The organism is Mycobacterium asiaticum DSM 44297, assembly GCF_000613245.1.
GTDB classification, from domain to species: Bacteria; Actinomycetota; Actinomycetes; order Mycobacteriales; family Mycobacteriaceae; genus Mycobacterium; species Mycobacterium asiaticum.
In genome coordinates, this window is sequence record NZ_HG964936.1 from 1,769,733 (window position 1) to 1,813,749 (window position 44,017).

50 protein-coding genes and 3 pseudogenes are annotated in these 44,017 nt (G+C 67.1%); 38 read left to right on the forward strand and 15 right to left on the reverse strand.

From position 1 onward, the window contains the following. The first annotated feature begins 427 nt into the window (after positions 1 to 427). The 3 genes from BN972_RS08645 (at position 428) to BN972_RS08655 (ending at position 2,203) form a co-directional block, all read left to right on the forward strand. A complete protein-coding gene (locus BN972_RS08645) occupies positions 428 to 721 on the forward strand; it encodes a putative quinol monooxygenase (protein WP_036355073.1) in 294 nt (97 codons plus the stop codon). Between the two features lie 40 nt (positions 722 to 761). Continuing rightward, the gene (locus BN972_RS08650) at positions 762 to 1,052 is read left to right on the forward strand and encodes a hypothetical protein (protein WP_036355076.1); all 291 of its coding nucleotides are present in this window, start codon (positions 762 to 764) and stop codon (positions 1,050 to 1,052) included. A gap of 269 nt (positions 1,053 to 1,321) precedes the next feature. Then, positions 1,322 to 2,203, forward strand: a complete 882-nt coding sequence (locus tag BN972_RS08655; protein ID WP_142277152.1) for a hypothetical protein — start codon at positions 1,322 to 1,324, stop codon at positions 2,201 to 2,203. A 9-nt stretch (positions 2,204 to 2,212) separates the two neighbouring features. Here the strand turns inward: BN972_RS08655 and BN972_RS08660 are convergent, their stop codons facing one another. Together BN972_RS08660 and BN972_RS08665 are read right to left on the reverse strand one after the other, a co-directional pair. Next, the gene (locus BN972_RS08660) at positions 2,213 to 3,013 is read right to left on the reverse strand and encodes an MBL fold metallo-hydrolase (protein WP_036355078.1); all 801 of its coding nucleotides are present in this window, start codon (positions 3,011 to 3,013) and stop codon (positions 2,213 to 2,215) included. 5 nt (positions 3,014 to 3,018) lie between these two features. Beyond that, the gene (locus BN972_RS08665; protein WP_390176187.1) at positions 3,019 to 3,813 is read right to left on the reverse strand and encodes an alpha/beta hydrolase; all 795 of its coding nucleotides are present in this window, start codon (positions 3,811 to 3,813) and stop codon (positions 3,019 to 3,021) included. 67 nt (positions 3,814 to 3,880) lie between these two features. On the opposite strand from BN972_RS08665, the pseudogene BN972_RS08670 reads away from it, so the two are divergent. Further along, a pseudogene (locus BN972_RS08670) lies at positions 3,881 to 4,647 on the forward strand (sulfite exporter TauE/SafE family protein). A gap of 29 nt (positions 4,648 to 4,676) precedes the next feature. Next, a complete protein-coding gene (locus BN972_RS08675; protein WP_036355081.1) occupies positions 4,677 to 5,615 on the forward strand; it encodes a catalase family peroxidase in 939 nt (312 codons plus the stop codon). Here BN972_RS08675 and BN972_RS08680 read toward each other — a convergent pair. Next, on the reverse strand, positions 5,608 to 6,714 hold the full coding sequence (locus BN972_RS08680) for a glutamate--cysteine ligase 2 (protein WP_036355084.1): 1,107 nt from the start codon (positions 6,712 to 6,714) through the stop codon (positions 5,608 to 5,610). The two genes, BN972_RS08675 and BN972_RS08680, sit on opposite strands and share 8 nt — an antisense overlap. Positions 6,715 to 6,892: 178 nt before the next feature. On the opposite strand from BN972_RS08680, the gene BN972_RS08685 reads away from it, so the two are divergent. Then, positions 6,893 to 7,657: a TetR/AcrR family transcriptional regulator gene (locus BN972_RS08685; RefSeq protein ID WP_080696741.1), complete on the forward strand. Its 765-nt coding sequence runs from the start codon at positions 6,893 to 6,895 to the stop codon at positions 7,655 to 7,657. On the opposite strand, the gene BN972_RS28165 is transcribed toward BN972_RS08685, so the two are convergent. Further along, positions 7,552 to 7,989: an anti-sigma factor antagonist gene (locus BN972_RS28165; protein ID WP_080696742.1), complete on the reverse strand. Its 438-nt coding sequence runs from the start codon at positions 7,987 to 7,989 to the stop codon at positions 7,552 to 7,554. The two genes, BN972_RS08685 and BN972_RS28165, sit on opposite strands and share 106 nt — an antisense overlap. 155 nt (positions 7,990 to 8,144) lie before the next feature. Here BN972_RS28165 and BN972_RS08690 point away from each other — a divergent pair, with 155 nt between their 5' ends. Continuing rightward, positions 8,145 to 8,765, forward strand: a complete 621-nt coding sequence (locus BN972_RS08690) for a TetR/AcrR family transcriptional regulator (protein WP_036355087.1) — start codon at positions 8,145 to 8,147, stop codon at positions 8,763 to 8,765. A 1-nt stretch (position 8,766) separates the two neighbouring features. Here BN972_RS08690 and BN972_RS08695 read toward each other — a convergent pair whose 3' ends face one another. Next, the gene (locus tag BN972_RS08695; RefSeq protein ID WP_036355090.1) at positions 8,767 to 9,423 is read right to left on the reverse strand and encodes a DedA family protein; all 657 of its coding nucleotides are present in this window, start codon (positions 9,421 to 9,423) and stop codon (positions 8,767 to 8,769) included. Positions 9,424 to 9,523: 100 nt separating this feature from the next. Between BN972_RS08695 and BN972_RS08700 the strand changes: the two genes are divergently transcribed. Both BN972_RS08700 and BN972_RS08705 read left to right on the forward strand, forming a co-directional pair. Then, positions 9,524 to 11,182 carry an acyl-CoA synthetase gene (locus BN972_RS08700; RefSeq protein ID WP_036355092.1) on the forward strand — a complete coding sequence of 553 codons (1,659 nt, stop codon included), beginning with the start codon at positions 9,524 to 9,526 and terminating at the stop codon, positions 11,180 to 11,182. Positions 11,183 to 11,301: 119 nt separating this feature from the next. Next, entirely contained in the window at positions 11,302 to 12,066 is a 765-nt protein-coding gene (locus tag BN972_RS08705; RefSeq protein WP_036355095.1) for an IclR family transcriptional regulator, read from the forward strand. On the opposite strand, the gene BN972_RS08710 is transcribed toward BN972_RS08705, so the two are convergent. The 5 genes from BN972_RS08710 to BN972_RS08730 are packed head-to-tail and all read right to left on the reverse strand — an operon-like array spanning position 12,054 to position 15,607. Beyond that, complete coding sequence (locus BN972_RS08710; RefSeq protein WP_036355097.1) at positions 12,054 to 12,779, reverse strand: class II aldolase/adducin family protein; 726 nt, start codon at positions 12,777 to 12,779, stop codon at positions 12,054 to 12,056. The two genes, BN972_RS08705 and BN972_RS08710, sit on opposite strands and share 13 nt — an antisense overlap. Then, on the reverse strand, positions 12,776 to 13,570 hold the full coding sequence (hcaB, locus tag BN972_RS08715) for a 3-(cis-5,6-dihydroxycyclohexa-1,3-dien-1-yl)propanoate dehydrogenase (RefSeq protein WP_036355100.1): 795 nt from the start codon (positions 13,568 to 13,570) through the stop codon (positions 12,776 to 12,778). Before hcaB ends, BN972_RS08710 begins: the two co-directional genes overlap by 4 nt. Next, complete coding sequence (locus BN972_RS08720; RefSeq protein WP_036355103.1) at positions 13,567 to 13,806, reverse strand: hypothetical protein; 240 nt, start codon at positions 13,804 to 13,806, stop codon at positions 13,567 to 13,569. Before BN972_RS08720 ends, hcaB begins: the two co-directional genes overlap by 4 nt. Continuing rightward, the gene (locus tag BN972_RS08725) at positions 13,803 to 14,327 is read right to left on the reverse strand and encodes a 3-phenylpropionate/cinnamic acid dioxygenase subunit beta (RefSeq protein WP_036355106.1); all 525 of its coding nucleotides are present in this window, start codon (positions 14,325 to 14,327) and stop codon (positions 13,803 to 13,805) included. The genes BN972_RS08720 and BN972_RS08725 overlap by 4 nt, the downstream gene beginning before the upstream one ends. Continuing rightward, positions 14,324 to 15,607 (reverse strand): aromatic ring-hydroxylating dioxygenase subunit alpha, encoded by a 1,284-nt coding sequence (locus BN972_RS08730; protein ID WP_051545332.1) that lies wholly within the window; start codon positions 15,605 to 15,607, stop codon positions 14,324 to 14,326. The genes BN972_RS08725 and BN972_RS08730 overlap by 4 nt, the downstream gene beginning before the upstream one ends. 266 nt (positions 15,608 to 15,873) lie before the next feature. On the opposite strand from BN972_RS08730, the gene BN972_RS08735 reads away from it, so the two are divergent. Then, positions 15,874 to 16,779: a Rieske 2Fe-2S domain-containing protein gene (locus BN972_RS08735; protein WP_036357045.1), complete on the forward strand. Its 906-nt coding sequence runs from the start codon at positions 15,874 to 15,876 to the stop codon at positions 16,777 to 16,779. Beyond that, positions 16,776 to 17,261, forward strand: coding sequence for a hemerythrin domain-containing protein (locus tag BN972_RS08740; RefSeq protein WP_036355112.1), 486 nt, complete (start codon positions 16,776 to 16,778; stop codon positions 17,259 to 17,261). Before BN972_RS08735 ends, BN972_RS08740 begins: the two co-directional genes overlap by 4 nt. On the opposite strand, the gene BN972_RS08745 is transcribed toward BN972_RS08740, so the two are convergent. Then, on the reverse strand, positions 17,258 to 18,046 hold the full coding sequence (locus tag BN972_RS08745; RefSeq protein WP_036355114.1) for a class I SAM-dependent methyltransferase: 789 nt from the start codon (positions 18,044 to 18,046) through the stop codon (positions 17,258 to 17,260). The two genes, BN972_RS08740 and BN972_RS08745, sit on opposite strands and share 4 nt — an antisense overlap. A 102-nt stretch (positions 18,047 to 18,148) precedes the next feature. Here BN972_RS08745 and pcaH point away from each other — a divergent pair, with 102 nt between their 5' ends. The 4 genes from pcaH to BN972_RS08765 all read left to right on the forward strand — a co-directional run bounded on the left by pcaH (position 18,149) and on the right by BN972_RS08765 (position 21,989). Next, positions 18,149 to 18,871 carry a protocatechuate 3,4-dioxygenase subunit beta gene (pcaH, locus tag BN972_RS08750; protein ID WP_235192425.1) on the forward strand — a complete coding sequence of 241 codons (723 nt, stop codon included), beginning with the start codon at positions 18,149 to 18,151 and terminating at the stop codon, positions 18,869 to 18,871. Then, positions 18,858 to 19,433 carry a protocatechuate 3,4-dioxygenase subunit alpha gene (pcaG, locus tag BN972_RS08755; RefSeq protein WP_051545164.1) on the forward strand — a complete coding sequence of 192 codons (576 nt, stop codon included), beginning with the start codon at positions 18,858 to 18,860 and terminating at the stop codon, positions 19,431 to 19,433. Before pcaH ends, pcaG begins: the two co-directional genes overlap by 14 nt. Continuing rightward, positions 19,430 to 20,656 carry a lyase family protein gene (locus BN972_RS08760; RefSeq protein ID WP_036355116.1) on the forward strand — a complete coding sequence of 409 codons (1,227 nt, stop codon included), beginning with the start codon at positions 19,430 to 19,432 and terminating at the stop codon, positions 20,654 to 20,656. Before pcaG ends, BN972_RS08760 begins: the two co-directional genes overlap by 4 nt. A 97-nt stretch (positions 20,657 to 20,753) precedes the next feature. Next, a complete protein-coding gene (locus BN972_RS08765; RefSeq protein WP_036355118.1) occupies positions 20,754 to 21,989 on the forward strand; it encodes an alpha/beta hydrolase family protein in 1,236 nt (411 codons plus the stop codon). 2 nt (positions 21,990 to 21,991) lie between these two features. On the opposite strand, the gene BN972_RS08770 is transcribed toward BN972_RS08765, so the two are convergent. Continuing rightward, entirely contained in the window at positions 21,992 to 22,804 is an 813-nt protein-coding gene (locus BN972_RS08770; RefSeq protein ID WP_036355120.1) for a class I SAM-dependent methyltransferase, read from the reverse strand. Between the two features lie 178 nt (positions 22,805 to 22,982). Here BN972_RS08770 and BN972_RS08775 point away from each other — a divergent pair, with 178 nt between their 5' ends. The 4 genes and pseudogenes from BN972_RS08775 to BN972_RS08790 all read left to right on the forward strand — a co-directional run bounded on the left by BN972_RS08775 (position 22,983) and on the right by BN972_RS08790 (position 25,295). Then, positions 22,983 to 23,639, forward strand: coding sequence for a helix-turn-helix transcriptional regulator (locus tag BN972_RS08775; protein ID WP_036355121.1), 657 nt, complete (start codon positions 22,983 to 22,985; stop codon positions 23,637 to 23,639). Next, positions 23,636 to 24,067, forward strand: a complete 432-nt coding sequence (locus tag BN972_RS08780) for a hypothetical protein (RefSeq protein ID WP_036355123.1) — start codon at positions 23,636 to 23,638, stop codon at positions 24,065 to 24,067. Before BN972_RS08775 ends, BN972_RS08780 begins: the two co-directional genes overlap by 4 nt. A gap of 19 nt (positions 24,068 to 24,086) precedes the next feature. Further along, positions 24,087 to 24,434, forward strand: coding sequence for a cupin domain-containing protein (locus tag BN972_RS08785; RefSeq protein WP_036355126.1), 348 nt, complete (start codon positions 24,087 to 24,089; stop codon positions 24,432 to 24,434). Position 24,435: 1 nt separating this feature from the next. After that, positions 24,436 to 25,295, forward strand: a pseudogene (locus tag BN972_RS08790) (NAD(P)H-dependent flavin oxidoreductase). Here BN972_RS08790 and BN972_RS08795 read toward each other — a convergent pair. After that, on the reverse strand, positions 25,237 to 25,962 hold the full coding sequence (locus BN972_RS08795; RefSeq protein WP_051545166.1) for a helix-turn-helix transcriptional regulator: 726 nt from the start codon (positions 25,960 to 25,962) through the stop codon (positions 25,237 to 25,239). The pseudogene BN972_RS08790 and the gene BN972_RS08795 sit on opposite strands and share 59 nt — an antisense overlap. Before the next feature lie 94 nt (positions 25,963 to 26,056). Here BN972_RS08795 and BN972_RS08800 point away from each other — a divergent pair, with 94 nt between their 5' ends. Then, positions 26,057 to 26,515 carry a DoxX family membrane protein gene (locus tag BN972_RS08800; RefSeq protein WP_051545168.1) on the forward strand — a complete coding sequence of 153 codons (459 nt, stop codon included), beginning with the start codon at positions 26,057 to 26,059 and terminating at the stop codon, positions 26,513 to 26,515. Here the strand turns inward: BN972_RS08800 and BN972_RS08805 are convergent. Next, complete coding sequence (locus BN972_RS08805) at positions 26,497 to 27,000, reverse strand: DUF1990 family protein (RefSeq protein WP_036355129.1); 504 nt, start codon at positions 26,998 to 27,000, stop codon at positions 26,497 to 26,499. The two genes, BN972_RS08800 and BN972_RS08805, sit on opposite strands and share 19 nt — an antisense overlap. 32 nt (positions 27,001 to 27,032) lie before the next feature. On the opposite strand from BN972_RS08805, the gene BN972_RS08810 reads away from it, so the two are divergent. From BN972_RS08810 to BN972_RS08870, 13 genes are all read left to right on the forward strand, one after another. After that, complete coding sequence (locus BN972_RS08810; RefSeq protein WP_036355132.1) at positions 27,033 to 27,896, forward strand: aldo/keto reductase; 864 nt, start codon at positions 27,033 to 27,035, stop codon at positions 27,894 to 27,896. A gap of 12 nt (positions 27,897 to 27,908) precedes the next feature. Further along, complete coding sequence (locus BN972_RS08815; RefSeq protein WP_036355134.1) at positions 27,909 to 28,535, forward strand: PaaI family thioesterase; 627 nt, start codon at positions 27,909 to 27,911, stop codon at positions 28,533 to 28,535. Between the two features lie 74 nt (positions 28,536 to 28,609). Further along, positions 28,610 to 30,664: a threonine--tRNA ligase gene (gene thrS / locus BN972_RS08820; RefSeq protein ID WP_036357057.1), complete on the forward strand. Its 2,055-nt coding sequence runs from the start codon at positions 28,610 to 28,612 to the stop codon at positions 30,662 to 30,664. After that, positions 30,657 to 31,211 carry an HIT family protein gene (locus tag BN972_RS08825; RefSeq protein WP_036355138.1) on the forward strand — a complete coding sequence of 185 codons (555 nt, stop codon included), beginning with the start codon at positions 30,657 to 30,659 and terminating at the stop codon, positions 31,209 to 31,211. Before thrS ends, BN972_RS08825 begins: the two co-directional genes overlap by 8 nt. 13 nt (positions 31,212 to 31,224) lie before the next feature. Next, a complete protein-coding gene (pgsA, locus tag BN972_RS08830; RefSeq protein ID WP_036355140.1) occupies positions 31,225 to 31,878 on the forward strand; it encodes a phosphatidylinositol phosphate synthase in 654 nt (217 codons plus the stop codon). 23 nt (positions 31,879 to 31,901) lie between these two features. Further along, the gene (locus BN972_RS08835) at positions 31,902 to 32,825 is read left to right on the forward strand and encodes a phosphatidylinositol mannoside acyltransferase (RefSeq protein ID WP_036355144.1); all 924 of its coding nucleotides are present in this window, start codon (positions 31,902 to 31,904) and stop codon (positions 32,823 to 32,825) included. Further along, positions 32,825 to 33,949 carry a glycosyltransferase family 4 protein gene (locus BN972_RS08840; protein ID WP_036355147.1) on the forward strand — a complete coding sequence of 375 codons (1,125 nt, stop codon included), beginning with the start codon at positions 32,825 to 32,827 and terminating at the stop codon, positions 33,947 to 33,949. The genes BN972_RS08835 and BN972_RS08840 overlap by 1 nt, the downstream gene beginning before the upstream one ends. Then, positions 33,949 to 34,971 (forward strand): NUDIX hydrolase, encoded by a 1,023-nt coding sequence (locus tag BN972_RS08845; RefSeq protein ID WP_036355150.1) that lies wholly within the window; start codon positions 33,949 to 33,951, stop codon positions 34,969 to 34,971. Before BN972_RS08840 ends, BN972_RS08845 begins: the two co-directional genes overlap by 1 nt. Positions 34,972 to 34,999: 28 nt before the next feature. Continuing rightward, positions 35,000 to 35,509 carry a hypothetical protein gene (locus tag BN972_RS08850; protein ID WP_142277151.1) on the forward strand — a complete coding sequence of 170 codons (510 nt, stop codon included), beginning with the start codon at positions 35,000 to 35,002 and terminating at the stop codon, positions 35,507 to 35,509. 1,105 nt (positions 35,510 to 36,614) lie between these two features. After that, the gene (gene pdxS / locus BN972_RS08855) at positions 36,615 to 37,517 is read left to right on the forward strand and encodes a pyridoxal 5'-phosphate synthase lyase subunit PdxS (protein ID WP_036355155.1); all 903 of its coding nucleotides are present in this window, start codon (positions 36,615 to 36,617) and stop codon (positions 37,515 to 37,517) included. 9 nt (positions 37,518 to 37,526) lie between these two features. Continuing rightward, positions 37,527 to 38,363, forward strand: a complete 837-nt coding sequence (gene tesB / locus BN972_RS08860; RefSeq protein ID WP_036355157.1) for an acyl-CoA thioesterase II — start codon at positions 37,527 to 37,529, stop codon at positions 38,361 to 38,363. After that, on the forward strand, positions 38,360 to 38,953 hold the full coding sequence (gene pdxT, locus BN972_RS08865; protein WP_036355159.1) for a pyridoxal 5'-phosphate synthase glutaminase subunit PdxT: 594 nt from the start codon (positions 38,360 to 38,362) through the stop codon (positions 38,951 to 38,953). The genes tesB and pdxT overlap by 4 nt, the downstream gene beginning before the upstream one ends. 127 nt (positions 38,954 to 39,080) lie before the next feature. After that, positions 39,081 to 39,836, forward strand: a complete 756-nt coding sequence (locus BN972_RS08870; protein WP_036355163.1) for a YebC/PmpR family DNA-binding transcriptional regulator — start codon at positions 39,081 to 39,083, stop codon at positions 39,834 to 39,836. Positions 39,837 to 39,872: 36 nt separating this feature from the next. Here BN972_RS08870 and BN972_RS08875 read toward each other — a convergent pair whose 3' ends face one another. Continuing rightward, positions 39,873 to 40,367, reverse strand: a complete 495-nt coding sequence (locus BN972_RS08875) for a DUF2617 family protein (RefSeq protein WP_036355166.1) — start codon at positions 40,365 to 40,367, stop codon at positions 39,873 to 39,875. A 105-nt stretch (positions 40,368 to 40,472) separates the two neighbouring features. Between BN972_RS08875 and ruvC the strand changes: the two genes are divergently transcribed. The 5 genes and pseudogenes from ruvC (at position 40,473) to BN972_RS08900 (ending at position 43,879) form a co-directional block, all read left to right on the forward strand. Next, positions 40,473 to 41,027 carry a crossover junction endodeoxyribonuclease RuvC gene (ruvC, locus tag BN972_RS08880; protein WP_036355168.1) on the forward strand — a complete coding sequence of 185 codons (555 nt, stop codon included), beginning with the start codon at positions 40,473 to 40,475 and terminating at the stop codon, positions 41,025 to 41,027. Beyond that, a complete protein-coding gene (gene ruvA / locus BN972_RS08885) occupies positions 41,024 to 41,617 on the forward strand; it encodes a Holliday junction branch migration protein RuvA (protein WP_036355171.1) in 594 nt (197 codons plus the stop codon). Before ruvC ends, ruvA begins: the two co-directional genes overlap by 4 nt. Positions 41,618 to 41,666: 49 nt before the next feature. After that, positions 41,667 to 42,703, forward strand: a pseudogene (gene ruvB, locus BN972_RS08890) (Holliday junction branch migration DNA helicase RuvB). Positions 42,704 to 42,712: 9 nt separating this feature from the next. Continuing rightward, the gene (locus tag BN972_RS08895; protein WP_036355174.1) at positions 42,713 to 43,099 is read left to right on the forward strand and encodes a DUF1304 domain-containing protein; all 387 of its coding nucleotides are present in this window, start codon (positions 42,713 to 42,715) and stop codon (positions 43,097 to 43,099) included. A 123-nt stretch (positions 43,100 to 43,222) separates the two neighbouring features. Continuing rightward, complete coding sequence (locus BN972_RS08900) at positions 43,223 to 43,879, forward strand: hypothetical protein (protein WP_036355178.1); 657 nt, start codon at positions 43,223 to 43,225, stop codon at positions 43,877 to 43,879. Positions 43,880 to 44,017 lie beyond the last annotated feature (138 nt).

A 44,017-nucleotide genomic window follows, 5' to 3' on the forward strand; every position in this document is an offset into this window, starting at 1 on the left:
CGGTGGGACCGGCGGATCTGCCGTGGGGCTCGGCAACGGCGGCAATGGCGGCAACGGCGGGACCGGCGCGACCAAGGGCAGCCCCGGCTCCGGCGGCAACGGTGGCCAGCTACTCGGCGCGGACGGGCTGCCCGGACTGGCGCCTTGAGCCTAGGGAGTCGCCTCGCTGGGATCGCGAGCCGAACGACCACAAACTGAGCGGTAATTTTGAAAATAGTTGTGCCACAATGCAGTTCGATTGCACAGCTGCGATCGTATGGCCTATGGACAGCCCGAGCATACTGCGCACCGTCACGCTGAACGACGTCTTCCTGCGGCCGGAGATTCCCCGCCGCACAACCGGTTTCGTCGGCTAGAAAGCTAGGAAACCGCCTGAGCTAGGATCGCTTGGTCCGCATGCCGCAGAGCCGCAGAAGGGAAGACGACGATGTCGGTCACGGTGATTCTCGAGCTCCGATTCAAGCCCGAGGAGGTGGCTGCGGGGCGGGAGCTGATGGGGCGCGCGCTGCAGGATACCCGGGCGTTCGACGGCAATCTGCGCACGGACGTGCTCATCGATGAGGACGACGACGCGCACTGGCTGATCTACGAACTGTGGGAGTCGGTCGACGCCGACGAGGCCTACCGGCGCTTCCGGGCCGGCGAAGGAAAGCTAACCCAGCTTCCTCCGCTGCTGGCCGCCCCGCCGGTCAAGACCAGGTACACCACCTCCGACGTCTAGCGCGAGCGCAACCAGCCACCTTGGCCTAGCGTCAGTATTCATGAGCTTTTCCGAAGGCATCGGCACACTGAAACTTGAATGTCCGCAGGCCCACCCGGTCGGCAGGATTCTGCGGGAGGCCGCACATCAATCGGTTCAATACGACCCCGGTGCCCAGGTTGGCCCCCGACGGTTCTGGCCCGAGGAAGGCGAGCAGGCGCTGTTCACCATCCACTGCCGGTTTTGCGACAAGACGGTAGGAGAAGCCACCGCGACGCTGCGCGCGCAGTTCGCGGACTTGGTCGCACACACCACGGAGACGTACCGAACAACCACATTGTCTTACGTGTAAGCCGTGGCACTCACATAAAAGACAAATCAACCACCTATAAAATGTCATTTGCGGGCGGCCACACGCCGGTGGTTAAGCCAAGCGCAACAACGCTTTTCACTCAAGCATTAGTCAAGTTTGCCGTCGAAGGACGCTATTCAGCACTTGTCCAGTAAACGACTCCCGTATTCACCCATGCTGATATCGCGAGTTTTTATTGATTTCGTAAGGGCTATAAGGAAACGTCTACAAAAGCGCACTACCCACGTCCCTACTAGCACGGAGCTCTCATGACGCTATCCCGCAGGCACCCGCTGGGCGTCCTCGCCGTGGTTGTGGCCAGCCTCGCCGCTGTCACATCTCTCGTCGTGTACGCACCGCCGGCTCAGGCCTTCTACGTCAAGTACCACGAGACGATCACGCGCAACGCACTACCCGCAGACCAGGTCAGCCAGCTGGCCGTCAACCAGATCTTGGTGGGCCCGCCGCCCGGTGGCGGGGCCATGGGCAGTGACGTCTTCGCCACCGACGAGTTCCGTCACCTCGACAACTCGATCAACCCGGTTGACATCTGCAACCGGGCCCGCCAGGCCTGGGACGTCTTCTCGCCCGTCGTGCTGAGCGGGTCGGTGCTCAACGGCAACGTCGAAGCCGACGGCCCCGGTGCCCGCGCCGCGTTCGGGGCGCTGTTGCACACCCAGCAGGACTTTTACGCGCACTCCAACTGGGTCGACGACAACATCGCCATCGGCCAGCTGGACCGCCTCGCCCCGCCGATCTTCCCGAACTGCAACCCTGCGGATTTCCCGGCTGACCTGCACACCGGCTACTACAGCATCGACTTCGCCCAGCAGTTCCCGCTTGAGGGCTGCCCGGCCGGCGGCCCGCCGCCCGGCTTCCAGGAATGCCACAGCACGCTGAACAAGGACGGCCCACACACCCCGCGCGGTGGCCAGCTCGTCCCAGGCACCAACATGACCAAGTACGACCTGGCGGCTCAACTGGCGACCCGCGCCAGCACGGACCTGTACTTCATGGTTCGTGACTGGGTGGCTAACGCCAACGGGCAGGACGCCGCCGTTCAGCTGTTCCAGCAGGGTGGACCGATGCCGTCGCTGTCCAACCTCCCGCACCTGCCCAACGTCCCCAACATCCCGTACACCGGAAACTGATCACCGTCGTCAGCGGGTGCTCGGGTCGATCCAGTCGATCCACTCGCCGTGGGCGGCAAGCCCGAGCACACCGCTGATTCCGGCCCGGTCGAACGCGGCGACAAACTCCTCGGCCCCCTCGCTGAAGTGAGCCCAACCGTCCACATGGGCCGGTATCACCAGCGTGGCGCCGAGTAATTCGGCCGCCGCGGCGGCACGCGCCGAGGTGAGCGTCAGCGGACGCCCGCGTTCCTTGGCCGCCACGCTCGCAGCGCCGGCGAACAGGACCGCGATGTCGACGCGGCCGACCCGGTCGGAGATTTCCTTGACCGTGCCGATCGAGGCGTTGTCGCCGCTGAGGTAGATGGTGGGCAATCCCGGGCCCGACAACACAAAGCCGGTCACCTCGCAGTTGACATGGCCGCTGGCGTCTCGTTGCCCGTCGGCCGGGCCGTGTACGGCCGGAACCGCTTGTGCGACAAGACCCCCGGGCAAGTTGTAAGACTCCCACGGCGCCACTGCGACCGCCGGCGGGCCGAGCCGAGAGGCGCCGCCTGGGTGGGTGAGCACCAGGGGAGCGGCCAGCGCCCAGCGCCGGCCTTCGTTGTCGAGGTTGTCCGGATGCTGGTCGTGGCTGATCAACACCGCATCCACCGGCCCGAGCGCATCGGCGGTCACCGCCGGGCCAACGGTCTTGGTCAGATAGGCGTGCACCCCGGGCGGATCGAAGGTCGGATCCATGACGATCCGGCGTCCGGCGATATCCACGACCGTTGTCGGACCACCCAGAACGCTGACGGCACACTCGCGCCGCCGTGCATCGACTCCCATAAGTCCTACAGTCCCCGATCGCTCAGCCAGTTGTGGATTCGCTCGGCCACCTGAGGCCAGCCCGGTTCCAGCATCAGCATGTGCCCCATGCCCGGGAAGATCTCCGCCTCGGTTCGATACCTCCGCGCCGTTGCGCGTACCTCGGCGTTGCTGATCAGCCCGTCATGCTCGCCGCCCAGCACCAACATCGGCGTGCTCACCCGGCGCGGTCGCGGCAGCCGGACTGCCTGGTCGAAGAAGACGGCACGCAGGCTGTCGGGCTCGACCCGCCGCGCTCCTTCCTCGACGAGGGTCTCGGGAGTCGTTGGGCTGAAAAGGAATTGCCGCGCCAGCCGCGGCGTGTTGAAGATGCCGTGCGCCTGTCCGATGCCGTTGGCTCGCACCGAGATCCACGGCTCCTTGCGCCAGACCCGCACGGCCGACGGGAAAATGCCGCGGGTCGGCGTCGACGCGAGGAGCACCGCGGCCGGCGCGCCGCGCTTCTCCAGATACTTCTGCGTGACGAAGCCGCCGGTGGAATGACCGATGAGCACCGGCCGTCCGCCCAATTGGTCGGCCGCCCAACGCACGTCATGAAGATAGTCGGCGATGGAGCACTTGCTGACCGGCCGCGGCGAGCTGCTGGCGCCATGGCCTCGCCAGCTCACGGCGACCGCCCGATACCCGCGTCCGGCGAAGAAATCGAGGAAGTGTTCGTCCCAGCACCACGCCGACAAACAACCGCCGTGCACGAACAGCAGCGGCGCCGGGTGCGTTGGTGAAACGGTGCCCTTCTCGATCAGTTCCAGCACAGCCAACATGGTGCCAGCTTCCTCACAGCGCCGTCTCTGCAACGCCGACTAGGGTGCACCAGTGTCCATTTCCCACATGTTGTTGATCGGGTTGGCGGGTTTGGGTGCCGGCGCGATCAACGCGCTTGTCGGATCCGGCACCCTGATCACCTTCCCGACGCTGGTTGCGCTGGGCTATCCACCGGTCACCTCGACCATGTCCAACGCGGTCGGCCTGGTCGCCGGCGGTGTGTCGGGCACCTGGGGGTATCGCCGGGAACTAAGTGGCCAGTGGGACCGGTTGCGCTGGCAGATCCCGGCGTCGCTGGCCGGCGGCGTGCTGGGCGCCTACCTGCTGCTGCACCTGCCCGAAAAGGTGTTCATCAGGATCGTGCCGGTGCTACTGGTCCTGGCCCTGATCCTGGTGTTGATCGGGCCGTGGATCCAGTCCTGGGCGCGTCGGCGTGCCGAAGGTGCCGGGCGCTCCGCCGAGCACCTCACCCGACCCGGATGGCATTGCTGGTACTGGGCACCTTTGCCGTCGGCATCTACGGCGGTTATTTCACCGCCGCGCAAGGCATCCTGCTGGTCGGTGTGATGGGTGCCCTGCTGCCCGAATCGGTGCAGCGGATGAACGCCGCCAAGAATTTACTCACCCTGATTGTGAATATCGTTGCCGCGGTGGGCTATACGTTGGTGGCTTGGGACCGGATCAGCTGGCCGGTGGCCGGGTTGATCGCGGTGGGCTCGCTGATCGGCGGATTGCTGGGTGCGCGCTACGGTCGGCGGTTGTCGCCGGGTGCGCTACGGGCCACCATCGTGGTGGTCGGGTTGATCGGCTTGTACCGGCTGCTCGCCGTGTAAGAGTGCCGCCGGCGGCTTAGTATTCGGCAATGCCGGTCACTCCCGATGACGCGATAGCAGTGATCCGCGGCGCCGGGGGCGCCTGCCCCGGCCACCGAGCGTTGCACGCCAAGGGCACGCTGTATCGCGGCACGTTCACCGCCACACCGGAGGCCGCGAAGCTCTCCCGCGCAACGCATCTCGACGGTTCGCCGGTGCCGGCGCTGGTGCGGTTCTCCAACGGATCGGGCAACCCGACGCAGCCCGACGGCGCCGCGGGGGTACGCGGCCTCGCGGTGAAATTCACCCTTCCCGACGGCAAGACGACCGACGTGTCGACGCAGACCGCTCGGCTGTTCGCCTCCAGCACCCCCGACGGGTTCGTCGAGCTGCTCCGGGCGCTGCGACCCGGTCCAACCATGCCGGCCCGCCTCGCCCGCCTGTTCACCAAGCGTCCGGCACTGCTGCGAGCGCTGCCGATACTCGCGGCCGCCGGCAAGACCCCGGCGAGCTACGCCACGATCGAGTACCACGGTCTGCACGCCTTCCGCTGGACCGGCTCCGACGGCAGCAGCCGATTCGTCCGCTACCACCTGATCCCGGTCGCCGGCGTCCAGCATCTGTCGCTGCTCGCCGCCCGCAAGAAACAACCGGACTTCCTGACCGACGAACTCAAAGCCCGACTGGCCGCCGAACCCGTCCGGTTCGATTACCGTGTCCAGATCGCCGGACCCAACGACTCGACCGTCGACCCCTCCGCGCCGTGGCAGAACCCCGACACCGTCAGCGTCGGCACCATCGAGATCACCGGATTGGACACCGAGCGGGAACACGACGGCGACATCGTCGTGTTCGACCCGCTACGTGTGACCGACGGCATCGAGCCTTCCGAGGACCCGGTGTTGCGATTCCGCAGCCTGACCTATTCCGAGTCGGTGAAGCTGCGCACCGGTGTCGCCCGCGGCGCCGAAGCGCCCAGCATCAGCTGAGCGTCGCCTCGGCGGCAGCGGCGATCACATCCATCGCGTCGCCGCGTTCCCGGAATGCCCGCAGTTGCCGCATCGCGCCGTTGCCCAGCGTGGTGACACGCTCGAGTTCGTCGACGACATGGCGGTACTCGCCGAGCGCGTCCAGGGCCGGGCGGACCCGATGCACCAGCGCGCTCAACTGCTCGCGGGCGGGCACCGCGCCGCGACCGTGCACCAGGTCCAGCGTGTCGCCGGCCAAGCCGTCGTGCGCGGCTTTCCAGTACGCGGCCCGCAGCGCCGCCGGGGGTAGCCGGTCGGCACCCTCGGGACGTTCGTCGACCGCTGTCATCACCGCGGCCCGGATCAGGGTGGCCAGCAGCACGGTGTCGGCGACCGTGGCCGGCACGTCGGCGACCCGCACCTCGACCGTCGGGAAATCGGCCGAGGGGCGCACGTCCCAATAGACCATCCCGGTGTCCAGGATCACCCCGGTGTCGACCAGCATGCGCACCGTGCGGTCGTACTCATCGGCGGAGGCGAAGTACGGTGGCGCACCCGCCACCGGCCAGCGCCGCCACAGCACACTGCGCCAGCTGGCGTAACCCGATTCGGAGTTGCGGTAGATCGCGGAATTCGCCGACAGCGCCAACAGTGTCGGCAACCACGGTCGCAGCCAGTTGCTGGCATGGATCGCCGCGGAGCGGTCAGGCACCTGCACGTGCACATGGCAGCCGCAGATGCCCTGCTCGTGCGCCACCATGCCGAACTGCTCGCCGATTTTGCGGTAGCGGGGAGTGTCGGTGACCGGAAACTCAGTTGGCGTGACCGGCGGCAGGGCCAGCGCCAACAGCCGAACACCGACCGCTTCAGCTGCCTGGGCCGCGGTCCGCCGCAGCTTTGTGAGCTCCTCGCCAAGTTGGCCGCTGGATGACACGACGCTGGACGTTGTCTCGACCTGACAACTGCTCAGTTCGACCTGCAGGTCCACCCCGCGCCGTTCGGCCTCGGCCGCGACCGCGTCGTTTTGCGGCGCCGGCTCGCCGGAGCCGGGGTCGACGAGCAGAAATTCCTCTTCCACTCCGAAAGTCGGGACACCGTCCTTGGAGCACTCCGTGCCCATATCCGCAAACTACCCCCGCGAGGGCAACGAAAACCTAGCGTCGAATCACCCGCTTGACCTGCGCAACTGATACCAAGCGAACCCTTTTGTGGCGCCATGTCAGCCATTTCCCTGTGCGAATGCGCCCAGTTCGGGACAATGGTCTCGATGCACGTCGGGTGTGAAGGAGCGATCAGCAGTGTCGAGTGTTGGGTTGCAAGAGCACGACCACGTTCTTGATTCCATCGAGGGCCTGGTAGCCCAAGATGGCATCGAAGCCGTCACGATCCGTGCGTTGACCAAAGCCACCGGGGTCTCCAACGGCGCCATCTACCGCACGTTCGAGTCGCGTGGGGGGCTGCTCGGCCGGGTGTGGATTCGCGCGGAACGCCGTTTCCTGGACCATCTGACCAGCTTGATCGAGGAAGCCAAGGCGCGTCCGGGCAGCGAGCCGCTGGACGCCGTCTACGCGGCGGCCGAGACGTCGCTGCTGTATCCGGAGATGTATCCGGAGTCGTCGGCGTGCCTGATGACCGTGCGCCGCGACGACGTGGTCAGCCAGCCGATGCCGCGCGACATCGCCGACCAGCTACGCGCGCTGGAAGGCGAACTCACCGGGGTGATGGCACAGCTGGCCGAGGGATTGTGGCGCCGCAGCGACGCCGCCGCCGTCAACCTGATCGCCACCTGCATCATCGATCTGCCCAAGTGGATCGCACTGCGCGGGCAAGGGTACAGCCCGGCCACGCTGCGAAACTATCTACGCGCCGCGGTGCGCTCCGTGCTCGAGGTGGGCCCACCACCGCTGGGTGCAAGCCCAGCGACGACCGCTAACGGTCCGCTGGAATACCGTTGGGCTCACCTGGTGGGAGTCACGGCCAGCGCGTGGTCCACGGTCGGGTATATCGGCAGCAGGACCCTCAATCCGCAGGCTTCCACGATTCGCTCCACGATCGGCGCCTGAGTCACCAGCCGGAGGTCGACGCCGCGTTCCTGGCACTGTTCGGCCGTGTCGGCCAGCACCGTAAACGCGCAGCAACCCATGAAGTCGACATCGGACACGTCGATGACGAACGGGCCCGCCGGGGTGGCGGTAGCCGCCGCCTCCGTCACCAGCCGGTGCCAGGTGTGCTCGTTGCACGCGTCGATCTCCCCACCGGCATGAATGATCACCGCCTCACCGCGGCGGTCGGTGATGGCCCGCAGCGTGCTGCACGGGTCCCCGAGTTCGTAAACCAGTCGTGTGCTGAGGGTGAGGTGCTTGGCGGAAAAAGACTCTGCAATGACCAGGCTCATTTGTGCACTCCTAATCGACAAGCGCAGAACGCGCCGCGAAGGATGCCCATCCTTCTGATCTGAAGACAGACAGACTCGCCTTGTAAGTCTCAGTTCTATAACAAGACAGGGCGGTCTGTCTACATGGCCGGCGTAAGAGTACGGTAAGCCTCGTTATGTCCCAGCCCGAAATCACGGCGCCACAGGTACCGGCCCGTGAACGGATACTAGGTGCCGCCTACCAGTTATTCAGCCGGCGGGGTATCCGCGCGGTGGGTACCGACGAGGTGATTGAACGGGCCGGTGTGGCCCGGGCTACGCTTTACCGTCATTTCGCGACCAAGAATGACCTGGTCCTGGCCGTTTTGGATCGTCGGGAACAACTCTGGACACACGGGTTGATCGAGGAGCAGTCCGCGGCACGCGGCAAGACTCCCGAGGAACAGTTGCTGGCGATCTTTGACGTCCTGCACGAGTGGTTTCAGAACCGCGACGGGTTTGAGGGATGCTCGTTCATCAACGTCCTGCTCGAGATGGGTGTCGACCACCCGGTCGGCCAGGCCAGCATCGCTCACATAGCCAATGTCCGCCAGATCGTCCGCGAGCGCGCCGTGGCGGCGGGCCTGATCGACGTCGAGGCGTTCGCCATGTCCTGGCACATCCTGATGAAGGGGGCCATCATCATGGCGGCGGTCGGCGAACCCGGCGCGGCCCTGCGGGCGCAGGCCATGGCACGCGTCCTCATCGAGCAGCATCGTCCCGAGGACACCCACGGGCTGGGCGTGGCGGCCGGATAGGTCACGCCGCGGTGGTATCGGACTTGCGGGAGTGCTCTTCCTCGAGTTCGGCGATGGCGCGCGAGGTGCGTTCGCGCAGCAGTATCGCGGCGGTGACCCCGCAGATGATCGCGATCACCAGCGCCACCCAGGAGAACCGGGACAGCCAGCGCTCGGCGGCCACGCCGGCGAAATAGACCAGCGCCGTCGTCCCTCCCGCCCAGCAGATGCCGCCGCACACGTTGGCCACCAGGAAGCGCGGGTAGGGCATCTTCAGCGCGCCGGCCAGCGGTCCGGCGAAGATCCGTAACAACGCGATGAACCGTCCGAAGAAGACCGCCCGCACACCCCAGCGATTGAAGGTCCGTTCGGCGAGCGCGACATGGCCGGGGCCGAAGTGCTTCGGGAACCGTCGGCCAAGGCGATCGAAAAGCGGCATCCCGAACCTGCGGCCGATCGAATAGCCGATCGAGTCGCCGACCACCGCGCCCAGCACGGCGGCGGCCCCAACGCCGACCGGGTTCACCGCCAGCTCGTGATGCGAAGACATCAACGCCGCGCTGACCAACACGATCTCGCCCGGCAGCGGGATGCCCAGGCTTTCGAGCCCGACGATGCCGCCGACCACCAGATACACCGCTAGCGGCGGGATTGTCTGCAGCAGGGCCTCCACATCCATGCGTTAAAGGATGCCTGACGCGTCCCGCATATGCGCCCGGATCCGGCTCTATACCGTCATCGATACTGTCGAGACTGTCCAGCGGACGACAGGAGAGCCAGTGGAATTCAATCTTGCCCAGGTTTTCTCGGCGGTGGCCGCCGCTAACCCCGACCGCGACGCCATCGTCTTCGGCGATCGCCGGCTCACCTTCGCCCAGACCGACGAACGAGCCCGCCGCTTCGCCCGGGCCCTGCACGACTGGGGCTACGGCGCCCGGCGGGAGCGAGCCGAGTTGGCGCCCCACGAGTCCGGCCAAAGTCACCTGGGGTTGTACCTGGCCAACTGCAACGAATTCCTCGAGGCGATGATCGGCGCCTACAAAGCCCGGGTCGCCCCGTTCAACATCAATTACCGCTACGTCGCCGACGAGCTGGTCTACCTGATCGACAACGCGAGCGCCGACGTCCTCGTCTATCAGGCGCGGTTCGCGCCGACGCTGGCCGAGGCGTTGGCCAGGGTGGTGCGCGAGATCCGGTTGATCCACGTCGACGACGAGTCCGGAAATGAGCCGCTGCCCGGGGCGGTGCGCTACGAGGAGCTACTGGCCTCCACGTCCGATGAACCGCTGGACGTCGTGCCCTCGCCCGACGACCTCTACATGCTCTACACCGGCGGCACCACCGGCATGCCCAAGGCGGTGCTATGGCGCCAGCACGACATCTACATGAACGCTATGGGTGGCCGACCGCCGTTCGGCGGCGACGTAGTGACGAGCCTTGACGACATCGTCGAGCGCTCGCGGCCGGACGGACCGGGATCGTTGACGGCCGCTCCGTTGATGCACGGTGCGGCGCAGTGGGCGGCCTTCATCAACCTGTGTAGCGGGCGGCCGTTCGTGATGGCGCCGACCACAACCCATTTCGATCCCGCCGAAACGTGGGCCCTGGCCAGCCGGGAGCGCGTCATCTCACTGTCCTTCGTCGGAGACGCGTTCGGACGGCCGCTGGTCGACGAACTCGAAGCCGGGGACTACGACCTGTCCGGACTGTTCATCGTCGTGACCGGTGGGGCCGCGCTCAGTGCACCGCTCAAACAGCGGTTCGTCGAACTGCTGCCGCACGTGACGATCCTGGACGCGGGCGGCTCATCGGAATCGGGAAACCAGATGGGACAGGTCTCCAGCCGAATGCAGAACGCTTCCGGGAGATTTGCGCCGAATCCGGGTGCCGTGGTGGTCAGCGAGGACCTGACCCGGATCCTGTCGCCCGGCGACGACGAGGTCGGTTGGCTCGCCCAGCAGGGCCACATCCCGCTGGGCTACCTCGGCGATGCGGCCAAGACGGCGCGGACGTTCCCGGTCATCGACGGCATCCGGCACTCGGTACCGGGCGACCGGGCGCGCTGGCATGCCGACGGTCAGATCGAACTGCTGGGCCGCGACTCGGTGACCATCAACTCCGGCGGCGAGAAGATCTTCGCCGAAGAGGTGGAGGCCGCCATCCACGAACATCCCGCGGTGTACGACGTGGTGGTGACCGGCCGGCCGAGTGCGCGGTGGGGGAACGAAGTGGTCGCGCTGGTCCAGCTGGCTGCGGGAGCCGAAGCCGACAGCGCCGGCATCATCGCTGAGGCGGCGCGTCACATCGCGCGATACAAACTGCCCAAAGAGGTGATCTTCTGTTCCACCGTGCAGCGGTCGCCGTCGGGCAAGGCCGACTACCGGTGGGCCAAATGGCGCGCCGCGCTGCCTACCAGCCACAATGTCCCCGACCGCTGAGCAACGCGACGCGTACGAACCGTATCGGGATTTGCCGCGTCATACGGCGTTTTTGCGCAGAACGTTCGATGGCCGTAACAAATCGCCGGCGCGGGTGAGCCAAGCGATACGCTCAGCAGGTGCCGAAAGAGGTACCGCAGTATCCGATCGAGTCGGTCGACAACGCGCTGAAACTGCTTCTGCTGTTGGGTGAGCAACCGCAGATCCGGTTGAGCGAGGCGACCCGGCATCTCGGTGTGGCATCGTCGACGGCGCACCGATTGCTAGCCATGCTGACCTACCGCGGTTTCGTCCGCCAGGACCCGGAATCCAAGGCGTACCTGCCCGGTCCGGCCCTGACCAGTGTGGCGTTCGCGATCTTTGGGCGCATCGACATCCAGGGCGCGGCACTGCCGGTCATGCGTGGACTCGCCGAAAGTTTGGGCGAGACAATCCATGTCGGCATGCTGGACGGAGCTAGTGTCCGCTTCGTCGCGGCGACCGAAGGGCCGAAGGCCGTTCGGGTGGCTTCCCGGTTGGGTCGCACGATGCCGGCGCACTGTACATCGACGGGCAAGGCGTTGCTCGCACAGCTGTCCGAAAGTGAACTGCGCCAGCTCATTCCGCATGAGCAGTTGGAAGCCATCACGGCGCGCTCTATCGTAAGCCGCGCCCGGCTCGCCTCGGAGCTGATCAGGATCCGGGAGCGGGGCTATGCCACCAACCGCGAAGAGAGCGAAGAGGGTGTCGCGTCGGTTGCGGTGTCGATACCCACTCGCGCTCCAGGGCTGCGACTCGCACTCAATGCCTCGGCACCACAGCATCGGCTGCCGGCCTCGAAATATTCGTCGGTGGCCGCCACACTCGTCGAGGCGGCCAAGGAGATCGGCGATCAGTTGGGCTGATCACCCAACCGGGCGACCTCATGCCGCCACGCCGCGTCGACGTTGAACCCAGATCCCAAGTCCGGCAACTCGGCCCAGTCATCGTCGTCGATGCTGTGCAACGTTCCGCCGGCCATGCTTATCCGTAACGACATCCGGGCCAACTCGTTGAGGCTGATCGCCTGCAGCACCGCCTGCTCGACCGTGGCGGCGGCGCTGGTGATCCCGTGCCCACGACAGATGATCACCTGCGCGTTACCCATCGCCGCGACCATCTCCCTGCCCAGCTGTGCGTTCCGGATCAGCACGGCGCGTGGGTATACCGGCACACCGGCGCGGGCCAGCCACGCGCCGGGTATGTCGTAGGCGCCGTAGATTGGCCGGATGACGATGCCGGCCAGGTCGGCGGCGACGACTTCCGGGGGATGCAGGTGGGCGACGGCGCGATGTCGCGGCTGGGCGCGCAGCGTCTCAAGGTGGATGGGCAACTCATTCGGCACCCGATAGCCGTCGAGTTCGCCTGCGGCACCGGGATTTCCGTCAAAGTCGATCAGCCGGATGTCACTGGATCGAGTGTATGCCACGCCCGTGTCGGTGTCGCTGCGGCAACGGATGAGCAGGTGGCCGTCGTCGACTCGCAGGCTCAGGTGGCCAAGGATGCCGTCGACCAGACCGCGGGCCGCGGCGACGCGGCAGGCCTGCGCCACCAGGGTGCGCTCTGCTGTCAGGTTCATTTCGGTGTGCCCAGCCGGAATCCGCCGTCGGGATGGATGGTCTCGCCGGTGATTCCGCGCGACCGGTCCGAAGCCAGGAACACATAGCTCCACGCGTGGTCGGCACCGGAGAGCGCGACGTTCAACGGGGTGCGCGCGGCCAAATCGGCAGCCCGGTCGGAGGAGTCGTCGAGTCGGATGTCGTCGAGCCCAAGAGTTGCCAGCCCGCGCAGGTCGGTGTGCATCGTCCCGCCCGGTGCCACCCCGTTGACCCGGATGAGCGGGGCGAGATCATGGGCCAGCGCCGTCACCAGGCCCCGCACCGCGAATTTTGACGGCACGTACAGCACGCCGCCCCGGCCAGGGTAGTACGCCGACGTGGACTCGGTGAGCACGATCGAGGAGACCGCTGCGGCGCGCAGGGCTGGTACCGCGGCCTTCACCGACTGCAGGTGGCTGAGCACGTTGGTGCGGAACATCTCGTCGAACGCCGCAGCGAGGTCGTCGGCACCGATGGCGTCGATCCCCTTGTAGAAATCGAACACGCCGACGCAGTTCACCAGCGTGTCCAGGCCGCCGAAGGACTCGACTGCCGCCGCAACCGCGCGGTCGTTGGCTTCCCGGGTGGTGGCGTCGCCTTCGACCACCGCAACCGCGGGAAGTTCGTCACGCAGCCGTTCGCACTTTGCCCGGTCACGTTCCAAGACAGCGACTTTGGCGCCCTCGGCGCCGAACGCGTCCACAACCGCCCGGCCGATTCCCGACCCGGCGCCCACCACCAGTGCCCGCTTGCCGTCCAGCCAACCGGTCATGGCGAGGGTTGCTCCTCGTCGGGCAACAGCGGGGCCCCGGTATTTCCCACCATGGCCGTCAGCGTACGGGCGTTCTGCCAGGTGAGCGCCTCGACCTCCAGCGGGTCCAGGCTGATCCACTGCCCGGTCTTCGGTGCGCTGATGAGCAGCCGCGCCCCGTTGCGGGTGTCCACCCGCTGCACAACGACTTCGGTGAATTCGTTCGCCAGCGTGATCGGCTCACCGACCGGGTTCACAGAAACACCGCCAGGTTTTGCATCCGCAACACCGACTCGTCGGTAAAGATGGTGCGGCGGGCCAGCTTCCATGCTTGACCGGGCTCGTCCCAGCGCAGCACGTCCTCTCTTCCGCACGACAGCAGAGCGCTCTCGTTGACGTCGCCGCGGCTGCGAAAAAGCAGTTCGGCCGACTCCACGACCACGTGCCCCGCGTCGTCGGCTGCGAAGGTCCGCACATTGGTGATGAAGTGCCGCAGCCGTGACGGGGGATCCTCGGCCCAGACGTGCTCGGTGCCCATCCGCGCCACCCGCTGCGTCAGCGAATACTTGTCCTCGTCGAAGTGATCCATCCCGGGCGACACCGTGAACCCGGCACCGCGGGCGGTCGTCACCCGCACCGGCATGACGTAGCGGATGTCCTCGGTCATCGTTTCCAGCCACTCCTCATACCGCTGCGCATCCAGCAGATAGGCCTCGTCCACCAGGAACTGATGGGCCTGCAAATGACGAGTATCGTTGAAGGGCAACGCCTTTCTCATACGGACTCCAACTGGTCAGCCCACAGCTTGAGCAGTTCGCGCTGGTTGTACTCGTTGTAGCCCACCTGGGCACGCCCCGGCCCGTGGAACGACTCGGGCGGCAGCGCCTCGATCACTGGGCGGTCGTCGGCGAGGAGTCCCATTCGGCTATTCAGCAGCAGACGCCGGGCCATCGATCCCCCGGCGGTGGTGGTCAGCGATACCCAGTTCTCCACGTCGTCCTGTTCGAACATGCCGGTGGATCCGAAGCACATCAGATACGCCTTGTAGGAGTCCTTTTTGAACTGTTCGGGGGCAGCGGCGTCGACGGCGAACCAGGAGCAGACCTCGGTTTCGTTCTCGTTGATCGGCTGCCACTGCCGGATCGAGATGAACGGCAGCACCTGTTCCCCGCCGGGCAATTTGGGCCAGTTGTGCACGAAGCTGAGATTGGGAAAGCAGGTGGCGGCGGAGAACATGAAGCCGTCTTCGGCGACCACCCGCTGCTGACGGGGCGACCACGCGTCTTTGATCCGATGGATCATTTCGTCGGGGTATCCCACGTACCGCATGCGTTCGTCGAAATCGCCGGGTGGCAGCTTGTAGGTGGTTCCGCCGCCCCGCTGGGCCCAGTAGGTGGCTCCGTCTTTACGCTTCTGCGCCTTGGGTTCCCGAAACAGGCCGATCTCGACGATGGACGCGTGGGTGTGCGGCGTGTGGTACATGTCCCCGGCGAAGTTCTCGGCGCCGATCTTCCAGTTCGCCTTGATTCGCCACCGTTGGGGTCCGCGCACTTCGACGCCGGCGGCGCTTTGTTTGGTGTAGAAGTCCAGATAGAAGGCGAAGTCTCCGAGGAATTCCAGCAGCGGCGGCGCGTGCGGGTCCAGGTTGATGAAGATCAGTCCGTTGTAGGTCGCCAAACTCGGTGCGGGCAGCAGGCTCTGGCCTCTCGCGAAGCCCTCGTCGCCCCCGTACGCCTCGCGGTGGAACGGCAGACCCGTGAGCCGTCCGTCGTTGCGATAGGTCCAGCCGTGGTAGGGGCAGCGGAAATTGGAGGCATTGCCCATCTCGGCGCGGCAAACCTGCATCCCGCGGTGCAGGCACATATTGAACAAGGCCCGCACCACGCCATCCGAGCCGCGGGTGACGATGAACGAGTCGTCGAGCACCCGGCGCACCACGTAGTCGCCGTCGTCGGGGATCTCCGACTCGTGCGCCACGAACATCCAGGCCCGGCTGAAGAGGCGTTCCTTCTCCAAGGCGAACAGCTCGCCGTCGTTGTAGATGTGCGCCGGGATCATGCCGCGGCGAACATCGTCGAAAATCTGCTCGATCAATCACACACCCACTTTCTTTCTGCTCTACAGAGGATATCTCTGTTCAGCAGAGTATTCAGCACGACTTCGTACAGCACCCCGATAGCCAACTCACAGGCGGCTCGCATTCAAACCCGGGCGCGGAGCGGGAATTCTGGCACTGCGGTGGTGAACCGGCTGCCCGTTCGCCGCGTAGATCCAAAGGGGGACGCATGGTCTTCGAGACGCATATCGCCTCACGGAAGGTCGAGATGCAAAGATTAGGGCCCCGATTGGTGGCCGCCATCGGACGTCAAGAGTGGCTGGATCGTCCCAGCTATCGGCTGGAACATGTGCTCACCCTGCTGTTGAACGGGTTGGGCGGGGCGCGTGACCGCGTGACGAACGCACTCAACGGCGTCTGGCTGGGACACCCCGTGCATCCGCCGCTGGCGTCGCTGGCCAGCGGAGCCCTCGGCACGACGGTCGCACTCGATGCGCTGAACACGCTGCCGGTGCGGCGATCCGCCAACAGCGACGACACGACGCGGCTGGCCACCTACGCCCTGGGCGTGGGGATTGCCGCCAGCCTCGGCTCGGCCGTCACCGGAGTGTCGGATTGGCAGCACACCCACCGGCAGGAACGCCGGGTCGGAATGGTGCATGGTGCGGTCAATTCCGTCGCCACCTTGCTCTACCTGCAGTCCTGGCGCGACCGTCGCCGCGGACGCCGGGGCCGGGGCGTGGCCCTGAGCGGCATCGGCTATGCCATCACTGCCGCAGGCAGCTACCTGGGCGGCGCCTTGGTATTCGGCTCCGGGGTCGGCGTCGACCGATCCGGCGAGCGGTTAACCACCCCGGCGTGGACGCCCGTGCTGCCCGCCAGCGCACTCAACGGTAAGCCGGTGCGGGTGGAAGTGGACGGTGTCGGACTCGTTGTCTGTCAGAGCGGTCCCGGTGAGGTATCGGCGTTCGGCGAGTTCTGTCCGCACTTGGCGGCGCCGATGGCTGACGGCTGGGTGGATCGCGGCCGGATCGTATGTCCTTGGCACGGATCACGATTCGCGCTGGACAACGGTGAGGTATTGCGCGGTCCTTCGGCCAGTCCGCTGCCGCGTTATGAGGCCCGGCTGGTGGACGGAGTGATCGAGGTGCGTGGAGAGGAAGTAGCCAAATGAACGCCTACGACGTGCTCAAGGAGCATCACGTGGTACTCAAGGGACTCGGCCGCAAGGTCAGCGAGGCACCCGTGAACAGCCAGGAGCGGCACGAGTTCTTCGACGAGATGCTGCTGGAGCTCGATATCCACTTCCGCATCGAGGACGACCTGTACTACCCGGCGCTTGCGGCCGCGAGCGAACTGATCGCGATCGCCCATGCCGAGCATCGCCAGGTGGTCGACCAGCTCGGGGTGCTGCTGCGCACGCCGCAGAGCGCGCCCGGCTATGAGGACGAGTGGAACACCTTCAAGACAGTGCTCGAGGCCCACGCCGACGAAGAAGAGCGAGACATGATTCCCGCTCCGCCGCCGGTCGAGCTGTCCGAGGCCGAACTAGAAGAGCTCGGCGAAAAGATGGCGGCCCGGATCGAGCAGCTGCGGGCTTCGAGCCTGCACCGGCTGCGTACCCGAGGCAAGACGGCGCTGCTGAAGGCGATTTAGCCGCGCTGGCGGCGGCCGATTCCGGCCATCATGATCGGCGTGTAGACACGGATGTCCTCGCCGAAACGTGCGGCCGTCGCGTCGGCCTCCGCACGCGAGATCAACCCGGCATCCACGACGGCGCCGCGCAGGCTTTCGAACGAGAGCCGGAAGAAGTCGAATCCCTTCGCGTGCGAGTCGATCACGCGAGCGCGGCCCTCGCCGCGCACCTCACGCAATCCGGCGGCTGCCATATCGGCGACGACCCGGCGGCCGTAGTGCGGTTCGAAACCGGCCTGCTGCATGAACGACAGCACCGCCCCGGTCACCCGGTCCAGCTCCGGGTCGAGACCCTCGAAGCCGAACGCCGTCCAATCGAAGTCCTCGATGACCATCCAGCCGCCGGGACGCAGGGCCGCGGCCAGTCGTTGCAGGATCTGGCGGCGATCGGGTAAGTGCTCGAGTACCAGGCGGGCGTGGATCAGGTCGAACTCACCCTGACCGAGCTCGTCGGTCCGGATGTCCATCTGGCGGACCTCGATGGAGTCGCTAGCCAGGGAATCGATGAAGCGGGTATCAATGTCCACCGCGACCACCGTGGCGCCGCTGTCCGCCATCCATTTCACCAACGAGCCGCCGCCGGCGCCCACTTCCATGCAGCGCCAAGCGTTTTGCGGATCGGCGGGACGTCCGAGACCCAGTTCGGTGAGCAGCGCCTGAGTGCCCGGATCCCACAGGCTCTCCATGGCGCTCAACCGGCTGCGTTCTGCTGCGAAGCCCTGGTCGTACACGTAGTCGCTGGGCATGCCGTCCAGGTTAGGCGCGGGTTCGCGATGGCACGAGTAGCCTCACGGTTCGTGGAGGTCGCACCGCAGCGCATCGCGTCGCAAGGCGAGATCACGGCCGAGATGAACGCAATTGCGGCGGACTATTCAGCCGGTGGGGCACCGGCCCAACCTCTGCTGGATTACCCGCCCTACCGCAGCAGCGCGTTGCGCCACCCGAAAAACCCGCGGATCATCGTCGACCCAGACGAGCTGGAACTCTCGGCCCCCTGCTTCGGCCGCCATGACGTCGACCCGCTGGACGCCGATCTCACCGCCGGACATCCGGGCGAGCCGATCGGCGAGCGGATCATCGTGACCGGCCGGGTCGTCGACGGATCGGGCCGGCCGGTGGCCGGACAATTGGTCGAGATCTGGCAGGCCAACGCCAGCGGCCGCTATCACCACCACGGCGATCAGCACCCGGCTCCGCTCGATCCGAACTTCACCGGCGCGGGCAGGTGCCTGACCGCCCCCGACGGACGCTACCGATTCACCACCATAAAGCCCGGCCCCTACCCATGGCGCAATCACCGTAACGCCTGGCGCCCCGCACACATTCACTTCTCGTTGTTCGGCACCGCATTCTGCCAACGGCTGGTGACCCAGATGTACTTTCCCGGCGACCCGCTGTTCGGCTTGGACCCGATCTTCAACTCGATCGTCGATCCCGTTGCGCGTCAACAACTTATTGCCGATTACGACCACGAGGTCACCGAGCCGGAGTTCGCCACCGGTTACCGGTGGGATATCGTGCTGTCGGGCCCGGCACGGACCTGGACGGAAAACGGCGATGCCCAGTCCTGAATTGGTCTGCACACCAGCGCAAACGGTGGGGCCGTTCTTCGGCCTGGGTCTGCCGTTCCCCGGCGACAGCGCACTGGTCGGCGCCAATGACTGTGGCGCGGTCGAGTTGCACGGAGCCGTCTATGACGGCGCCGGCGTCACGGTCCCGGACGCGCTCGTAGAGATCTGGCAACCCGACACCGCCGGCCGAATTCCGCGTGCGCCCGGATCGTTGCGTCGCGACGGCCGGACCTTCACGGGCTGGGGGAGGGCCGCGACCGACACCGACGGGCACTACCGCATCAGCACGGTGCCTCCCGGGCCAGTGAACCCCGGACGGCCAGCGTATTTCGCGGTGACCGTTTTCGCGCGCGGGCTGTTGCAGGGTCTGTTCACCCGCGCTTACCTGCCGGGCGGAGACATCGGTGCGGATCCGCTGCTGTCGACCCTCGATCCCAGCCGGCGCGACACCCTGTTGTGTAGCGCCGAAAGTGATTCCGGCCGAACGCGATACCGGTTCGACATTCACCTGCAGGGCCCGGACGAGACCGTCTTTCTGGCGTACCGGGACGGTCGCCGATGACCAACCTGCTGTGGCCAGGAGACCAGCGAGCCGGCGCGCTCATGACGGACCGGGCGCTGCTGGCTTCGATGGTGGCGGTGGAATCGGCGTGGCTGGCGGCTCTTTCCCGGGCCGGACTGGCGCCGGTCGAGCTGTCCGACACCGCGCTGCACCGCCTCGTGGACGCACGCGACTGCGACATGGTTGCCACCGCTGCCGAAGACGGCGGCAATCCCGTCATCGCCCTGGTCGCACTGTTGCGACAGCGTGCGACGCCGGCCGCCGCGCCGTGGATTCACCGGGGACTGACCAGTCAGGACGTCGTGGACACCGGCCTGCTGCTGGCGGTGCAGGCTGTTGTCAAGCAGGTGAAAATCCAGCTTGCTGACCAGATTTCAGAACTGTCGCGGCTGGCCGTCCAGCATGGTGGGACGGCGATGGTGGCCCGCACCCTGACCCAGCACGCGGCGCCCACGACGTTCGGCGCCAAAGCCGCGCGCTGGCTCGACGGTGTGGCCGACGCCTATCGGCGGTTGGCGAGGCTGAGCATCCCCGCTCAGTTCGGCGGCGCCGTCGGGACGTGGTCGGCCACCGTCGAACTGGCGACGCTGCGCACCGACGCCGCCGAGCCGGTGGCGGTGGCCGCGCGGCTGGCACAAGATGCGGCAACAACTTTGGGGCTCGACCATCGCCGGCCATGGCACACCACCCGGACGCCGATCACCGCGGCCGCCGACGCGTTGGTCGGTTGCTCCGACTGCTGGGGCCGCATCGCCGCCGATGTGCTGACCCTGACCCGCCCGGAGATCGCCGAACTGCGCGAACCGGTCAGCGGCCAGCGCGGTGGGTCATCCGCCATGCCCCACAAGCGCAACCCTGTGCTGTCCGTCCTGATCCGGCGGGCGGCCATCACGGCGCCACCGCTGGCGGCCACGCTGCACACTGCCGCCGCGCTCGCCACCGATGAAAGACCCGACGGCGCATGGCATGCCGAATGGGACACGTTGCGCACCCTGGCACGGCGCGCTGTCGTCGCGGGCTCGCAATGCACCGAACTGCTCGCCGGGCTGGAGGTGGACGCGGCGAACATGCGACGAAATCTCGACGCTACCGACGTGCTGGGGGAGCAACGCGCGATTGCCGAGCTGGCGGGTCGCCCCCCGTCGCCGACCTTCCTGGGCGCGGTCGACCACTTGATCGACGCCAGCGTGCGTGACGCGCAGCGGCTGCTCGACGGGGTGTGAGCTGGGTGTGAGCTGGGCGATAGTGCGCCTGGGAAAGTGATCAGGATCGACTCGCGCACACCCGAAATCCGGATTGCGGGGTGTTAGCGTCGGAAATATGACAGCACCCGCCAAAGACGGCGAGCGGCGACGGCGGCGAACGGCTCGCCGGGTCCTTCCGGCCCCCGTGGTCGACACGATGAGCAGCACGGTACGGCCATTCGCGCGCACCGGCCGCTATTTCGCCCGGTCCTGGCGCGACTACCGTGACGACCACACCGATGAGCTGCCGATCGCACGGCCCACACTGTCGTTGGCCGCGCAGGCATTTCGGGATGAGGTGGTGTTGGCCGGCCTGTTGATGCGCCGTCCAATCAGTGAGCCGCAGGTGTTTCAGCGCATCAATGACGAGGTGGTCGCGGCGCTCGACTTCTACGGCAGTCAGGGATGGTTGGAGGATCCCGAAGCCTTCTTCGCGCCACCGCCGCCGCTGTCGGAAGTGAAAATTCGCTACGTCAACGGTCTACGCCGGACCTATCAGCGGCTCACATTCGAAAGCGGGTACCGTCCGCATCCGGACGAACCGGGCGCCGAGCGGTGGCTCGGGTATACCGCGATGTGCACGGCGCACGCCCTAATGCTGCGGCACCCGGAACCGCGGCCCTGGCTGATCTGCGTGCACGGCACCGAAATGGGCAGAGCTGCAATTGATCTCAGGATCTTCCGGGCGTGGAAGTTGCATGAAGAGCTGGGCCTGAACGTGGTGCTGCCCGTGCTGCCGATGCACGGCCCGCGAGCGCGCGACCTACCCAAAGGAGCGGTGTTCCCCGGCGAGGACATCCTCGACGACGTCCACGCGACCGCCCAGGCGGTGTGGGACATCCGGCGGTTGCTGTCCTGGATCCGGGCGCAGGAACCGGACTCGGCGATCGGGCTGAACGGCATGTCGCTAGGCGGCTACATCGCCGCCTTGGTCGCCAGCCTCGAAAGTGGCTTGACCTGCGCAATTCTCGGCGTCCCCGCCGCGAACCTGGTCGACCTGCTGGGGCGGCACTCCGGCCTGCGCCGCGGTGACCCGCGTCGGGAAACGGTGGCGTTGGCCGAGCCCATCGGGCGGATGCTGTCGCCGCTGTCGCTGCGGCCCCAAGTGCCCATGCGGGGCCGTTTCGTCTACGCCGGCATCGCCGACCAGGTGGTGCACCCCCGCGAACAGGTGAGCCGACTGTGGGAGCACTGGGGCAGACCGCGGATCATCTGGTACCGCGGCGGCCATGCCGGATTCATCCGGTCCCGGCCGGTCCAGCGGTTCATCCGGGATTCGCTGGTTCAGTCGGGTTTGGTGACCTCCGGCTGAGATCAGGGCTTGCGCGCGATGATCGCCACGGCGGTGAGCCGGTCGCGATGGCGGCGAAAAGTGCTGCGCATCATCAGCACTCGCTTACGTGCGTCGGGTTGCGTCAGTACGTTCTTGCCGAATTGCAGCGCACCGAGGAGTCCTTCGTCGGCGAGCACCCGGCGGGGCTGCAGCAGGGCCATCGGTGCGGTGGCCACATGCTCGACGACCAGTCCGTGCCCGGCCAACAACTGTGACCATTCCGCGACGGTCAGCGGACGGGCGTTGACCTTGATGGCGCGGGCCAACGATTGCCGAACCTCGGAGGTCACCTCCTCGGGCAAGTCGTCGGGTGTCAGCGCCAACTCGTGGATCGCGTAGCGGCCCTTGGGACGCAGCACCCGCGCCGCCTCGGCAACGATCGCGTGCTTGGCGGTATCGCCCTGCATGGTTAGCATCGCCTCGCCGATGACCACGTCGGCGCTGGCTTCAGGCAGTCCGGTGTCGGCCGCGTCGGCGACCTTGACCTCGGTGTGCACGGGGGACGATTGGCCCGCGACGACGCCGCGCACCAGATTCGCCGCGTCCGGGTCGGCTTCGGCGCCGACGTAGGAGCGCGGGTTGCGTGCGATGATCTCAGCGGCCGTCCGGCCCAGACCCGGGGCGAGTTCCACCACGTCGGCGCCGTTGATGCCGGCGCGAGCCAGCAAGGTGCGAGTCAGCTCGACACCCCCGGGACGCAGCACTCGTTTGCCCAGCCGGGCCAGCAGCCAGTGGCCCGGGACATGCTCGTCGTCGCGGTGGGACAGGGGTAGCGGCTGCTCAATGCCGGCCATCACAACACCTTCCCAAGCTTATTGACCATCGCGTAAGATTATCGTCCGGACTGCGCCGGTCGTCAGGAGTGTGTGATGCCGCCTCGGCAGTCGTCAAGGGCGCGCTGAACGCCCGTAGTTTTTACAAGAATACTTGTGTAAAGTACGGCCCGTCCGCTCGCATTCGATCAGGGGTGACATGACGGCGTCAGACCAGGAGCAGCCCGGCCGCCGCCGCGCGGTGCTGCGGGTGCTGCGGGCATCGCAGGTGCCGATGAGCATCGTGGCGATCGCGCAGCAGCTCGACGTGCATCCCAACACGGTGCGTTTCCACCTCGAAAGCTTGATCGGCGATGGTCAAGTCGAGCGCGTGCAACCGCATCGGCGCGGCCCGGGCCGTCCGCCGCTGATGTTCCGGGCGGTGCCCCAGATGGACCGCGGCGGCACCCGCCACTATCAGTTGCTTGCCGAGATCCTCGCCAGCGGCCTTGCGGCCGAGCCGGATCCGGCCGCGAAGGCAATCGCAACCGGGCGAGCCTGGGGCGAGCGCCTTGAGTTCCAGGGCCCGGTGAGCGGGGTGGACGAGTCCATCGACCGGCTGGCCAGCGTGCTCGATGGGTTGGGCTTCGAACCCGAGCCCCGGGCATCTGGTGGTGGCCGACAGCTCGGTCTGCGGCACTGCCCATTTCTGGAGATGGCCGAGAAACAACCGGGCGTGGTGTGCCCCATCCACCTGGGCCTCATGCGCGGAGCGTTAGAGAAGTGGGACGCGCCGGTCACGGTCGACCGGCTGGAGGCGTTTGTCGAACCGGGTCTGTGTCTGGCTCACCTCGCGCCGGTGGCAGCCGCGCCGTGAGCGCCGGGCGCTCCATCGAGGTCGCCGTCACCTTCGTCTGGCTCGGCATGGTGCTGGCCATCTCGTTCCTCGAGGCGCCGCTCAAATTCCGCGCGCCCAACGTGACGCTGCCGATTGGGCTCGGCATCGGCCGCCTCGTGTTCCGCGCCCTCAACAGCGTGGAAGTCGTCTTCGCGCTCGTGATTGCGGCGATCGCTCTGGCCGGGCCGACGCCGATGCGGATCATCGTCGCGCTGGCCGTGGCCGTCGCGATGCTGGCGGTCCAACTGGTCGCCGTGCGTCCCCGCCTGACCAAGCGATCCGACCAGGTGCTGGCCGGCTCGGATGGCCCCCGCTCCCATGCTCACTACGTCTATGTCGCGTTGGAGACGGTCAAGGTCATTGCGCTATTGGTGGCAGGGATACTGCTCTTACAAGTCCACGGCTGACGATGACAAGGATTCACCGATGGAATCGATTTCGCTGACCGAGCTGGCATCCGAGAAGTTGGCCGAGGCGCGCAAGTCCCACAGCGGCCGGGCCGCCCACACCATCCACGGTGGCCATACCCACGAGCTGCGCCAGACCGTGCTGGCCTTGTTGGCCGATCACGACCTGTCCGAACATGAAAGCCCAGGTGAAGCCACCCTGCAGGTGCTGCAGGGGCATGTGCGCCTAACCGCCGGTGACGACGCCTGGGACGGTAAGACGGGCGATTATGTCGCCATCCCGCCGGTGCGCCATGCCCTGCGCGCGGTCGAGGACTCGGTGGTGATGCTGACCGTGCTGAAATCTCAGCCCGGCGCTTCGCACTAGCGTGCTCGCCACGCCCTGGTCGCGGGACTTCGGCCTGCGGGTGCCGATCGTCAACGCGCCGATGGGTGGGGTTGCGGGTGGCCGGCTTGCCGCGGCGGTCAGCGCCGCCGGCGGGCTGGGCATGGTCGGCATGGGCAGCACAGCCACCCGGGAGTCGTTGGCCGCCGAACTGCAACATGTGAGCGGCCGGTTCGGTATCGGCCTGGTGGATTGGGTGATGCGCGGCCAGGCCGGAATGCTGGACGACGCGCTGGCCGCGGAGCCGGCGCTGTTGTCGGTCAGCTTTGGCACCGACTGGGCCTGGGTGCGGCGGGCGCACGAAGCCGGAATCCCTACCGTGACACAGGTTTACGACGCCGACGGGGCGCGACGGGCGGCCGACGCCGGCGTCGACATCCTGGTGGCGCGCGGTGCCGAAGGGGGCGGCCACGGCGAGGTACGGCTCGCCACCCTGCCGCTGCTGGACGCGGTGCTGGCCGCGGTGTCGGTGCCGGTGCTGGCCGGCGGTGGCGTCGCCTCACCCGAAGCCTCGCTGCGGTGCTGGCCGCCGGCGCCGCCGGCGCCTGGGTGGGCACCCGGCTGGCCGCATGCCCGGAGGCGCTGAGCGGCGATGCGAATCGTCGCGCCCTGATCGACGCCGCCGGCACCGACACTCAGGTGACGCGGGATTTCGACATCGCCGCGGGTCTGCCGTGGCCGGAGCGCTTCCCGTCGCGGGTGCTGACCCGCGAGGTGGCCGGTGCGGCCGTCGACGCGGGTCAGGGCGTCGAGATGGTCCGTGACGCGGCCACCGCCGGCGAGGTCATCGAGGAGATGTGTGCGGGGGCGGAGAAGTTGCTGGCTCGGTGGGCCCGCACCTGAGCACCACACAACAGCGCATCGGTCCAGGATCGAGCCGGACGCTTGGCCCGTACGGGTTCAGCGCCGCGGCCACCCCGCTGAGCAGCGCGAGATTCATACCGCAAGCCAACTCGGTCTGCTCCTGGGCCAGCGCATGGAACGGGCAGTTGGCGAGTTCCACTTCGTCGTCAGTCAGCCGGGGTTCGTAGCCGTACTTGCGCAACACGTCTAAGGCCGCCTCGAACGCCTCTGTCGCGGTTGCCGGTTCGTCCGTCGAGGCGCCGATGCTGCGGCCGCAGGCATTGGCGAGGTCGTTGAGCACCTCGACAACGGGTTCGCCGGACCGGGTCGCCTGACTGATCGCCGCCGCCATCAGGCGGCCGGCCAGCTCGTACTCCCGTTGCGGGAGGCTGACCGCGATTTCCCGCGCGGCCCGTCGATACAGCTTGGAGGTGCGGCCGGCGCCCGGGCCGGACCGCCCACCGGTACGCGCATAGTCGCTGTCCAGCAGGCCCTCGTCGGTGAGTCGGTCGAGATGGAATTTCGCCTGATGGCGGGCGATGCCGAGCGTGTCGGCAGCCTGGTCGCGGCTCACCGCCGTCGATTGGGCGCAGACGAATTCGTAGAGCTGATGGCGCACCGGATCCGCCAGGGCTCCGATTCCGGCGGCGTCCCGCTGCAGTCCCATGCAACCCGATTCTAACGGACAAAGTTGTTGACGCTACACACCGGGAGTTCTAACGTAAGAAATATTATCCGTTAGAAACAATAGGAGGCGTCTGATGAGCGCTACCCACGACACGCAGCAGGGCTCCGGGCTGGCAATCCGCCTGCGCGATCCCGCGTACTCCGCGTTCCTGCTGTTGCGCACGGTCTTCACGGTTGCGCCGATCGTCTTCGGGCTGGACAAGTTCTTCAACCTGCTGACCCATCCGCACCACTGGAACATGTATCTCGCCGGCTGGATCGACGGGCTGATTCCCGGTAACGCGGATCAGGCCATGTATCTGGTCGGGGCGATCGAGATTGCCGCCGGCATCCTCGTCGCGGTCGCGCCACGCTGGGGCGCCTGGGTGGTTGCGGTCTGGCTGGCAGGGATCATCGTCAATCTGGTCACCGGGCCGGGCTGCTACGACGTCGCGTTGCGTGACTTCGGTCTGCTGGTAGGCGCGCTGGCGCTGGGCAGGCTGGCCCAGGGCGTCCACACCGGGAGCGTCGTCGGTCAGATCCCGCGCAGGTAACGGCGGGCGATGAGGCGCTGGGCCACCACCACGAAGGGGCCACCGAGCTTGCTCCACCAGGTGGCCGGCCGCGAGAACGACGAGACGTCGGCGTACACCGCGTCGGTCGCGGGCTCGTAGCGCACGGCGAACCGTTCCTCGCCGGTGGCCGGGTGGCCCGGCAGGGTGCCGTAGGCGAAGCCGCGCGCGTCGGGCTCGTCGACCACGTACACCACCCGGCACGGCGCGCGCAGCAAACCGAGCGTCTTGACGACCACCACCGCCGAAACCGTCACGGTGTCGGAGCTGGCCTGCACGCCCAGGCCGGCTCCGCGCTGCATGCCCCAGTGCATTACGGCATCGGCAGCCTGTTCGAAGCGCTCCCGGCCGGTGCCGATCTGCGCTGATGCACTGAGGTGGCTGTAGCCCGGCGGCAACTGTGCGGCGGCCGTTGCGCCCACTTCCTGATAGGTCAGCTGCTGGTCGGCGAGCGCGTTCAAATCCACACAGCCAGCTTGCCACGCGTACGGTTTGGAACATGGCTGCGGAAAATTCGGGAACTTTTGCACTGGGCGGCGACCTGTCCATCAACCGGCTCGGTTTCGGCGCGATGCGGTTGACCGGGAAGGGGGTCTGGGGTCCACCGGCCGATCGCGACGAATGCGTCCGAGTGCTGCGCCGCGCGGTCGAACTCGGCGTGAACTTCATCGACACGGCCGACTCCTACGGCCCCTACATCTCCGAGGAGATCATTCACGAGGCGCTGCACCCGTACACCGGCCTGGTGATCGCCACCAAGGCCGGGCTGCTGCGCACCGGCCCCGACATCTGGATCCCACTGGGCAATCCGAGCTACCTGCGCCAGGAATGCGAGATGAGCCTGCGGCGGCTGGGCGTCGAGACCATCGACCTGTTCCAGCTGCACCGCATCGACCGGAACTTCCCACTGGAGGATCAACTCGGCGAACTGACCGCGTTGCAAGGCGAAGGCAAGATCCGCCACATTGGTCTGTCCGAAATCGACGTCGACCAACTCGAGGCGGCACGCAGGCTCGCCCCGATCGTGTCGGTGCAGAACATGTACAACCTGCAGACCCGCACGGCCGAGGACCTGCTGGAGGCCGCGACCACGCAGGGCATCGGGTTCATCCCATGGTTCCCGCTGGCGTCCGGGCCGCTGGCGGCACCGGACGGTCCGCTCAAGGACATCGCCGCGGCCCACCACGCGACGCCGTCGCAGCTGGCGCTGGCCTGGTTGTTGAAGCGCTCGCCAGTGGTCCTGCCGATTCCCGGCACGTCTCAGGTGGCCCACCTGGAGGAGAACGTGGCCGCCGCCGACATCGAGCTCACTGACGAGGAATTCGAGGCGCTGTCGGCTGCCGGTGCTGGGCAGAGCGGCTAGCAATACGGTGTCCTGGTGGCAGTTGACCATCAGCAACACCCCGGCGGCGGGTTCAACCCGCCCGAGCCGACCAGCAAGGGCGGGCCGGATTACGGCCGCTTCATCGACGCGGTGCGCAGGTTGCAGGATCACGCGCGGGCGGTCGATGCACCAGATGCGGTGATCACCGACGCCGCCGACCGCCTGGAGAAGCTCTCGGCGCTGCTGGCGCCGTTCGACGCCGACGAATGGCAGTCGCCGTCGGGCCGCCGGATGGACCTGCCGGTGCGCGGCAACATCCTGACCGTTCCGATGGAGGCCAGGAAAACCGAGGACGGCCGGATCGAGGGCTGGGCCCGGTTCCCGCGTTTCCATCTGGGGCGAAACGGTGCCGTGCACGGCGGCGCGCTCGGCCTGCTGTTCGATTCGGTTCTCGGGCTGACCGCATCCTGGCTCACGGGCAGCCGCCGTCAGCGCACCGCCTATCTGAAAATCAACTACCGCAACATCGTGCCGATCGAAAAGGAGTTGCAGTTCTCCTCGGGGATCGACAGCGTGGAGGGACGCAAGATCTTCGTGTCCGGCCGGTTGACCGACGGCGACACCGTGCTGACGGAGGCCGATGCGTTGTTTGTGCGGCTCAAGCCGGGGCAGCCCTGACGCGCGACCCCGATAGCATTGTCCACCGATCGGCTTGCAAACCGCGCCACCAAAAAGTATTGGAGACCAACCCGATGAGCGCCCCCGCACAACCCGTTCCGGCCACCCCCATTCGGGTGCCTGCCGGGACTACCGCCGCGGCCGCGGTCGGGGAGGCAGGGTTGCCGAGGCGCGGGTCGCCCGACGCGATCGTGGTGGTACGCGACGCCGAGGGCAAATTGCGCGACCTGAGCTGGGTGCCCGACACCGACGTAGAGGTGATCCCGGTGGCCGCCAACACCGACGAAGGCCGCAGCGTGATCCGGCACTCCACGGCGCACGTGCTGGCCCAGGCGGTCCAGGATCTGTTTCCCGAGGCCAAGCTCGGCATCGGGCCGCCCATCACCGACGGCTTCTACTACGACTTCGATGTCAGCGAGCCGTTCACGCCCGAGAACCTCGAGGCGCTGGAAAAGCGGATGCGCCAGATCGTCAAGGAAGGGCAGCTGTTCGACCGGCGGGTCTATGAGTCCAAGGACGCGGCGCGCAAAGAGCTGGCCGACGAGCCGTTCAAGCTCGAACTGGTCGACGACAAATCGGGTGACCCGGACGTGATGGAAGTCGGCGGGGACGAGCTGACCGCCTACGACAACCTCAACCCCCGCACCCGCGAACGGGTCTGGGGCGACCTGTGCCGGGGGCCGCACATCCCCACCACCAAACACATTCCGGCGTTCAAGCTGACCCGCAGCTCGGCGGCCTACTGGCGGGGTGACCAGAACAACGCCAGCCTGCAACGCATCTACGGCACCGCGTGGGAGTCACAGGAGGCCCTCGACCGTCACCTGGAACTGATCGCCGAAGCGCAGCGCCGCGACCACCGCAAGCTGGGCGTGGAACTGGACCTGTTCAGCTTCCCTGACGAAATCGGTTCGGGCCTGGCGGTTTTCCACCCCAAGGGCGGCATCATCCGTCGTGAGCTGGAGGAGTACTCCCGGCGAAAGCACGAGCAGGCCGGGTATGAGTTCGTCAACACCCCGCACATCACCAAGGAGCAGCTCTACGTCACCTCGGGCCACCTCGAGTGGTACGCCGACGGCATGTACCCGCCGATGCACCTCGACGCGGAGTTCAACCCCGACGGAACGGTGCGCAAGCCGGGGCAGGACTACTACCTCAAGCCGATGAACTGCCCGATGCACCACCTGATCTACCGGGCGAGGGGCCGGTCGTACCGCGAACTGCCGTTGCGGCTCTTCGAATTCGGCAGCGTCTACCGCTACGAGAAGTCCGGGGTGATCCACGGGCTGACCCGGGTGCGGGGAATGACGCAGGACGACGCGCACATCTACTGCACCCGCGAGCAGATGCGCGACGAGCTCAGCTCGGTGCTGCGGTTCGTCCTCGACCTGCTGGCCGACTACGGGCTCGACGACTATTACCTGGAGCTGTCCACGAAGGACCCGGAGAAGTACGTCGGCTCCGACGAGGTGTGGGAGGAGGCCACCGATATCCTGCGCGAGGTCGGCGAGGCCTCCGGGCTGCAGCTGGTGCCGGACCCGGGCGGTGCTGCGTTCTACGGTCCGAAGATCTCCGTGCAGGTGAAGGACGCGCTGGGCCGCAGCTGGCAGATGTCGACGCTGCAGGTCGACTTCAACATGCCGGAGCGCTTCGAGCTGGAATACACCGCCTCCGATGGGACCCGCCGGCGCCCGGTGCTGATCCACCGCGCGCTGTTCGGCTCGATCGAGCGGTTCTTCGGCATTCTCACCGAGCATTACGCGGGGGCCTTCCCGGCGTGGCTGGCGCCGGTGCAGGCGGTCGGCATCCCGGTCGCCGACGACCACATTGCCTACCTGGAAGATGTTGCCGCGCAACTGAAATCGCGCGGAGTGCGGGTGGAGGTGGACACCAGCGACGACCGGATGGCCAAGAAGATCGTCAACCACACCAATCAGAAGGTGCCGTTCATGCTGCTCGCCGGCGACCGCGACGTGCAGGCGGGCGCCGTCAGTTTCCGCTTCGGTGATCGCACCCAGATCAACGGTGTGCCGCGCGATGCCGCCGTGGCGGCCATCGTCGACTGGCTTACCAGACGCGAAAACGCTACGCCCACAGCCGAACTGGTGAAGGTACCCGACGGTGAGTGAGCAGGAGGACACGATTCTGGACCGCGGCGTCGGCGAACGCGACCACCTGCAGCGGTTGTGGACGCCGTACCGGATGAACTACCTGGCTGAAGCGCCGATGAAGCGCAATGACGCCGCCCGCGCCGAGCCGTTCACCGACATCCCGCAGATGTCGGACGAGGATGGGCTGGTGGTGGCCCGCGGCGAACTCGTCTACGCCGTCCTCAACCTGTACCCGTACAACCCGGGTCACCTGATGGTGGTGCCCTACCGGCGAGTGTCCGAGCTCGAAGACCTGACCGAAGCGGAGAGCGCCGAGGTAATGGCCTTCACCCAGAAGGCAATTCGGGTGATCAAGAACGTGTCGCGTCCGCACGGCTTCAACGTCGGCATCAACCTGGGCCATTCGGCGGGCGGTTCGCTGGCCGAGCACCTGCACGTGCACGTCGTGCCCCGCTGGGGTGGAGACGCGAACTTCATCACGATCGTCGGCGGATCCAAGGTGATACCGCAGTTGCTGCGCGAGACCCGCCGTCTGCTCGCGGACGAATGGGCCCGGCAGTCATGAGGCGGATGGGCTCATGAGCAAGCTGCCGTTCCTGTCGCGGGCGTTCTTCGCCAAGATCACCGACCCGGTGGCCCGGGCGGCCCTGCGGATCGGGTTGACGCCGGATATCGCGACGATCATCGGCACCACCGCTTCGGTGGCCGGCGCGTTGATCCTGTTCCCGATGGGCAAGTTGTTCGCCGGCGGATGCGTGGTCTGGTTCTTCACGCTGTTCGACATGCTCGACGGTGCGATGGCCCGGGAACGCGGCGGCGGTACCAGGTTCGGCGCGGTCCTGGACGCCACCTGCGACCGGATCAGCGACGGCGCGGTCTTCTGCGGGCTGCTGTGGTGGATCGCGTTTCACTTGCACGACCGGCTGCTGACCGTGGCCACCCTGATCTGTCTGGTGACCTCGCAGGTCATCTCCTATATCAAGGCGCGGGCCGAAGCCAGCGGGTTGCGCGGTGACGGCGGCTTCATCGAGCGCCCCGAGCGGCTGATCATCGTGCTGTCCGGCGCCGGGGTGTCGGACTTTCCGTTCGTGGCCTGGCCACCGGCACTGCCGATCGCGATGTGGTTGCTGGCCGTACTCAGCGTGATCACCTGCGCGCAACGCCTGTACGCGGTGCGGACCTCAACCGGGGCCGTCGACCGCATCCCGCTGCCACGAAAGGGCGAGCAGTGATACCTCCTTCGGTGGGACTGAAAATGCCCGGACGCCCCCGCGAGATGCTGACCGGCACCGCGACCGGTTGGGCTTACGCGGCGGGCTGGATGGCCGTCCGGGCGCTGCCGGAATTCGCCGCACGAAACGCCTTCGATGCCGGGGCCCGCTACGCCGCGCGGCGCGGTGGGCCGGAGCAACTGCGCAAGAATCTCGCCCGGGTGATCGGGGTGCGCCCGGCGCAGGTGCCGGATTCGCTGATGCGCGCGTCCTTGGCGTCCTACGCCCGGTATTGGCGGGAGGCCTTCCGGCTGCCGACGATGGATCTGGCCGAACTGACCCGCCGGCTGGACAGCTGCACCGGGGGACAGGACAACCTGAACGGCGCGCTGGCCGCCGGCCGCGGGGTGGTGCTGGCGCTGCCGCACAGCGGAAACTGGGACATGAACGGAGTCTGGCTGTCGCAGACATACGGCACCTTCGCCACCGTCGCCGAACGGCTCAAACCGGAATCGCTGTACCGCCGCTTCATCGAGTATCGCGAAGGCCTGGGTTTCGAGGTGATTCCGCATTCCGGCGGCGACCGACCCCCATTTGAGGTGCTATGCGACCGGCTGCGGGCCAACCAGATCGTGGCGTTGATGGCCGAGCGCGACCTGACCCGCACCGGCGTCGAGGTCGAGTTCTTCGGTGAAACCACCCGGATGCCGGCCGGCCCGGCCAAGCTCGCGATCGCCACGGGGGCGCAACTGCTGCCGTCGCACTGCTGGTTCAAGGGCGACGGCTGGGAGTGCAACATGCAAGAACCGCTGGACTGCAGCAGCGGCGACGTCCAGGCGATCACTCAGGCGCTGGCCCGTGAATTCGAGACCAACATCGCCGCCAACCCCGAAGACTGGCACATGATGCAGCCGCAGTGGCTGGCCGATCTTTCGGACGAGCGGCAGGCGTGGTTGAAGGAAGCCTGATGCGGATCGGGATGGTCTGCCCCTACTCGTTCGATGTGCCGGGCGGGGTGCAGTCGCACGTCCTGCAGCTGGCCGAGGTGATGCGGGCCCGAGGGCACCACGTCAGCGTGCTGGCGCCCGTCGGGGAGGACACCTCGCTGCCCGACTATGTCGTCTCGGCGGGTAAAGCGATCCCCATTCCCTACAACGGGTCGGTGGCCCGGGTGCGGTTCGGCCCGGCCTCCTACCGTGCGGTCAAGAAATGGCTGGGCGAAGGCGACTTCGACGTGCTGCACGTGCACGAGCCCAGCGCGCCGAGCCTGTCGCTGTTGGCCCTGAACATCGCAGAGGGTCCGATCGTGGCCACGTTCCACACCTCGGCCACCAAGTCGGTCGCCCTGTCGGTCCTGGGTGGGATGCTGCGGCCCCGGTTCGAGAAGATCGTCGGCCGGATCGCTGTGTCCGACCTGGCCCGCCGCTGGCAGATGGAGTCGCTGGGCTCGGACGCAGTGGAGATCCCGAACGGCGTCGACGTCGACTTCTTCGCGACGGCGACACCGTTGGAGGGGTATCCGCGGCCGGGCAAGACGGTGCTGTTCCTGGGGCGTTACGACGAGCCGCGCAAAGGGATGGCGACCCTGCTCGAAGCGATGCCCAAGGTGGTGGAGCGGTTCCCCGATGTGCAGCTGCTCATCGTCGGGCGCGGCGACGAGGACGAATTGCGCAGCCAGGCAAGCGGATTCGTCGAGAACCTGCGGTTTCTGGGCCAGGTCGACGATGCCGGGAAGGCGGCGGCGATGCGCAGCGCCGATGTCTACTGCGCACCCAACACCGGCGGCGAGAGTTTCGGCATCGTCCTGGTGGAGGCGATGGCGGCCTGCACGGCGGTGGTGGCCAGCGACCTGGATGCATTCCGGCGGGTACTGCAGGACGGTGAGGTGGGGCGGCTGGTCCCGGTGGAAGACGGTGCCGCGTTGGCCGATGCCTTGATCGAGGTGCTGCAGGACGACGCGCTGCGGCAGCGGTACGTGGCAGCGGGCACCGAGGCGGTGCGCCGCTACGACTGGTCGGTGGTGGCCAGCCAGATCATGCGGGTCTATGAGACGGTCGCCGGATCGGGTGTGAAGGTGCAGGTGGCCAGCTGATGGAGTGGCTGGTTGCCGCCGCCATCCTGCTGGTTGTGCTGCTGGTCGTCTTCGGCGCGTGGGGCTATCAACGGGCCAATCGACTGGACCGACTCAACGTGCGCTACGACCTGTCCTGGCAGGCGCTGGACGGAGCCTTGGCCCGGCGAGCGGTGGTGGCGCGAGCCGTGGCGATCGACGCCTACGGCGGCTCACCGGAGGGCAAGCGGCTGGCGGCGTTGGCCGACGCGGCCGAGCGGGCGCCGCGCCATTTGAGGGAGACTGCGGAGAACGAACTCTCGGCGGCGCTGGCGAGGGTCGACCCGGCATCCGTGCCTGCGGCTCTGGTGGCGGAGTTGGCCGACGCAGAGGCCCGGGTACTGCTGGCCCGCAGGTTCCACAACGACGCGGTGCGCGACACCTTGGTACTGGCCGAGCGTCGGATGGTGCGGTTGTTCCGGCTGGGCGGAAGAGCGCCGCTGCCAACGTATTTCGAGATCGCAGAGCGGCCGCACGCCCAGCGCCACACCGACAGCGAGCTGAACCACCGCACATCGGCGCGGGTGGTGCTGCTCGACGAACACGGCGCGGTGCTGTTGTTGTGCGGCTCGGATCCCGCGATCGCCGATGCGCCCAGGTGGTGGTTCACCGTGGGCGGCGAGGTGCGGCCGGGTGAGCGATTGGCCGAAGCCGCCGCCCGCGAACTGGCCGAGGAGACCGGCCTGCAGGTCGCGCCCGCCGAGTTGGTCGGACCGATCTGGCGGCGTGACGAAGTCTTCGAGTTCAACGGGTCGACGATCGACAGCGAGGAGTTCTACCTGGTGCACCGCACCCGGCGGTTCGAGCCGACGGCGACTGGTCGCACCGAGCTGGAGCAGAGCTACATCCACGGCGCCCGCTGGTGTACCCCCGACGACATCGCCGAGCTGATCGCCGCAGGCGAGCAGGTGTACCCGCGCCAACTCGGCGAGCTGCTGCCCGCGGTCATCGAGCTGGCGGAAAGGTCTGGACGCGACGCCGGGGTGCCGCTTTCGATTCGCTGACGGGGTGCGCGAATGACAACATTTGCTGATGGATCAGCGCGTTCCCGACCGTCGCGGTAAACCGCTGGCCCGGGTACGCGGCCTGGTGGCCCGGTTCGCCGCGGTCTGTGGCGTGCTGGTGTCGCTGGGATTCTTCGGCATCGGCGCCTACAACGTCGGCGCGTACCTGCTTGGCACCCCGACGACGGCGACGGTCCGGGGTTGTGCCACCGAGAAATACGGCTATACCTGCGCGAGCTCGTGGAGCGTCGGCGGACGCAACTACGTCGGAAAGATCCAGGGGATGGCGCTGCATCGGTATGACAGCGGCGCGCTGCTGAAGGTCCGTGTGCTCGGCGATAAGGCGTATACGCGGGTTTCGTGGCTGGTCTTCGCCTGCTACGGGCTGGCGTTCGGGCTGATCACCGCGGTCGGGATCATCAAATTCGCTTCGGCCGAATGGTTCGACCCGTGGTTGAGCCGCCGGCCGAAATGGGTGCAACGGGTTCTGCTGTTCGTGCGCAACTTCCGCGATCCCGACGGCGGAGATTTGTTCTGATCGGGCTGCGAGTCGCGAAATAGTCCTGCGAAATAGGGTGCGCGGTGTGGGCATACCCCCTGCGGGGAGACTTCGCAAAGACTCGCCTTTTCCGCGTAACACGCCGCCGTTGTTCACCGATGTTGTCCTTGACGGTGGGCAACGGGAGGCATGGGTGCGAACGCGAGGTATCGGCATGCGTGGGTTGAGTTGCGCCGTTCGTAATTCCGGTAAACGCAAGCTGCGGAGAGGCCGGGTCGCCGCTACGAATGTAGGAGCGGACGTGGACACCCCGTGCAACGTTGTGGTCGGTGACTGTCGTGCGGCGACTGGAGAAAGTCGATGAAGAAAATTTGGCTCGCTCCGGTAATGATTTTTAGCGCAATATGTGTTTTCCCGCCTGGGAAGGCTAGTGCCGGCCTATGTGACTACCCTGCAGTCCTCACCGGCGGAACTGTCTTTTTCTCCCAGGGCGCTTACTGTGATTGGCCTACCGAGATCAATGGATCACACATGCACTGCGAGGCGGGGGGCATAGGCGTTGACGCAGGCGCGGCTATCGGCGGAGGTGCCACCCTTGGTCTTGGCGGCGCGGGTGTGGGTGGCGTGAGTTGCACGTGGCGATGCCCCGACAACAGCATGGCGCCGGCACCGAACCCTCCTGGCGCTTGGAAGTGGTATATGGTCCCTGTTCCCAATGCGTGTCAGGACCATATGGAACCGGCTGGGTTTTCCAGTGCACCGGTTCTTCCCGGTGAAGGCATGCCCGTCCCAGCGCCACTTCCCGCAGCCGTGGGAGGACCGGCATCGCCGCCTTTGACACCAGAAACCGAGCTGCCGTAGTTCTGAAAATTCTTGATGGTGTGCCGTATTTCGCCGGCCCGCCAGGAAGCCGGCTGCCGCTGGCCCATTCCAGGACGCCGCAGCCGACAGCAACAGTCGCCGCCCGCGCACCGGCGCAATCTGCGCCGAATTGAGTTCTGGCGTCAGAACGGCGACACTCGGCGCCGGGCTCCCTTCTTTCTCGCGTGGCCGCCAACGCGGAGGTAGAGGCACGTCGGGCCGGAAAACTCAGTTGGCGATCACCCTTAGACTGGTGGTCGCAAAAGCACAGTCAAGGAGCGTAGTGAACAGCCAGCAGAACGGGGCCCAGACCGGAACCGCCCGCGTCAAGCGCGGCATGGCGGAGATGCTCAAGGGCGGCGTCATCATGGACGTCGTCACCCCCGAGCAGGCCCGTATCGCCGAAGGCGCGGGCGCCGTGGCGGTGATGGCGTTGGAGCGGGTACCCGCCGACATCAGGGCCCAGGGCGGGGTGTCGCGGATGAGTGACCCTGACATGATCGAGGGCATCATCGACGCGGTCACCATCCCGGTGATGGCCAAGGCCCGGATCGGGCACTTCGTCGAGGCGCAAATCCTGCAGAGCCTGGGTGTGGACTACATCGATGAGTCCGAGGTGCTCACCCCCGCGGACTACACCCACCACATCGACAAGTGGCAGTTCACCGTGCCGTTTGTGTGTGGCGCGACCAACCTCGGTGAGGCGCTGCGGCGTATCACCGAGGGCGCGGCGATGATCCGGTCCAAGGGCGAGGCCGGCACCGGCGATGTCTCCAACGCCACCACGCACATGCGCGCCATCGGCGGTGAAATCCGCCGGCTCACGTCCTTGTCGGAAGACGAATTGTTCGTTGCCGCAAAGGAATTGCAGGCACCCTACGATCTCGTCGTGGAGGTGGCCCGGGCCGGCAAGCTGCCGGTCACGCTGTTCACCGCCGGCGGCATCGCCACCCCCGCCGACGCGGCGATGATGATGCAGCTCGGCGCCGAGGGCGTCTTCGTCGGCTCCGGCATCTTCAAGTCCGGTGACCCCGCCCAGCGTGCCGCGGCCATCGTCAAGGCCACCACCTTCTACGACGACCCCGACGTGCTGGCCAAGGTGTCCCGCGGGCTGGGCGAGGCGATGGTCGGCATCAATGTGGAGGAGATCGCCGAGCCCCATCGTCTCGCGCAACGGGGCTGGTAAGAACATCCCGTGGCGATCGAAAAGATCCTCGATCTCGAGCAACTCGAGGTCAACATCTACCGCGGCAGCGTGTTCAGCCCCGAATCGGGCTTCCTGCAGCGCACGTTCGGTGGCCATGTGGCCGGCCAATCACTGGTCTCGGCGGTGCGCACGGTAGACCCGCGCTATCAGGTGCATTCGCTGCACGGCTATTTCCTGCGGCCCGGGGACGCCAAGGCGCCGACGGTCTACATCGTCGAACGCACCCGCGACGGCGGCTCGTTCGCGACCAGGCGGGTCAACGCGATCCAGCACGGCGAGATCATTTTCAGCATGGGCGCGTCCTTCCAGACCGACCAGGAGGGCATCAACCACCAGGACGCCATGCCGGCGGCGCCGCCACCCGACGGGCTGCCGGGGCTGTCCTCGGTCAAAGTGTTCGACGACGCCGGCTTCAAGCAGTTCGAAGAGTGGGACGTCTGCATCGTGCCGCGTGACCAACTGCATCTGCTGCCCGGCAAGGCGTCCCAGCAGCAGGTGTGGTTCCGGCACCGGGACCCACTGCCCGACGATCCCGTCCTGCACATCTGCGCGCTGGCCTACATGAGCGACCTGACGTTGCTCGGATCTGCGCAGGTCACGCACATGGAGGAGCGCGCGCATCTGCAAGTCTCGTCGCTGGACCACGCCATGTGGTTCATGCGGGCATTTCGCGCCGATGAGTGGTTGCTCTACGACCAGTCCTCGCCGTCGGCGGGCGGGGGCCGCTCGCTGTGCCAGGGCAAGATCTTCAACCAGAGCGGCGAGATGGTGGCCGCGGTCATGCAGGAGGGGCTGACCCGCTTCAAGCGCGGATACCGGTCGTGAGCGCGCCCCGGGTCGGGGTGCTGGCCTTGCAGGGCGACACCCGTGAGCACCTTGCCGCGTTGCGTGAAGCCGGGGCCGAGGCCAGCACGGTGCGGCGCCGCGCCGAGCTGGACGCCGTGGACGGGTTGGTGATTCCGGGCGGGGAGTCCACCGCGATGAGCCACCTGCTGCGCGATTTCGACCTGCTCGAGCCGTTGCGGGCGCGGCTGGTCGAAGGGCTGCCGGCGTACGGCGCGTGTGCTGGCATGATCTTGCTGGCCAGCGAGATTTTGGATGCCGGTGCTGACGGCCGGGCGGCGCTACCCTTGGGTGGCATCGATATGACGGTGCGGCGCAACGCTTTTGGGCGTCAGGTCGACTCGTTCGAGGGCGACATCCCGTTCGAAGGGCTGGACGGCACGGTGCGCGCGGTGTTCATCCGGGCGCCATGGGTAGAGCGAGTTGGCGACGAGGTGCAGGTGCTGGCCCGGGCGGCGGGCCACATCGTCGCGGTGCGCCAGGGTGCGGTGTTGGCGACGGCGTTTCACCCGGAGGTGACCGGCGACCGTCGCGTACACCGGCTGTTCGTCGACATGGTGACTGGGCGTTAGTACGCCGAGCGTCACGCCAGCGCAACGCTGGGCGCCCACCGTCACTCTGGCGTGACGCTCGGCGCGGCCGACCCGCCACGTAGACTCGTCTGGCAATTATTTGGAGCGAAAGAGGTATGTCACACCGATGAGCGGCCATTCCAAGTGGGCGACCACCAAGCATCAGAAGGCCGTCAAAGACGCCCGCCGCGGCAAGGAGTTCGCCCGGCTGATCAAGAACATCGAGGTCGCCGCCCGTACCGGCGGTGGAGACCCGGCCGGCAACCCGACGCTGTATGACGCGATCCAGAAGGCGAAGAAGACGTCGGTCCCCAACGACAACATCGAGCGGGCCCGCAAGCGCGGCGCGGGCGAGGAAGCCGGCGGCGCCGATTACCAGACCATCATGTACGAGGGCTACGGACCCAACGGCGTTGCGGTGCTGGTCGAATGCCTGACCGACAACCGCAACCGTGCCGCCAGTGAGGTACGGGTGGCGATGACGCGCAACGGCGGAACGATGGCCGACCCCGGTTCGGTGTCCTACCTGTTCTCCCGCAAGGGCACCGTCACGCTTGAAAAGAACGGCCTGACCGAGGACGACGTACTGACGGCGGTGCTCGACGCCGGCGCCGAGGACGTCAACGATCTCGGTGACAGCTTCGAGGTCATCTCCGAACCGACCGACCTGGTCGCGGTGCGCACCGCGCTGCAGGAGGCTGGCATCGACTACGAGTCGGCCGAGGCCAGTTTCCAGCCCTCGGTGAGCGTGCCCGTCGACGTCGAGGGTGCCCGCAAGGTGTTCAAGCTGGTCGACGCCCTTGAGGACAGCGACGACGTGCAGAACGTCTGGACCAACGTCGACCTCTCCGACGAGGTGCTGGCTGCCCTCGACGAGGAGTAGCTGGTCCGGCTCGTCCGTCCCGGCGGGCTCGTCCCTTTACGGGTGCCAGCGGCTTGCGGTATGCACCACAGTCCCGCCGGTGCCGTTCGGATACAGGTGCCACGTCTGCCATTGCCAGCCGCTGCCGTCGGGCTGGGCGGCCAGTGCGGTCAACGCGGCGTCGTCGCCGGGGAACACCCCGCCGAGCCAGCAGATTTCCTTGGCGCACCGCTCGCGCAATTGCCTTGCAAGCGCACGGAAAGTGGCCTCGCCATGCTCCTCGGTTCGCGATTCGATGCGATATCCAGGTGCCCCGGAACGGCTGGGCAAGTCGTCGCCCGCAGTGCAGGAGACCTGCTCGGAAAATCGCACTGTGCCATGCTCCACCGTGACAACATGCGACGCGCCCAGGACTCCCAATGACAGCGCGCCTCCGCTGGGATGCGTCAGTCGACAGGTGGCGAGCGGGTCAGGTGCCACCGCGTTCAATGCCAGCGCCAATCGGGCCCCAGACACATCGGCTGGGGCGACAGCGAGCTGATGAAGCGGCACCGGACATAACCTAACGCACCGGTCCGAGGCGTGTCCCTAGCCCGTGATGTCGCACCCAGCGGCTAGGCTATCGAACAGCTGTTCGGAGTGGAGTGGGGAGCTGCGGTGCGGGTGATGGGCGTCGATCCCGGGTTGACGCGGTGTGGTTTGTCGCTAGTGGAGAGCGGGCGCGGCAGGCAGATCACCGCGCTCGACGTCGACGTGGTGCGCACCCCGTCGGACCAGCCGCTGCATCGCAGACTGCTGGCCATCAGCGACGCGGTGGAGCACTGGCTGGACACCCATCACCCCGACGTGCTGGCCATCGAGCGGGTGTTCTCCCAGGCCAACGTCGCCTCGGTGATGGGCACCGCACAGGCCGGCGGCGTCGTTGCACTAGCGGCGGCCAGGCGCGACATCGACGTGCACTTTCATACGCCATCAGAGGTCAAGGCGGCGGTCACCGGCAACGGCAGGGCAGATAAGGCGCAGGTCACCGCGATGGTCACCCGGATCCTTACGCTGCAGGCCAAGCCGTCGCCCGCGGACGCCGCCGACGCGCTGGCGCTGGCCATCTGCCACTGCTGGCGGGCACCGACACTGGACAAGATGGCCGCCGCCCGGGCTCGGGCGGCGCAGCAGCGCGACCAGTACCTGGCCAAGCTGAGGGACGCCCGATGATCGCCTCCGTTCGCGGTGAGGTGCTGGCTGTGGCGCTGGATCACGCGGTGATCGAGGCGGCCGGGGTCGGTTACCGAATCAATGCGACGCCCTCGACGCTGGCCACGCTGCGCCAGGGCAGCGAGGCGCGACTGATCACCGCGATGATCGTGCGCGAGGATTCGATGACGTTGTACGGGTTCTGCGACACCGAGACGCGCGATCTGTTCCAGACGCTGTTGTCGGTCTCGGGTGTGGGGCCGCGGCTGGCGATGGCCACCCTGGCTGTGTACGACGCGACGGCCCTGCGTCAAGCGCTGGCCGACGGTGACGTCACCGCACTGACCCGGGTGCCGGGCATCGGCAAGCGCGGCGCCGATCGGATGATCCTGGAATTGCGGGACAAGATCGGTGCGGTTGCCGCATCCGGGGGCGGGTCCGCGGTGAACGGCCACGCGGTGCGGGGGCCGGTGGTGGAGGCGCTGGTCGGCTTGGGCTTCGCGGTCAAACAGGCTGAGGAGGCCACCGACAAGGTGCTCGCCGAGGACCGCGAGGCGAGCACGTCGACGGCGCTGCGGTCCGCGTTGTCGTTGTTGGGTAAGTCGAAATGAGCCGCGGCGCCGACGATGCAGAGCGCAGCGATGAGGAGAAGCGGCGCACATGACAGAAGAGGATTTCGAACGCGACGTGTCGCCGACGCTGGCCGTTGGCGAGGGGGACATAGACGGCAGCCTGCGGCCTCGCTCGCTGCGGGAGTTCATCGGCCAGCCCAGGGTCCGCGAGCAGTTGCAGCTGGTGATCGAAGGAGCGAAGAACCGCGGTGGCACACCGGACCACATCTTGCTGTCCGGGCCGCCGGGCCTGGGCAAGACCTCGCTGGCGATGATCATCGCCGCCGAACTGGGCTCGTCGCTGCGGGTTACCTCGGGGCCGGCGCTCGAACGTGCGGGCGACCTAGCCGCGATGTTGTCCAACCTGCTTGAACACGACGTGCTTTTCATCGACGAAATCCACCGCATCGCCCGGCCCGCCGAGGAAATGCTGTACCTGGCGATGGAGGATTTCCGCGTCGACGTGGTGGTCGGTAAGGGACCTGGCGCGACGTCGATCCCGCTGGAAGTCGCGCCCTTCACGCTGGTCGGCGCGACCACCAGATCCGGCGCGCTGACCGGCCCGCTGCGCGATCGGTTCGGCTTCACCGCCCATATGGACTTCTATGAGCCGGCCGAGTTGGAACGGGTGCTGGCGCGCTCGGCCGGGATCCTGGGTATCGAGCTCGGAGCCGAGGCCGGAGCGGAGATTGCTCGCCGATCGCGGGGGACTCCGCGCATCGCCAACCGGTTGTTGCGCCGGGTGCGCGACTTCGCCGAGGTGCGCGCCGACGGCATCATCACACGCGATGTTGCGAAAGCAGCGCTGGAGGTCTACGACGTGGACGAGCTGGGGCTGGACCGGCTGGACCGGGCCGTGCTGTCGGCGCTGACCCGCAGCTTTGGCGGGGGCCCGGTCGGTGTCTCGACGCTGGCGGTGGCGGTCGGGGAGGAGGCCGCGACCGTGGAAGAGGTGTGCGAACCTTTCCTGGTGCGCGCGGGCATGGTCGCCCGCACGCCGCGAGGCCGGGTGGCCACGGCGCTGGCGTGGACGCACCTGGGAATGACGCCCCGGTCGGGGTGGCGCAGCCCGGACTGTTCGACTAGGAGGACGTGATGGTCACCGCCGCACTGGTTTTCGCCGCGCTCGCCGCGGTACTGCACGTCTACATCTGGAGCATGGAGTCGCTGACGTGGACCTCGCCGCGCACCCGGGCGACGTTCGGCACCACGCCCGAGGAAGCCGAAACCACCAAACTGCTGGCGTACAACCAGGGCTTCTACAATTTGTTCTTGGCGATCGTGACGGGTGTGGGTATCGGCGCGGTGTTCATGGGCCACCGCGAGGTGGGCGCCGCGCTGGTGTTCGCCGACGTCGGGTCGATGGCCGCGGCCGCGGTGGTGCTGCTGATCTCGGCCCGGGACAAGGCGCGCGCAGCGGTGACGCAGGGCCTTTTCCCTGTCATTGCGATCACCCTGCTGATCATCGGGTTGGCCTCCTAACGCAAGCCGACCGCTCCGGTGCGGCTCGTGTGACGCATGTGCTCGTGGCGGTTGGTGTGAAACTGGACCGTTACACCACCGGCGCCTACGGGTACCCAAGCCGATACCCGTAAAGGAGATGCCATGAAAACCATTGAGGACCGCCCCGCACGTGGTCGGATGCCACGCTCACGCGGAGCATTAACCGGACTACTCCTCGTCATTCTGGGCGCATGGGGTGCGTTGATCCCGTTCCTCGGCCCGAACTTCGACTTCGCCTACGGCCCGGGCCAGTCGTGGACGGCCGCGCGTGGATGGCTCGAGGTACTGCCCGGCGTCGCCACCGTCGTCGGAGGCCTGCTGCTGATCCTGTCGAAGAGTCGCGCCGGCGGGATGCTGGGTGGCTGGCTGGCTGCGCTCGGCGGCGCCTGGTTCGTCGTCGGTCGCTCATTCGCGCCGGTGCTCGGCACCGGTTCGGTCGGTGACCCGGTCGCCGCGACCGACCGCAAACGGGCGGTTCTCGAAGTTGCGTACTTCAGCGGCCTCGGCGTGCTGATCGCTTTCTTGGCGGGCGCGGCGCTGGCGCGGGTCGCCGCGCGGCTTGCCCGTGACGTCCACCACGTAGAGACGGTTGACCGAGTCCCGGCATCCCAGCACTACGTGGCTGACGCTCCCCGCGAGGAGGCGGTGTCGACCGACGCCTTGACCACACCGCGGGCGCAGGCGGTTCCAGCAACAGAAGCCGCACCGCGGCGCGGCGGACTGTTCCGTCGCCACCGCACCCCGGTCGCGCACCAGTAGCGATGGACGGGGGTGCCGTCGAGCGCTAATGGCTTAGGCGGACGTGCCGTTCGCGCCTCGTCCTCTGGCCTCGCCCAGGACCGCGTTGCCCCCCTGGCCGCCTTGGCCAGCGGTGCCGGTGCTGCCCCCGCCATTGCC

What these genes read in the sequence shown, in the direction of transcription:
- BN972_RS08835 (WP_036355144.1), top strand. Translation starts at nt 31,902, where the DNA reads ATGCCCGGACGCCCCCGCGAGATGCTGACCGGCACCGCGACCGGTTGG.
- BN972_RS08770 (WP_036355120.1), bottom strand. Translation starts at nt 22,804, where the DNA reads ATGGCCGGCATTGAGCAGCCGCTACCCCTGTCCCACCGCGACGACGAG.
- BN972_RS08760 (WP_036355116.1), top strand. Translation starts at nt 19,430, where the DNA reads ATGACCAACCTGCTGTGGCCAGGAGACCAGCGAGCCGGCGCGCTCATG.
- BN972_RS08645 (WP_036355073.1), top strand. Translation starts at nt 428, where the DNA reads ATGTCGGTCACGGTGATTCTCGAGCTCCGATTCAAGCCCGAGGAGGTG.
- BN972_RS08735 (WP_036357045.1), top strand. Translation starts at nt 15,874, where the DNA reads ATGCAAAGATTAGGGCCCCGATTGGTGGCCGCCATCGGACGTCAAGAG.
- BN972_RS08800 (WP_051545168.1), top strand. Translation starts at nt 26,057, where the DNA reads ATGAGCGCTACCCACGACACGCAGCAGGGCTCCGGGCTGGCAATCCGC.
- thrS (WP_036357057.1), top strand. Translation starts at nt 28,610, where the DNA reads ATGAGCGCCCCCGCACAACCCGTTCCGGCCACCCCCATTCGGGTGCCT.
- pgsA (WP_036355140.1), top strand. Translation starts at nt 31,225, where the DNA reads ATGAGCAAGCTGCCGTTCCTGTCGCGGGCGTTCTTCGCCAAGATCACC.
- BN972_RS08900 (WP_036355178.1), top strand. Translation starts at nt 43,223, where the DNA reads ATGAAAACCATTGAGGACCGCCCCGCACGTGGTCGGATGCCACGCTCA.
- BN972_RS08895 (WP_036355174.1), top strand. Translation starts at nt 42,713, where the DNA reads ATGGTCACCGCCGCACTGGTTTTCGCCGCGCTCGCCGCGGTACTGCAC.
- BN972_RS08765 (WP_036355118.1), top strand. Translation starts at nt 20,754, where the DNA reads ATGACAGCACCCGCCAAAGACGGCGAGCGGCGACGGCGGCGAACGGCT.
- BN972_RS08725 (WP_036355106.1), bottom strand. Translation starts at nt 14,327, where the DNA reads ATGAGAAAGGCGTTGCCCTTCAACGATACTCGTCATTTGCAGGCCCAT.
- BN972_RS08655 (WP_142277152.1), top strand. Translation starts at nt 1,322, where the DNA reads ATGACGCTATCCCGCAGGCACCCGCTGGGCGTCCTCGCCGTGGTTGTG.
- BN972_RS08665 (WP_390176187.1), bottom strand. Translation starts at nt 3,813, where the DNA reads ATGTTGGCTGTGCTGGAACTGATCGAGAAGGGCACCGTTTCACCAACG.
- BN972_RS08845 (WP_036355150.1), top strand. Translation starts at nt 33,949, where the DNA reads ATGGAGTGGCTGGTTGCCGCCGCCATCCTGCTGGTTGTGCTGCTGGTC.
- ruvA (WP_036355171.1), top strand. Translation starts at nt 41,024, where the DNA reads ATGATCGCCTCCGTTCGCGGTGAGGTGCTGGCTGTGGCGCTGGATCAC.
- BN972_RS08710 (WP_036355097.1), bottom strand. Translation starts at nt 12,779, where the DNA reads ATGAACCTGACAGCAGAGCGCACCCTGGTGGCGCAGGCCTGCCGCGTC.
- BN972_RS08660 (WP_036355078.1), bottom strand. Translation starts at nt 3,013, where the DNA reads ATGGGAGTCGATGCACGGCGGCGCGAGTGTGCCGTCAGCGTTCTGGGT.
- BN972_RS08690 (WP_036355087.1), top strand. Translation starts at nt 8,145, where the DNA reads ATGTCCCAGCCCGAAATCACGGCGCCACAGGTACCGGCCCGTGAACGG.
- BN972_RS08680 (WP_036355084.1), bottom strand. Translation starts at nt 6,714, where the DNA reads ATGGGCACGGAGTGCTCCAAGGACGGTGTCCCGACTTTCGGAGTGGAA.
- BN972_RS08740 (WP_036355112.1), top strand. Translation starts at nt 16,776, where the DNA reads ATGAACGCCTACGACGTGCTCAAGGAGCATCACGTGGTACTCAAGGGA.
- pcaH (WP_235192425.1), top strand. Translation starts at nt 18,149, where the DNA reads ATGAACGCAATTGCGGCGGACTATTCAGCCGGTGGGGCACCGGCCCAA.
- BN972_RS08675 (WP_036355081.1), top strand. Translation starts at nt 4,677, where the DNA reads ATGCCGGTCACTCCCGATGACGCGATAGCAGTGATCCGCGGCGCCGGG.
- pcaG (WP_051545164.1), top strand. Translation starts at nt 18,858, where the DNA reads ATGCCCAGTCCTGAATTGGTCTGCACACCAGCGCAAACGGTGGGGCCG.
- BN972_RS08730 (WP_051545332.1), bottom strand. Translation starts at nt 15,607, where the DNA reads ATGATCCCGGCGCACATCTACAACGACGGCGAGCTGTTCGCCTTGGAG.
- BN972_RS08840 (WP_036355147.1), top strand. Translation starts at nt 32,825, where the DNA reads ATGCGGATCGGGATGGTCTGCCCCTACTCGTTCGATGTGCCGGGCGGG.
- BN972_RS08775 (WP_036355121.1), top strand. Translation starts at nt 22,983, where the DNA reads ATGACGGCGTCAGACCAGGAGCAGCCCGGCCGCCGCCGCGCGGTGCTG.
- BN972_RS08785 (WP_036355126.1), top strand. Translation starts at nt 24,087, where the DNA reads ATGGAATCGATTTCGCTGACCGAGCTGGCATCCGAGAAGTTGGCCGAG.
- BN972_RS08650 (WP_036355076.1), top strand. Translation starts at nt 762, where the DNA reads ATGAGCTTTTCCGAAGGCATCGGCACACTGAAACTTGAATGTCCGCAG.
- BN972_RS08810 (WP_036355132.1), top strand. Translation starts at nt 27,033, where the DNA reads ATGGCTGCGGAAAATTCGGGAACTTTTGCACTGGGCGGCGACCTGTCC.
- BN972_RS08745 (WP_036355114.1), bottom strand. Translation starts at nt 18,046, where the DNA reads ATGCCCAGCGACTACGTGTACGACCAGGGCTTCGCAGCAGAACGCAGC.
- hcaB (WP_036355100.1), bottom strand. Translation starts at nt 13,570, where the DNA reads ATGACCGGTTGGCTGGACGGCAAGCGGGCACTGGTGGTGGGCGCCGGG.
- BN972_RS08870 (WP_036355163.1), top strand. Translation starts at nt 39,081, where the DNA reads ATGAGCGGCCATTCCAAGTGGGCGACCACCAAGCATCAGAAGGCCGTC.
- BN972_RS28165 (WP_080696742.1), bottom strand. Translation starts at nt 7,989, where the DNA reads ATGAGCCTGGTCATTGCAGAGTCTTTTTCCGCCAAGCACCTCACCCTC.
- BN972_RS08850 (WP_142277151.1), top strand. Translation starts at nt 35,000, where the DNA reads ATGGATCAGCGCGTTCCCGACCGTCGCGGTAAACCGCTGGCCCGGGTA.
- BN972_RS08795 (WP_051545166.1), bottom strand. Translation starts at nt 25,962, where the DNA reads ATGGGACTGCAGCGGGACGCCGCCGGAATCGGAGCCCTGGCGGATCCG.
- BN972_RS08695 (WP_036355090.1), bottom strand. Translation starts at nt 9,423, where the DNA reads ATGGATGTGGAGGCCCTGCTGCAGACAATCCCGCCGCTAGCGGTGTAT.